Genomic DNA, 57,671 nt, shown 5'->3' with positions numbered 1-57,671 from the left:
AGAAAAAACAGGAACGCCGACTTCATCAGCAGCCTCTGTAAGTTCAGCAGGCGGCTGCAGTCCTCTCGACAGTATAATTGCCGGGGTATCATACGTACAGAGACGGACCATCCGATCCTGCTGGTCTTCTTTTGACAGCTGTTCATAAAAGCTCATTTCCGTTTTACCGAGCAGCTGAATACGCTTCGCCGGGTAATATGTAAAAAAACCCGCCATTTCCATCCCCGGGCGGGAAATATCACTCGTTGTAACAGGGCGGAATGTCACTGATTCCTCATCATTCAGAAGCGTGAGTTCAAATTCCTCCATTAATACTTTTGCTGTTATTTCTGCCATCTTCATTCTCCTCTCAGCAAGCAGCCTATTTATCCATTTTAGCATATCAAAACCGGCCCTGTGGAAGAAGTCCTTCTGCACATTTTAAAACGCACAATTTGCAGGTTGATTTTCATACCGTCTGTGTCAAAACAATCCCTGTAAATCGGTGTAAACTTCGCTCCAGCACAGCCTGCCGTGAAGCCGTCCTTCTATTAACCCGCTTCTTTAAAAAGTGTACCAGATGAAACGAATCACCAGAATAGCCTCTTCCCTTTCCCAGCGTAAGAACAGCGAATCAAATGCTGCAGGAGAGATGAAGGGACTCCGGATCGGCCCGGAAAGCCTCTCTATGGAAACGAAAGCAGGGAACCGTATGTCTTATAAACGACCTGAAGCCCTGCCAGTTAATTTCTGACAGGGCTTCCCGGGGTAAAGAAATAGTTCGGTTCACTGGATATTCTGCTTCAGCGCTTTACCAGCGGATCAACAATGAAGTTTGAAATAATAGAATTGAGGATCGCAAAGATCACGGCTGCAGCGAGCGCCCATAAAAATCCGTCAATTACAAAACTGCTTCCCATCAGCCACGCTGTAAGCATAAGCGTGATGGCGTTAATCACGAATAAAAACAGCCCGAGGGAAAGAATGGTTGCAGGCAGTGTCAAAATGACGAGAATAGGTTTAACGATAATATTTACGACTGCCAGAATCAGACTGGCAATCACCGCTGCTCCAAAACCTGTCAGCTCAATACTGTCAAACAGATTGGCAATAATCAGGAGAACAACGGCGTTTACTACTAACTGTATCAGCCAGCTCATGTATCAACCACATCCGTGTCGTTTGGTATGAGGAAAATAGCTGCAATATAAAGCGCTGCGATCAACGCGGAAAAAGGTATAAACAGCACTACCGCAATGATGCGGACAAGCGTCGGATCAATATTGAAATAATCCGCCAATCCTCCACAGACACCCGCCAGTTTTCTATCTCTTGTCGTACGTGCAATACGCTTCATCATCACACTCTCCTTTTCCTTAACGATCGAATTATTTGATGTGAACAGAGCCCGTCATCGCTTCTGCTTCGATATAAAAGTGACCTTCTCCCTGCTTGTTGGCAATAAAGGTCATTTTTTTGCTCGCAAATTCTTTTTTCTCTTCAATAATGCTCATATCGGATAGCTGGCAGTGAATACCGCCGACGGAAGTTTTTACTTCCCCTTCTGTTTTTGCGTTTTCAGGGACAGCAACAAAAATACTTCCCGTAGTAGTTTTTATATACGTTTTTGCCTGGGAAGCTTCTGCAAGACGGAAATGGACCGTCCCGTTCACGGATTCTATATGAATATTTCCTCTTGCCGCTTCAATGTCAACAGAGCCGTTCATCGTCTTAAGATCTGCTTCTACTGTGTAGAGCTGCTTAACACCGATGGAACCGTTCATGGTTTCCAGATGGCACTCTTTGGCATCTATCCGTTCGAAGGAAATTTTTCCATTGACTGCTTTGGCATTCAACTCGTGTACGGGGATATGTTCCCCCTTAATTTTTCCATTAAACGTATAGAGCTTCAGTTTATCCAGATTTTCCACCGGCATATAAACAATAGCATTAACCCTCATCGATTTTTTACGGGATTCAAGTTTCAACTTCCCGTTCGACACGCTGAACTGAACGTCCCGGAGAAATTCCCGGCGGGCTTCCTCTTTATCCCGCACCCGGTACACCTGCACATCGCATTCGACCCGGACCTCCCCGCTTTCGGAAGGCCGAAGATCAATGCTTCCGTTCTCTACGTGAATATCTGCCTCTTTAAGGAAAACGTCCTTTTGTTCAAACACATGATCAATTCCCTCAGAACTGCCGAAATTGAAGTCCAGATCCATATCTTTGACCCGGTGAACAGCATCATCAACAAATTCAGAGAATTTCGAAGCGAAGGAGCTGAATTTTTCTTCCGCCTGCTGGTAATCCCAGGGCCCGCGCTGTTTTTTGGAGGTGCTGCCGCGCTTCGTATCTTCTGAGCGGCGGTCTCCTTCCCCTTTTTCTGACTTGCCTTCAGAAGCTTTCGTCCCGCTCCCTTCATCCTTTAAAGCGTTCAGCAGACGCATGCCCTCTTCTGCGGAAATTTTACCGTCCTCAATCATTTTAAGAATCATCTGACGTTCTTCCTGCATTTGAACCGCTCCCTTCTATAATTTTCCTTCTTCTATCATATGATGAAATGAGTATCCCCGCCTCGGTCTTCCGGCGTATTTTTTCCCGGACGGTAGACCTGCCTCTTTCTTAGTGTACGTTAAAGGAGGCGGTTTCGTTCCACAGTTTATTTTTATTTAGCCGGTTCCCCCTGGTCCTGCATTTTCTTTTCCATCCTGGCTGATTCTCTCTCAAGCACCGGTTTCAAAAATCTTCCTGTGTGGGACTTTTCATTTTCTGCTACTTTTTCCGGCGTCCCTTCCGCCACAAGTCTGCCTCCTTTGTCGCCGCCTTCCGGACCGAGGTCGATAATATGGTCCACCGTTTTAACGACGTCCATATTATGCTCTATTACAAGTACCGTATCTCCGTTTTCCACAAGACGCTGCAGTACCTGCAGCAGCCGGGCGATATCTGCCACGTGAAGACCAGTCGTCGGCTCATCCAGAATATAAAAAGTTTTACCTGTGGAGCGGCGGTGAAGCTGGGAAGCAAGTTTCACACGCTGGGCCTCTCCTCCGGATAGTGTAGTGGCCGGCTGACCGAGCTTAATATAGCCTAGACCGACATCTTTCAATGTTTGGATTTTCCGCTTGATTTTCGGAATGTTTTCAAAGAAGATCAACGCCTCATCCACTGTCGACCCGAGGACATCCGCGATGTTTTTTCCTTTATACGTCACTTCCAGTGTTTCTCTGTTATACCGCTTCCCATCACATTCTTCACACGGTACATAAACATCCGGAAGGAAGTGCATTTCAATTTTTATAATCCCGTCCCCGCGGCAGGCCTCACAGCGTCCACCCTTGACGTTAAAGCTGAACCGGCCTTTTTTATAGCCTCTCATCTTCGCTTCGTTTGTCATTGCAAATACGTCCCGGATATCGTCAAATACACCGGTGTATGTTGCAGGATTGGAACGCGGCGTTCTTCCGATCGGGGACTGGTCAATGTCCACGACCTTCTCGAGCTGATCTATCCCCTGCACTTCCTTTACTCTTCCCGGTTTATCCTTCGCTGTGGTGAGCTTCTGGGCCAGAGACTTGTGGAGAATGTCATTAATCAGCGTACTTTTTCCTGAACCGGAAACTCCGGTAACGGCGAGAAGAACGCCGAGCGGTATATTAACATTTGTTTTTTTGAGGTTGTTTTCCTCCGCTCCTTTAATACTGATTTTACGGCCGTCCGGTTTCCGTCTTTCCGGAGGAAGCGGAATAAACTTTTCCCCTGACAAATATTTACCGGTCACGGACTCCTCGTCCTCCATTACTTCTTTTGGTGTACCGGTAGAACACACTTTTCCTCCGTGTACTCCCGCCCCCGGGCCGATATCGATCAGATGGTCGGCTGAAAGCATCGTATCTTCGTCGTGCTCCACCACGATAAGCGTATTTCCAAGGTCCCTCATCCGTTCAAGGGTTTTTATGAGCCGGTGGTTATCCCGCTGGTGCAGACCGATCGACGGCTCATCCAGCACGTACAGAACTCCTGTGAGAGCGGAGCCGATCTGCGTGGCAAGGCGGATCCGCTGAGCTTCTCCGCCGGATAAAGTTCCGGCTGCCCGGGACATCGTTAAATATTCAAGACCTACATTGACGAGGAAAGACAGCCTTTCTTCAATCTCACGCAGAATCATTCTCGCAATCGTCATATCTTTTTCCGACAGTTCCAGACCGTCGAAAAAACGTCGGGCTTCCTGAATCGATTTATTGGTCACTTCCCCGATGTGCAGTCCGTTCACTTTTACTGCCAGTGATTCTTCTGTCAGCCGGTTCCCGCTGCAGGCAGGACAGGGCTTTTGTGTCATGTACTGTTCCATCTGCTCCCGGATATAATCCGATCCTGTTTCATGATAGCGGCGGGAAATGTTTTTTAGTACACCTTCAAAATACAGATGCTTTTCCCGTACCCGGCCGAATTCGTTTTTATACCGGAAGTGAACCTTTCTGTTTCCGCTGCCTTTCATAATGATGTCCTTTTCTTTTTTCGACAGTTCTTTGTAGGGCTTATCCATATCGATATTGAACTCGTCGCAGACACTTGCAAGGAGGGACGGGTAGTACTGGGAGCTCGTCGGCTTCCAGGCCGCTATCGCATGCTCTTTTAAAGACAGGTTCTGGTCAGGAACAACGAGCTCTGTATCCACTTCCAGCTTGTGGCCGATTCCGTCACAGCGGCTGCAGGCTCCGAATGGGCTGTTAAAGGAAAACATCCGCGGTTCGAGTTCACCCACGGAAAAACCGCAGTGCGGACATGCGTGGTGCTGATTAAAAACGAGTTCCTCTTCTCCGACCACATCGATCAGAACTTTCCCTTCCCCGAGGCGGAGGGCTGTTTCCAAAGACTCAGCCAGCCGGGAAGCAATACCTTCCTTAATAACAATACGGTCGATAATTACTTCAATGTTGTGCTTTTTATTTTTATCCAGTACAATTTCCTCTGCTGCTTCACGCATTTCTCCGTTTACCCGCACACGCACGTACCCCTGCTTTTTAATATCCTCCAGTACTTTGGCATGGGTTCCTTTTCGTCCGGAAATTACAGGGGCAAGGATCTGCATTTTCGTCCGTGGTTCAAATTCCATCAGCTGATCCGCCATCTGCTGAACTGTCTGGGAAGCAATTTCTATCCCATGTTCCGGACAGACCGGTTTTCCCACCCTCGCATAGAGAAGACGGAGGTAGTCGTATATTTCTGTTACGGTTCCTACAGTGGAACGCGGGTTTTTCGACGTTGTTTTCTGATCAATGGAAATCGCCGGAGAGAGGCCTTCAATTGAATCGACATCCGGTTTATCCATCTGTCCAAGAAACTGCCGGGCGTATGCCGAAAGCGACTCTACATAGCGGCGCTGCCCCTCTGCATAAATAGTATCAAAAGCAAGAGAGGATTTCCCGGAGCCGGAAAGCCCCGTCATAACGACGAGTTTATTTCTCGGGATCGTCACATCAATGTTCTGCAGATTGTGTGACCGGGCTCCTTTCACCTCAATATTTTCCTGTGCCATAGCTTAATCATCCTTCCGCTTTCAGTTCTATGATGACGTCACGAAGCTCTGCCGCTCTCTCGAAATCAAGATCTTTGGCAGCCTGCTTCATTTCACTTTCCATCCGCTCAATAACTTTTTCTCTTTCTTTTCTGCTCAGCTTCTGTTTCGGTGCTTTCTCAATGACATCGTATGTTTCTTCCTCTTCAGCGGCATATGTCGCCTGAATGAGCTCCGGTATCGCTTTTTGAATGGTAGTCGGTGTCAGACCGTATTTTTCATTGTGGGCTTTTTGAATCGTACGTCTCCGTTTTGTTTCGTCAATTGCAACTTCCATGGAATTCGTCATTTTATCCGCATACATGACGACGTGTCCGTTGGCGTTCCGTGCCGCCCGTCCCATCGTCTGAATGAGGGACCGCTCGGCACGGAGGAAACCTTCCTTATCGGCGTCCAGAATCGCAACGAGCGATACTTCCGGAATGTCGAGACCTTCACGAAGCAGGTTGATTCCTACGAGCACGTCATGCTGGCCCTGCCGCAGTTCACGTATGATCTGAATACGTTCGAGTGTTTTAATATCAGAATGGAGGTACTCAACTTTTATACCTACTTCCTTTAAATAAGCCGTCAGATCTTCCGCCATTTTTTTCGTCAGCGTCGTAACGAGAACCCGCTCGTTCCGTTCCCGTCTTACTCGTACTTCCTCTATCAGGTCGTCAATCTGTCCTTCAATCGGTCTTACATCGATCGTCGGGTCAAGCAGCCCTGTCGGACGGATAATCTGCTCCACCATTTTAGGTGTATGCTCTATTTCATACGGTCCCGGTGTAGCCGAAACAAATACGATCTGATTAATATGTCTCTCAAATTCCTCGAATTTCAGCGGCCGGTTATCTTTCGCGGAGGGAAGACGGAAACCGTGGTCTACGAGCACCCCTTTACGCGCCTGATCCCCATTGTACATGCCCCGGATCTGCGGAAGAGTAACGTGGGATTCGTCCGCAATAATCAGTGAATCTTCCGGAAAATAGTCGAGAAGGGTGTAAGGAGTGGCTCCTGCTTCCCGGAACGTAAGGTGTCTGGAGTAGTTTTCGATGCCGGAACAGTAGCCTAGTTCCTGCATCATTTCAATATCATAGCGTGTTCGCTGCTCCAGCCGCTGTGCTTCGAGAAGCTTTCCTTTTTCATGCATTTCCTTTAATGTTTCTTCCAGTTCTTTTTCAATATTTACAATCGCTTTCTCCAGCTTTTCCGACCGGGTGACGAAGTGGGAAGCCGGAAAGACAGCCGCATGCTCCCGGTTACCGAGAACTTCGCCTGTCAGCGCATCGACTTCTGTAATCCGGTCGATTTCGTCCCCGAAAAACTCCACCCGCAGGCAGTGTTCATCCCGGGAAGCCGGGAAAATTTCCACGACATCTCCCCGCACGCGGAAAGTTCCCCGTGTGAAATCGATGTCGTTTCTCTGATACTGCACGTCCACAAGCTGACGCAGAAGTGCGTTCCGCTCTTTTTCCATACCAGTTCTTAACGACACGACAAGATCCCGATAATCCTCCGGAGAACCGAGGCCGTATATACACGAAACACTGGCCACGATAATTACATCGCTGCGTTCAAAAAGAGCACTTGTTGCCGAGTGGCGCAGTTTATCTATTTCGTCGTTTATGCTTGCGTCTTTTTCAATAAATGTATCCGACTGGGGAATGTAGGCTTCCGGCTGGTAATAGTCATAATAACTGACGAAGTACTCTACCCGGTTCTCCGGGAAAAACTCTTTGAATTCGCTGTAAAGCTGTCCGGCAAGTGTCTTGTTGTGGGCTATGACGAGTGTAGGTTTATTCACCTGCTGTATGACATTGGACATCGTAAACGTTTTGCCTGTTCCCGTGGCTCCAAGCAGGGTCTGAAACTTCTTCCCCTCTTTTATTCCTTTTGTTATCTCCTCTATCGCCTGAGGCTGATCGCCCGCAGGTTCGTATTTTGCCTGTATATTAAATGGATGTGCTGCAATAGCCACGTTCCTTCATCCTTTCCCGTTCCGTCTTATTCCATCGGCTCTGTTGAAGTTCTGTCTCAAAAGCAGCGTGCCTGGGATCCGTTCCCTGAAGTAAAAATCACTGTTTTTGGTTCACCTTATACCTTTACCCTTTCGAGCGTCTTCATTATCAATTATATCATGATATTTTTTAAACTGCGAACGTACGTTCACCACGCTTTTATGTGCAACAAAAAAGCTGTCTCCGGATCGACAGCAGTCGATACACGGAGACAGTTCCTGTTACTGTTATTCTGCAAGCAGTTCCAGAGCCTGCTGAAACTGTACATCGTTTTCTTTTTCCTGCACTGCTTCGATTACCTGCTCCTGCAGGCTGTCAGCTGTTTCTTCAGTAATGGTTCCTGTTGCTTCAAGATCACTGTCCTCCTGGAAGGAACGAACAGCTTCTTCCGTTGCTTCGTCAAAATACCCGTCTGTCCGGTCCGGGTCATACCCAAGACCTTCGAGCATAACCTGGGCATTTTCAATATGCTCATTCAGCATATCTTTTTCAAGCGTTTCCTCAGAATCCACCGGTGATGCATAGAAGTAGTCCGGCTGCTCGACTTCGACCGTTGGAGAAACACCTTCTTCATTAACGTCGTTGCCGTCTGACGTAAGCCAGCGGAAAAGTGTTAATTTAAGCTGACTGCCATCTCCCATCGGCAGTGTCTGCTGAACGGTTCCCTTTCCAAAGGTAGACGTTCCGACGAGCTCATGTCCGCCTGCTTCGTGAAGGGCTGCAGCAAGAATTTCCGAAGCAGAAGCGCTTCCCTCATTGATAAGACCGACGATCGGATACTCTTTCTCTTCCTCAAGAGCCGAGACGTGTTCCATTGTGCCTCCGTCACGGTCTTCAATCTGCACGACTGTTTCACCACCGGGAATAATCATATCCCCAATGTCTTCCACACTCTGCAGGAAGCCTCCCGGATTTCCACGGACGTCAATGATTAAACCATCAATTCCCTGGTCTTCCAGCTCTGTCAGTTCTTCCTCAAAACGTTCTGCCGTGTTTTCTGAAAAAGATCGGAGTTCAAGTACGCCAATCCGCTGTCCATCTTCTTCCACGACGTCCCCGTAAACTGTTTCAATCGGAATTTCATCACGGACAACATCCACTTCCATCAGATCGGAAACTCCCGGTCTGTCAATTGTAAGAGTTACTGTCGTGCCTTTTTCCCCCCGGATTTTCAGCACGGCATCATATAAAGAAAGTCCTTCTATGTTTTCTCCATCAATCTCAAGAATTTGATCGTTTGGACGGAGACCGGCATCTTCTGCCGGGGAATCACGGAAAGGAGCAACAATTGTTACCCGGCCGTCAGTCATGCTGACCTCCGCACCAATCCCTTCAAAAGAAGAGTCCAGTGATTCCATAAATTCTTCTGCTGTAGATTCGTTCATGTAAACAGAATAAGGGTCATCCAGAGTTTCAATCATACCGGAAATTGCTCCTTCGACCAGTTCTTCCTCTTCCACTTCTTCTACATACGATTCCTGAATCATTTCCATTGCCTGCTGTATTCTTTCTTCCCCACCACTTTCATCGGAAGAGGAAGCTGCCAGCTCTGAATTGTCCTGTACAGAAGCCTGCTCTCCGGAACTCTGCTCCTCGTCCATGGAGAGAAAAGCCCATGTTCCGCCTGCTCCAATAAGCAGTGCCAGTACAAATACAAGCGGCAGTAAAATTTTATTTTTCATATACCCACCTCTTTTTCATTGCCTGTAAGTCCCCCTATTATTAACTGTAACTTACCGTTATCATAACAGACTGAATAAAAAACAGGAAAGAAAGACACACGTGTTACACAAAATTCCACATACTCCACAGGGCATATAGGCCTATCGTTTCAGTATAAATATTGTTTACTTTATGTTGAGAAAATATATCCGGAATACGTACACCCTCCTTTCTTCCGTTTTGCCGGAATTCACTTCCGTGATCACGGAAGATACTTCTCAGGATCGACGGCTGTTTCTCCTCCACGGTAGCCGTCCGGGTGTACTTCAAAATGCAGATGAACCCCCGTTGAAAGACCGGTAGTGCCCATGACTGCAATAATTTCCCCACGCTCCACATAATCCCCTTCCTTCACGTGCATCGAGGCCAGGTGGCCGTAAACAGTGACATACGTTTTTCCGTCAATCGTATGAGCAAGGTGAATGGCATTTCCCAGACCTTTCCGCCACTCTGATACTGTTACAATGCCTGATTCTGCAGCGTAAATGTTTGTTCCTCCATCCCTGCCAAAATCCGTGCCGTTATGGGCACGGATTTCCCTGGTAATTGGGTGGACTCTCGAAGGATTAAACGGAGACGTGATTCTCCCGTCTGCCGGGCGGTGAAAAATTACACTTCCCGCCGGCCCAGAAAATTCCATATTCTGCTCTTCTTTTTCAGCAGCTCCTTCACCTATAAGTTTTTTCTTCTCTTCCGATCCGGAACTGTTTTTTTCTTTTTCCGGCACAGTTCTTTCCCATCCCATCACTATATTCACTTCGTCCAGGTCTTCTATTTTTTCAAAGTTTTCTTCTGCTGCAAATTCTGTTTCCGGCTGCCCATAGTTTTTATGTGAAGTTAATTCCGGCTCTTTTATCTGGTTGTTCACAAGAGTCTCTATTATCGGCTCTTCTTCTGGTTTCTCCTGAGAAACAGCATTATCCGTTTCTTTTTCGAGCAGCAGCTCACTTTCCATCTCTTTTTCCGAATAATAAAGAGAGTTGAGGTATATTTCTTTTTCTTCCATTTCTTTTATAAGCTGCGCTTCCGTATTTTCCATTTTTTCTTTTTCTTCTGTCAGCTCTTTTTTTATCTCCAGCAGCTGGTCTTTATTCTTTTTACTTTTTTCCGTCTCTGAGGAATAGATTTGAAGCTCTTTATAATCCAAAGAAAGCAGTGTTCGTATGTAATAAAACCCGTTCAGGGAATCCTCATTATTTTGTACTGAAAAAACCTTTTCCATATGTTCATTTTCTACATATTTTCTGTATGTAGTTTTCAGTCTATCTTTCACCTGCTGTTCATGAAATTTCTGCGTTTGTTCTGCTTCCGCTATTTTTTCAGATGCTTCCTTTACAGCACTTTCCATGTGTTGCACCTCTGCTTTCTGCAGAGCGGATTTTTCAGACAGGGAAATGATTTTTTCGTCCATCTCTTTTATTTTATGTTCAACAGCATCTATTTCCTCTGTGAATCCGGAAAGCCCCGGCGTACTTTCCGCTGTTCTTCTCTCTTCTGAATAAATTTGTTCGGGAAAAACAAAAAAAATCACTCCCATTATGAGAAATGCTAATTTTTTCATTACCTGCCCTCCTGTTTTTGCGGGAAGCTGATTACGTTCTTGAAAGTCTTAAAAAAGCGGCGAGACTTCCACCCGCTCCCGCCGCTGTCCCTGCAATAATAAGTGCGCCGGAGGTCCACCAAAAAGAATTCGGGGCAAGCACCATTCCCTCTGACAGTTGATACACCCTTTCATACGTAAAATGCACGCAGACGGCAGCTGCCAGACCCCCGGCTGCTCCAAGGAAAACCCCTTCTGTAATATAAGGCCTCCAAATAAAGCCGGAAGTGGCCCCGAGCATACGCATAGTACGAATCTCCCGTTTCCTTGCTCCAAAACCTGTGCTTATGACAATTCCTGTTAAAAGGAAGGTTCCAGCTCCAAAGCCAGCAGTCACCGCTCCTCCCCATGAATGGACAGCGTCGTTTATGCCGGAGAATTTTTCATAGTGATCCCCGCTGTCGTAAATGGCTTCTATTTCTTTATACTTTTCAAGTAGCTGCACCGATTTCTTTACAGCTTCCAGCGTTTCAGGATAAATAACGATGACATCATTCAGCGGATTATCTGCGCGGAGTGCTTCCAAATATTCTTCTCCTTCGTAAAAAGCAAGCATATCTTCAAGTCCCTGCTCTTTCGTTATAATACGCACCGGATGCTGTAAATCTTCTTCGAGTATGTCCGCCATATTTTCCGGATCTGTTCCTTCTTTTAGAAACACTTTAACGTCTATATTTCTCTCCACAGCAGCTGTTACGTAGTGGAGATTTTGAAAAGCAAGAAAAAACATCCCGAAAAAGATTAATAACAGACCAGCAGTCCCGGCAGCGGCTGTACTTCTGCCCGGCTGCTTCACAATGCTCGAGGCGGCTTCACGCATGCATCGGATCATATTCCTCCCTCCTTTGCCCGGTGTCCAGAACGACCCGTCCTTTGTTTAATTCAATGATCCGTTTTCCTGCTGATTTTGAACGTTGGACCGCCATTAACACCGTCACTCCTTCTGCGTGAAGGCGATGAAACAGCTGCATCATTTCTTCGGCTCCCCGGTCGTCCAGCCCGGCGGCTGGTTCATCTAAAAGTAGCAGACGGGGGTTATTTACGATAGCACGTGCTGCAGCTGCCCGCTGCTGTTCATCGCCGGAAAGTTCTTCAGGAAAACAGTGTGCCTTATGCTGCAGACCTGTCGATTCCAGGACCCTCCGCACTCTGCCTGCTATCTCTTTCTTACCGACACCAGCTGCTTCCAGTACATACCCTACATTTGCAGCCACCGTTTTCTTTGGAAGAAGCCGGCGGTTCTGAAAAATGATACCGGTTTCCCTCCGGTATGATGCAAGGTCCCGTATTGAAAGGCTGGCCAACTCTTTCCCAAGACAGGAAATGTTTCCTGCGCAGGCTTTTTCCTCCCCTGTCAGCAGCTTAAGAAACGTAGTTTTTCCCGATCCTGCCTTCCCAGTGACGTACACAAATTCCCCTTCATTTATTTTCAAAGAAAGTACCATATTCCTTTCTCCATGCTTATACCTGTGCTCTACTCCGCTTAAATTGATCATTTATTCCCCTCTTTTCTGATTAAAGACAAAAAAAGCCCCTTTCTTTACATCTGCAGTGTAAAAAAAGGAGCTCGTATCTCATATGTGTTTCCATCATTCCGTAAAATATGAAATTAGTTCTGGTCAGAAACCCAGGCTGCTACGTCTTCAGCATCGTCACCTTCTACAAGGTCTTCCGGCATGCTTCCAGGTCCTTCCTGAATAGCCGATACTACTTCATCATGAGAATAACCTTCAAGCGCCGGGCCTGTACCGCCTTCAAGATCTCCACCGTGACATGATGCACACTGTCCCTGGTAAAGCTCTTCTCCGTTGGCAAGATCGTATTCACCATTCTCGTCCGCCGCCTCATTGTCAGCTTCATTGTTTGCTGCGTTATTGGCACCGTTGTCAGCTCCGTTGTTTCCTGCCGGATTTTCTTCGTTATTGCCGCCGTCGCCACCGCAGGCAGCGAGCAGAAGAGCGGTACCAAATAGTCCTGCTGCAATCTTTTTCATGTTATTCCTCCTTCTCTCAATTTAATACTCTGGCAGGCAGTTCAAACTCCCGCTATTCCATTATAACCTATTTACTTCCTTTTGAAACCTTCTCCGAGAACTTCCGATGCATCCGTTACGATAACAAATGCCTGAGCATCAATAGTTTTAACTAATTGTTTCAATTTTGTTACTTCGTTTCTTCCGACCACACATAAAAGTACCGGCCGGTCATGGTTTGTATAACCCCCGTATCCGGCAAGTTTTGTTACTCCACGGTCCACCTGGGTAAGCAGTCCCTGTTTTACTTCCTCCTCATATTCCGAAATAATCAGCACCATTTTCGAATATCCGGCACCGACCTGCACAACATCAATCGTTTTTCCGGTAATAAAAAGAGCAAGCAGCGCGTAAAGGGCGAATTCAAATCCGAATACTACGGCGGATGAGGTCACCACCAGCCCATCAATAATAAAAATAGAACCACCGAGCGTAATCCCTGTATATTTCGTGATGATCTGCGCGGCAAGATCGGTTCCCCCGGTGGAAGAATACGAACGGAAAACAATGCCCAGACCGAGCCCAACTCCGACTCCACCCATGATGGAAGCAAGGAGCGGGTCCTGTGTCGCCGGTTCCCAGTGCCGTGTTAAAAAAACAACATAAGGAAGGAAGAGTGTACCGGCAAGCGTTTTTGCTCCATAAAGCAGGCTTCCGGTTAAACTGCCCCCAAGAAGAACAACACCTGCGATAAATAACGGAATGTTAAAAGCCCACTGAGTAAATGCCGGTTCAAATCCAAACAGCTCCACGAAAAGTGTGGAAATACCTGCGACCCCGCCGGAGGCAATCTGGTTCGGCAGAAGAAAAAGGTTAAAAGCGACAGCTACTATAGCTGAGCCGACGAGTACGTGGGCGAATTCGAAAAGCGTCCGCTGAAAAGGTGTAGTCAGTTTCGCCGTTTCCCGGCGTTTCAATTTTTTCATCATGCCGATGTTCCCCCTGTTTCTGAAAATCCTATCGTAGTATACCACCGGGGTATCCCCTTGTAAACGCGGTCCCACTAACGCTTTAGTGCAGGAAATCGATCTCACCTTGAAGGTTCCCCGCCATCCATCGGAAACAAAAAACTGTCCCCCGTCGGCCAGGAAACAGTTTTTGCAGGCTGTTGAAAAAGTGTTTCTTATAAAGAGACGGTTTTTGCTTTCGCCTCCGCAGGACGCTTTCCGGGCGGGCCGGCCTCAGCTAATTTCTTCCTCTCATTGCTCAGAAGAAATGGATCTTCCGCTCGTCCTATCTCGCCTCGGAGTCACCTGCTGCAGCTTCAGCAGAAATATAAAATGAAGTTTTCTCTCTTAAAAACGTATTGCTACTGTTCTTTTCTTCCATAAAAGCGATACTTTTCCCTCCGGAACGTCCGGCAGGGGCGCCGGTGGGATGAAGCGAAGTCGGAAGATCTTTTCCACGGCCGGAGGGCTGGAAAACAGCTGACGATGAGCCCCACGGCACGAAAAGTGAAAGAGAGCTGTATGCTGAATTAATCTAAAAAGAAGCCTTAATCAACAAACTGAAAAAAGCTGTCCACACAACTGGGAACAGCTTTTTGGAATATACACCTTTTTTCCAATAATAGTGATAAACTCCAACAGAGTGGAATATTAATCGATTCGTGAGCGGAGGTACCCATCGATAAACTGCGTCAGGTCTCCGTCCATTACTGCCTGGGTGTTCCCAGTTTCTACGTTTGTCCGATGGTCTTTCACCATATTGTAAGGATGAAAAACATAGGAACGGATCTGGCTCCCCCAGCCGATTTCCGACTGCTCACCGCGAAGCGCTTCCGCCTCCTGGCGCTGGCGGTCCATTTCCTGCTGGTAAAGCTTGGCCCGAAGCATATTCATAGCTCTTTCCCTGTTTTTAATCTGGGAGCGCTCCGACTGGCAGCTCACCACCGTGTTTGTAGGAATGTGTGTCATTCGGACAGCCGAATCAGTTGTGTTGACGTGCTGCCCGCCGGCGCCGCTGGAACGGAACGTGTCCACGCGGATATCCTCCGTTGACAGGTCAATTTCGACCGTATCATCAAGCTCCGGCATAACGTCACACGAAGCAAAAGACGTATGACGTCGTCCGGAAGAATCGAACGGCGAAATCCTCACAAGCCGGTGGACACCCTTTTCAGCTTTAAGATAACCGAATGCATTATGACCTTTAATCAGCAGGCTGACACTTTTTACTCCCGCTTCGTCTCCCGGAAGATAATCAAGTGTTTCCACCTGGAATCCCTGCCCCTCGGCCCAGCGTGTATACATGCGGAGCAGCATGGAAGCCCAGTCCTGGGACTCCGTTCCACCGGCTCCCGGATGCAGTTCGAGAATCGCGTTATTGCCATCGTAAGGTTCACTAAGCAGAAGCTGCAGTTCAAACTTGTCGAGCTGCTTCACCGTATTGTGAATTCCTGTTTCGAGTTCATTTCTCAGATCTTCGGCTCCCTCTTCTTTAACAAGTTCGTAGGAGACTTCCAGATCTTCAATGCTCGATTCGATCGAGCGGTATTCATCCGTCATCGCTTTTAAGGCATTGTTTTCACTGATAACTTTCTGTGCTTCTTCCTGGTTTTCCCAAAAGGAAGGATCGGCCATCCGCTCCTCCAGTTCGGCAATCCGGGTCTCTTTTTCTTCTAAGTCAAAGAGACCCCCTGTAGTCCGCTAACGTATCAGCCATATTTTGAAGCTTCTGTCTTATTTCTGCCATTTCCATCGTCAATCACCTCGTAAAAAATTAGCTGTCTTCCGCACCGGAAAAACTATGCTTCCTGTCTGCCGTGACAGTTTTTATATTTTTTCCCGGATCCGCACGGGCACGGGTCATTCCGCCCAGTTGTTTCTCCTTTTACATACGGCTCCGCCTTATCTTTCGATTCTTCTGCCTGCTGCTGCGCCCCGGCACTTCGGTGTACCGCTTTTCCTTCTGCCACCTGCTGGCGCTTCATGTTCGTTTCGATCTGGGCTTTCATAATGTAGCGGGCTACTTCTTCCTCGATCGAAGCCACCATTGTCTGGAACATTTCGTAACCTTCGAATTTGTACTCACGCAGCGGATCATTCTGAGCATAGGCCCGGAGATTGATCCCCTGACGAAGCTGATCCATCTGGTCAATATGGGCTGTCCATTTCGTATCAACTGTGCGCAGAAGAATAACTCTCTCGAATTCGCGCATCTGCTCCGGTGTAAACTCCTGTTCACGCTTGTTATAGTCCTCAAGCACTTTTTCCATGATTGTCTCAACCATTTCTTCCGGATCAAGACCCTTGATTTCTTTTTCTTCCAGATGCTGTTCAGCAAGTACTGTCACGTTGACATACTCGACGAGTCCTTCCAGGTTCCAGTCTTCCGGTACTTCTTCTTCCGGAGTATAGGAGTTAACGACCCGCGTCACTGTGGATTCAATCATCTGTTCCACTACCGGACGGAGATTATCCGAATCGAGAACTTCATCTCTCTGCTCGTAAATAACATCCCGCTGTTCCCGCATAACGTCATCGTACTGAAGCAGCTGTTTCCGGGCATCAAAGTTGCTTCCTTCCACCCGTTTCTGTGCCTGTTCTACGGCTTTAGTGATGATCCTGCTTTCAATCGGCTGATCTTCCTCCATGCCGAGTCTTTCCATCATCTTGCTCATGTTATCCGAGCCGAACCGGCGCATCAGCGGATCTTCCATGGAAAGATAGAATAGGGATTCACCAGGATCTCCCTGACGTCCGGAACGTCCACGAAGCTGATTGTCTATCCGCCGGGATTCATGGCGCTCCGTTCCGAGGACGAACAGCCCTCCAAGGTCCGCTACTCCGTCCCCGAGTTTAATATCCGTTCCCCGGCCGGCCATGTTCGTTGCAATGGTCACTGCTTTTTTCTGACCGGCCTGTTCAATGATCTCCGCCTCGCGCGCATGGTTTTTAGCGTTCAGCACGTTGTGGGGAACCCGGTTTTTCTTGAGCATTTTTGAAATCAGTTCGGAAGTGTCCACGCTTACTGTACCTACAAGCACCGGCTGCCCTTTTTCATAAAGTTCCTCCACCTTGCTGACAATCGCCCGCTGCTTGCTTTCCAGCGTTTTATAAATCAGATCCGGGTGGTCATTACGTATGATTGGTTCATTCGTCGGCACAGAGTATACGTTCATGTTGTAAATGTTCGTAAATTCTTCTTCCTCCGTTTTCGCTGTACCTGTCATGCCGGCGAGTTTTTCATACATACGGAAATAATTCTGAAACGTAATGGAAGCCATCGTCATACTTTCACGCTTGATTTTGACGCCTTCCTTAGCTTCGATCGCCTGGTGGAGCCCATCGCTGAACCGGCGGCCTTTCATCAGACGCCCGGTAAACTGGTCGACGATAGCTACTTCTCCCTCATCAACAACGTAATCTTCATCCCGTATCATGACTTTATGGGCTTTTAAGGCCTGATTGAGGTGGTGGTTCAGCTGTACGTGTTCCGAATCAAACAGATTGTCGATATTAAAAATACGTTCCGCTTTGGAAACACCGCTTTCGGTAAGCTGGACCGCTTTTGTTTTCTCATCAAGCGTGTAGTCTTCGTCTTCTTTAAGCATTTTCACAAAAGAATTGGCGGTGCTGTAAAGCTCTGACGTCTTATTGGCAGAGCCTGAAATAATCAGCGGTGTACGGGCTTCATCAATTAAAATGGAGTCGACTTCATCGACGATGGCAAAATGAAGTTTCCGCTGTACCATCTGATGCTTGTACGTCACCATATTGTCCCTCAGGTAATCGAATCCGAATTCATTGTTCGTACCGTACGTGACATCCGCTGCATAGGCTTCCCGCTTTTCTTCCTTCGTCATACCGGCTACGTTCAATCCGACAGACAATCCGAGAAAATTATACAATTTCCCCATATCTTCCGCATCACGGCGGGCAAGATAATCGTTAACAGTCACAACGTGCACACCTTTTCCTGTGAGAGCGTTAAGGTATACGGCCAGTGTCGCTACAAGCGTTTTACCTTCCCCGGTTTTCATTTCCGCGATATCGCCCTTATACAGAACGACACCCCCGGTAAGCTGCACGCGGAAATGCTTCATTCCAAGAGAGCGCCACGCGCCTTCCCGGACAACAGCGAAAGCTTCCGGCAGAAGCTTATCGAGAGGTTCGCCATTTTCATACCGCTCTTTGAATTCTTCCGTTTTCGCACGGAGGGCATCATCACTCAGCTGCTTCATCTCATCTTCTCTGGATTCTGTGTCGGATACCTGCTTGTCCAGCTTCTTTAAATAACGTGCATCCGAATCTCCAATGACCTTTTTAATTAATCCCAACATCGGACATTGCTCCCTTATTTCTTATTTTCCTTATTTACTGACTGTCTATTTTCAGTTACATAAACGAAAGAACGGAGCGTTTCTTCCACTCCGTCTACTTTCGTGGTTTTCAGCTTTTTACGGTCCCGTTTATTTTATCAGTTTGCAGAAAAGCTTACAAGGTGAACCCGCTTCACATCTCCTCCTTATTATACGGCAGCTGTCCGGGGTTGAAAAGGTACGCCGTTTCCAGACAGAAACAGGAAGGCAGCCAGCCGGTTTGAATTCCTGCTTCTTCCTCCTTATAATAAGTGTCAGCATCGGAGTGAATGAATTCATCCCGGAAAAGAGGCAGCGGTAATGATAACAGTTAAAAAGGTACTTAATAATAATGTCGTAATTGCAGAGCACCCTGAGTACGAAGAAGTAGTCCTTATTGGAAAAGGTCTCGGCTTCGGGCGGAAACCCGGCCAGGAAATCGCGGGGGATCAGGCAGAAAAGTTTTTTGCACTCCGCAGCTCAGAAGAACAGGAGCAGTACAAAAGCCTGCTGAATTATGTAGAGGAGGATTTCATTGCGCTTATGGGAGAGGAAATTGAGCGACTCGAGCACACTTTCTCCTCCCGGCTGAACGAACATATCCACGTCGGCTTAACCGATCACCTTTACTTTGCTGTAAAACGCATTCAGAAGGGCCAGGAAATTAAAAATCCATTTCTTCAGGAAACAGAGCTTGCCTATCCCCAGGAATATCAGGCTGCCGTAAAATTGGCTGAAAAATTCAACGAAGCGCTCAGCATCCGTATTCCGGAAGGAGAGATCGGCTTTATCACGCTTCACATCCACAGTGCCCTCACAAACAGGGATCTGTCCCAGATTAACCGGCATACACAACTTGTGAGCGAACTCGTCCAGCAGATCGAAAGCTACTTCGGGCTGACGGTTGACCGGAAGGACATCAATTATTTACGGCTCGTCCGGCACCTGAACAATGCGGTTGAACGTGTTGACAACGAAAATTACGCCGACAATCAGGATACGCTCCTGAAAGTATTGCAGCAGGAATATCCAGTATGCTATAATCTGAGCTGGAAGCTGATGAAAATGATGCAGCAGCGCTTAAAAAAACGAGTTCCGGATGCCGAAGCAGTTTATTTAACGCTTCACATTCAGCGGCTCGTTTCCAGTGAACAAAAATCAGAATAAGTAAAAGACGGTACTTTTCCGTGTTACTGATAATGCAGGCATGAGAGAAAAGGATGGCCGCTCAAGTTCCAGGCAGGAACCACACGTACGTGGACCCGCCTGTATTGAAGCGTCTTTCTTTTTCCCTCATGCCTTTTTTTGTTCCAGTGCTGATGCCTACAAATAATAAAAGGGGGAATTAACATGTTTAAACGATTTTTTGGACAGCTTCAGCGGATCGGTAAATCCCTGATGCTTCCGGTGGCAATACTTCCGGCTGCCGGACTGCTTCTCGCTTTCGGTAACGCAATGCGGAACCCGAATATGGTCAATCTCATGCCTTTTCTTGAAAACGATATCTTTGTCAGCCTTGCGACGATGATGGAATCGGCCGGGGGGATAGTTTTTGACAACCTCGCCTTAATATTCGCACTCGGTGTGGCGGTCGGTCTCGCTAACGGAGCCGGTGTCGCGGCACTTGCCGCCCTCGTTGGTTTTCTCGTCATGAACGTAACGATGGGGGTTATGGGAGGACTGACTGTAGAAGGAGTGCTTGCTTCTGATAATCCTGCCGAAGCACTCGTTCTCGGTATACCGACGCTTCAGACAGGAGTGTTCGGCGGTATTATTATCGGCGCCCTCGCTGCCTGGGCCTACAACCGCTATTATGCGATCGAACTGCCGGCTTTTCTTGGTTTTTTTGCAGGCAAACGCTTCGTACCGATCGTTACTGCATTCGCTTCTTTTTTCGTCGGGGCCGCTCTTTTCTTCATCTGGCCTCCGATTCAGACAGGAATGAACACAGCTTCCCAGTTTCTGATGGAAGAAGCGATGACCGTTGCCGTATTTTTCTTTGGATTTATTAAACGTCTTCTTATTCCGTTCGGTCTGCATCATATTTTTCATGCGCCGTTCTGGTTCGAATTCGGTACGTATACGAATGCAGCCGGTAATATAGTTACCGGTGACATGAATATCTTCTTTGCCCAGCTGCAGGATCAGGCGGAGCTCACTGCCGGACACTTTATGGCCGGAGAATTTCCAATTATGATGTTTGGTCTTCCGGCCGCAGCACTGGCGATGTATCATCAGGCCCGCCCTGAAAATAAAAAAGTGGTCGGCGGACTTTTAGGATCTGCTGCCTTAACGTCTTTTCTCACGGGAATTACAGAACCAATTGAATTCTCCTTCCTGTTTCTCAGCCCGCTTCTCTTCGTTATTCACGCGGTGCTCGATGGAATATCCTTTGTTATACTTTACTGGCTGAACATAAATATGGGCTATACCTTTTCCGGGGGAGCCATTGATTTCTTCCTCTTCGGGGTAGTGCCCGGACGAGAACCGTGGTGGATTGTCATTCTTGTCGGTCTCGTATTTGCCGTCATTTATTACGTGCTGTTCACGTTTATGATCAAAAAATTCAACCTTATGACTCCCGGCCGGGAGAAAAACGGCGGCGCCGGCGAACACGGAGCTTCCAGCGGGAAAGCTGCCCAGACAGAGCTTCCTTCCCAGATCATTAAAGCATTCGGCGGGAAAGAAAACCTTACCCACCTTGATGCCTGCATCACACGTCTTCGTATTTCCGTAAAAGACAGTGGTCAGGTTGATAAAGAGCGTCTAAAGGAGCTTGGGGCTTCCGGAGTAATGCAGGTCGATAAGAACGTGCAGGCAATTTTCGGACCGCGTTCAGAAACAATTAAAAGTCAGATGGAAGATGTAATCAGCGGTAAAACTCCTTCCGCTCCGGAACCGGGACCGGAGGAAACGATCGGACCGGTAAAAAGCAGCATTACGCTTTCCATGCCGATTACTGGTGACATTAAAGAACTTGCTGAAGTGCCGGACGATATGTTTGCTCAAAAAATGATGGGAGACGGGTTTGCAGTCGACCCTTCAGAAGGCATTGTCGTTTCACCGGCAGATGCGAAAGTCGTTCAGCTCTTCCATACAAAACATGCTGTCGGGCTTGAAACAGAAGATGGAACAGAAATTTTGATCCATGTAGGTATTGATACAGTAAATATGAAAGGTGAAGGCTTTACGGCCTTTGTAGAACAGGGAGACACTGTCCGTGTCGGTGATAAGCTGCTTGAATTTGATATTGATAAAATCAAAAGAGAAGCTAAATCCGCCGTTACTCCGGTTATCTTTACCAACCTGGACGAAAGTCAGACCGTTCATATTGAAAAAACCGGCCGTGTAGAGCGCGGAGAAACAGGACCGGTGCGTATTTCCTGATAAAAAAAGTGTTTTTAACAGTTAGTGAAGAAGAAAACCTCCCTGTAGAATAAAGATTCCAAGGGTGTATCTGAATTAACAAAATGCCGGCCTCAATTTTGGAGAAAAACCGAAAATTATTCATAGAAAAAAGCTGCGGAAAAATCCGCAGCTTTTTTTATTATTCCGGCTCAATCAGGCCGTATCGGCCGTCGCGCCGTTTATAAACAACGTTTGTGTCTCCATTAACCGAATTAGAGAAGACAAAGAAGTTATGGCCGAGCATATCCATCTGAAGAATTGCCTCTTCCGCATCCATTGGTTTCAGATCGAACCGTTTTGTACGGACAATTTCAATGTCTTCATCAGGAAATTCTTCTTCCGCCAGTGGTTCCAGTTCGTTTTTAAACATGTATTTCAGGCTGTCATCTCCGCGGTATTTGCGGTTAACCTTTGTTTTGTGTTTACGGATCTGACGCTCGAGTTTTTCAACTACGAGGTCAACGGCTGCATACATATCAGCATGCTTTTCCTCCGCACGAAGTAGGAGCTTAGGCATCGGAATGGTAATCTCCACTCTCTGCTCTTTATTGAGGATACTCATTTTTACATGAACGTCAGAAGAAGGAGTGGTGTCAAAATATCTCTCCAGCTTTCCTACCTTCTTTTCGACATGATCTTTCAGAGCCTCGGTTACTTCCATGTTTTCGCCACGAATATTAAAATTCATAAGCTAACAACTCCTTTCGGTTATACGATATGTTATTCTAGGTTCCCTCCGAAAAGTCCTGCTCAAACATTCATTTTCTCTAAAAAGATTCATATAAAACGGTCCGGAACCGTCTGCCGTCCTCCTTTCTCCGGAGCCCGCTATGGATAAAAAACGCCCCCTTCAATGCTGTGCGCACACCGGGGGCGTTTCTACGGCAGATACTACTTTTTCATTACATTGGACGCCTGGGGGCCGCGTGCACCTTCCACAATGTCAAATTCAACTTCCTGGCCCTCTTCCAGCGTTTTATATCCTTCTTCATCAATAGCGGAATAATGAACAAAAATATCTTCACTGTTTTCAACTTCAATAAAACCGAATCCTTTTTCCGCATTAAACCATTTTACTTTTCCGAGCATAGGAATCACTCATTCCTTTCCTAAAAAGTAATGTGTTCCTCTTTTTCTACTCTAAATATACCAATCAGATATTTTTCCGTCAACGACAAATAGTCAGACAATTCCGTTTAATGTTCAGGATTTTTATAGTATTTTTTTAGTTCTTTAGGCTCATTTAAGAATTTTAGAATACGTTTATATTAAATAAAGGCACTGCTTCAACCCATATTTTTACTTCTTTTATAAATTTTATTTTTATTAGTAGGTATAACCGGCTATACTCCGGTTCTATACATAATATTTTGACAGGAGGACAGAGGTTTATCCAATACACCAGTTAATCCAGCATTTCAATCCACTACTACAACCAATTAAAAGGAGCGAGTTTATTTATGCTTAATCAATTTATTTTCATTGGAAGAATGGCAAAAAATCCACAGCTTATAACTACACAGAACGGTTCCTCCCTCACCCGCTTTACCCTCGCTGTCCGCAGACCTTATCGTAACAGCAGCGGCAGCTACGATACAGATTTCGTTCAGATCGTTTCCTGGAACAAGCTGGCAGAAAGAGTAGCTGATTACTGCGGTACCGGATCGCTTGTGTCCGTCAAAGGACGGGTGCAGATGCGTCAGCTTCTCGTAGGAGAAGACAAGCAGATTTCTGTTCCGGACGTAGTGGCGGATCAGGTTACTTTTCTAAAACTGAACAAAGTGGGAGACGGTGGCGATTTCACTGAAGAAGAACTGGAAGGCGGTCATCCCACTGCCGAAGATTTTCCTGCCGATCAGGAATATCCGGCGTAGCGGGCGGCTCCCATGACAGAACTTGAGTTATTAAAAGTTGTTGTCCGCCGGCTGGCCAGACTCGAAAAAATTATTATTAAGCAGGAGGATCTCTATGATCTATCCGAACAGCTTGATGAACAGTCGGATGCCATCCGCCACCTTCACACGACGATTGCTGAATTCAAAGGTGCTGTCGACTCTCATCATATGGAAAACATTAACTCCGACGATATGCTTCTGCGGTCGATTCTGCATCAGTCACCGGATAAATGATCAGGTCCGGTTTCCTGACATGTATTTCCGACTGTTCTAATAAAGAACGTAAAACTTCTGCTTTCTACGTAACGAAAAAAGCTTTCTCCGGGGGGAGAAAGCTTTTTTCAGGCTGTTTATAAAGTGTTTTTTATACATGCCTATGCATTTCCCTGCTTTCGCCTCCTCAGGACGCTTTCCGGGCGGGCCGGCTTCAGCTAATTTCTTCCTCCCACTGTTCGGAAGAAATGGATCTTCTGCTCGTCCTATCTCGCCTCGGAGTCGCCTGCTGCAGCTCCAGCAGGAAAATAAAAAGAAGGTTTCTCTTCTAAAAAATGTGTTGATTCCGCCCTTTCTTCCATTCAGGAGAGGCTTTTTCCTCCGGAACGACCGGCGGGGACGCCGGTGGGATAAAGCGAAGTCGGAAGATCCTTTTCCATGGCCGAAGGGCTGGAAAATAGCTGATGACGAGCCCCACGGCAAGCTTCCGCCGGGGAGTGCAGGAGAAAGCTATACGCTCAGAAGAATAATTATTCTGAAACCAAGACTTAATCAACACTCTGAAAAAAGCTTTCTCCGGGTGGAGAAAGCTTTTTTGCTTTTCCTGAAGATATTCCTTCCTGAAATCACTGATGGTTTCTTTATTATCACGACTATGTACTTAGGTAGTTATCATTATTTTATAATTACAGGAAATTATTAGTTTAATCAGGAAATAATAGGGCATAAAACCTTAAGAGCTGTTTACAGCTGTCTGTGCCGGAAGTTCTACACGCAGCTCTGTTTTGCAGATTTGACTGTCCTGTAAATTTCAAGCGGTTATTTATAAAGATTGAAATTCAGCTGTCCGAAGAAAACGACGTTAATTTTCTTCACTTAACCGGCATTTACTATTAAACAAGGGGTGGAAAAATGAAAAATGAAGTGTCGATACAAATAGACGGTGTCCTCATCAAAGCTGATGGAAACAAGTCTGTGCTGGACAATTTAAATGAACATGCAGTGGAAGTCCCCCAGCTCTGCTATCATCCGAGCCTCGGTCCTATTAAAACCTGTGATTCCTGCATTGTAGAAGTAAACGGTGAGCTTGTGAGAGCCTGTGATACTCCGACAGAAAGCGGCGCAAAGATCGACACGAAACATAAAGATGTAAGAGATTCACAGGTTATGGCAATGGACCGTATCCTACATAACCATGAGCTGTACTGTACTGTGTGCGACTATAACAATGGAACGTGCGAAATTCATAACGCTGTAAAAGACATGAAAATTAATCATCAGAGTATTCCTTTCGAACCAAAACCGGCTCCTAAAGACAATTCCCACCCCTACTACCGCTACGATCCCGACCAGTGCATTTTATGCGGACGCTGTGTGGAAGCCTGTCAGGACCTGCAGGTAACCGAAACACTTTCCATCGACTGGAAAAGCGACCGTCCCCGGGTTATATGGGACAATGACGTACCGATTAATGAATCTTCCTGTGTTTCCTGCGGCCACTGCTCTACGGTCTGTCCATGCAACGCTATGATGGAAAAAGGCATGGAAGGCAAAGCCGGCTACATGACAGGGCTTGACCAGAAGACTCTCCGTCCGATGATTGAGCTCACAAAAAACGTAGAAACCGGCTACGGATCGATTCTCGCTATTTCCGACATGGAAGCCTCGATGCGCGATTCGAAAATAAAGAAAACTAAGACGGTCTGTACTTACTGCGGAGTGGGATGCAGTTTCGATGTGTGGACCCAGGACCGGGAAATTCTTAAAGTTGAACCACATGTCGCTGCCCCGGCCAACGGAATTTCCACGTGTGTGAAAGGAAAATTCGGATGGGATTACGTCAACAGCCAGGAACGTCTGACAAAGCCGCTCATCCGTGAAGGCGACCGTTTCCGGGAAGCTGAATGGGAGGAAGCCTACAGCCTGATTGCGGAGAAAATGAAAAAAATCAGTGGAGAACACGGAAAAGATGCGCTCAGCTTCATCAGCTCCTCCAAGACGACAAACGAAGAGTCCTACTTGATGCAGAAACTCGCCCGTGCTGTATTCGGTACAAATAACGTGGATAACTGTTCCCGCTACTGTCAGACACCGGCCACGGAAGGTCTTTTCCGGACAGTCGGTCACGGCGGGGATTCCGGAAGTATTACCGATATTCAGCAGGCAGAACTCGTTTTGATCATCGGCTCGAACACCGCCGAATCACATCCTGTACTGGCCACACGCGTTAAAAGGGCCCAAAAACTTCACGGTCAGAAAGTAATTGTCTCCGACCTCAGAAAACATGAAATGGCGTCCAGAGCCGATATGTTCCTGCATCCGAAATCCGGATCTGACCTTGTCTGGCTTTCCGCCGTTACGAAATACATCGTAGACAATGATCTTCACGACAAATCCTTCCTCGCTGAGCGGGTAAACGGCATGGAGGAGTATATTCAGTCACTTGAAAAATATACGCTTGACTACGCGGAAGAACAGACCGGGCTTTCAAAGAAGGAAATGAAGCAGGCAGCAGAAATGATTGCCAAAGCAGACACCGTCTGCAGCCTCTGGGCGATGGGTGTTACACAGCACCTCGGAGGAAGTGATACGAGTACGGCCATTTCCAACCTCATGCTCATTACAGGCAACTACGGAAAGCCTGGCGCAGGCACTTACCCTCTCCGCGGTCATAACAACGTTCAGGGCGCGAGTGATTTCGGCAGTATGCCGAACAAATATCCATCCTACGAAAACGTAACGGACAACGAAGTGAGAGAAAAATATGAAAGAGCCTGGGGAGCAGAGCTTTCCGCGGATATTGGATGGAACAACCATGAGATGGTGGAAGCTATTCATAACGGAAACCTGAAAGCGATGTACCTTAAAGGAGAAGACATGGGAATCGTGGATTCCAACATCAACTATGTTCATGAAGCGTTTGAAAAGCTTGATTTTTTCGTTGTACAGGACATCTTTCTTTCCAAAACTGCTGAATTTGCTGACGTGGTGCTTCCTGCGAGCCCAAGCCTTGAAAAGGAAGGCACTTTTACAAACACAGAAAGAAGAATACAAAGACTCTACCAGGCATTGGAACCACTCGGAGATTCAAAGCCCGACTGGCAGATCATTATGGAACTTGCCAACACCCTGGGAGCAGAATGGAACTATGAGCATCCTGCTGACATTATGGCAGAAGCTTCCGCACTCGCCCCACTCTTTGCCGGCGTCAGCTACGAACTTCTGGAAGGATATAAGAGCCTTCAGTGGCCGGTAGAACCGGACGGTACGGATACACCTCTTTTATTTGAAAAGGAATTTCCGCTCCCGGAAGGAAAAGCCAAGCTTTTCCCTGTCGACTGGACACCGCCGCTACAGTACGACGAGCAGTATGACCTTCATGTGAACAACGGCCGTCTTCTCGAGCATTTCCATGAAGGCAACATGACTTATAAAGCGGAAGGTATCACAAGTAAAACGCCGGGAGTTTTCCTGGAAGTTTCGCCGGAGCTTGCCTCGGAGCGGGGACTGGAAGAAGGAACACTCGTCCGCCTCACTTCCCCTTATGGATCCGTAAAAGTTTCATGCATTATAACCGACCGGGTAACAGGCAATGAGCTTTATCTTCCGATGAACGATTCAGGAGTCGGCGCTGTGAACCAGCTGACAAGCAGCAGAGCAGATAAAGATACCGACACTCCTGCCTACAAAGAAGTATCGGCTAAAATGGAAATATTAAAAGCCAAAGGAGAGAGCCCTCTGCCGGATACAAACCACCGTCGCGGGAATCCGCAGCCTCAAATCGGTGTAAAAGTGGAAGAAAAGTGGGCCCGGAGCGATTACGCTTTCCCTGGTGACCTCGTACGCAGACGAAAGGGGGCAGGAAAGTAATGGCGCGACCTACAAGAAAAATTGAAAGAATACCTATTACAAAAGAGCAGGAACGAAGAGAATCCCTCCAGCAGGTCCAGGATGCACTGGCCGATAACAACGAAGCAGTGCTCGGAGCAATTCAGCTGTTGAAAAGTCTTCATGAAAGCGGCACGCTCCAATTTTTAAACGGTATGTTTGCCGAAGGCGATAAAATTCTCGATGTTATTGTCACGGAGGCTGCCAAAGATGAAAATACGAATGCCATTAAAAACCTCCTTCTTATGGGAGGGACCCTCGGAAAACTGAACATACAGGATGTAGAACCGCTTCTCCTTAAATTAAACCACGGTGTTCAGCGGGTTGCTGAAGATCCGGAACCGAGAGAATCCACGAGCTATCTGGCACTCCTTAAAAAGCTCAAAGATCCGGACGTTAACCGCTCTTTAACATTAATGATCCGATTTTTAGAAGGACTGGGTTCCGAAACAGAAAGCGAAGAAAGAAACTAATTAATAGGGAGGGATTCGGGAACAGAGTTGTTCCGTCGGATCCCTTCTAACTTTCTATGGAAACTGACGAAGGAGTGAGGACAACTGTGGGAAACGACAAAAAAGTTAAAAACCGCTGGCTGATTGCCGCAGCGGCTGTAGGTATCCATATATCTATTGGTTCCGTCTATTCGTGGAGCGTTTTTACGACACCGCTGAATGAAACGTTCGGCTGGGGACTGACAGGAATATCTTTAACATTCAGTATTGCTATTTTATTTCTCGGGCTCTCCGCTGCATTTATGGGTCACTTTGTTGAAAAATATGGTCCCAGAGTTTCCGGCCTTGTAGCAACGGTGTTTTTCGGAGCCGGGATGCTCGGGTCCGGTCTGGCTGTGCAGCTGGAATCTCTTTATATGCTTTATTTTTTCTATGGCATGCTTGGCGGTTTTGGTCTCGGAGTCGGCTACATCACCCCCGTTTCCTCTCTCGTGAAGTGGTTCCCGGACCGCCGGGGCCTTGCTACCGGCCTTGCCATCATGGGCTTTGGTTTCGCTTCCCTTATTGCAAGTCCGGTGATCCAGATGCTGATTGGAAATGTCGGCATTGCTTCCACTTTTTATATTCTGGGCGGCGTATATTTTGTTGTTATGCTCCTTTCTGCTCTTTATCTGGAACGCCCCCCGGAAGGCTGGAAGCCTCAGGGGATGCGTGACAAGGAGGAAAACGGTGAAGAACCGGCTCAGGACATCTCCTACCTTAGAGCCAACGAAGCTATTAAAACGAGGCGGTTTTACCTTCTCTGGTTAATGCTCTTTATTAACATTACATGCGGCATTGCTATTCTTTCCGTCGCCTCGCCTATGGGTCAGGAAATCGCAGGCCTTACCGCGGGTGCAGCTGCAACAATGGTTGGAATAATGGGCTTTTTCAATGGGGCAGGAAGACTCGCCTGGGCCTCTATTTCGGACTACATTGGGCGGCCGAACGTGTATACAATCTTTTTCATCATTCAGATTGTTTCTTTCATCGCCCTCCCGAGTCTTACGCACGCTTTAATCTTCCAGGCCGTTCTCTTTTTGATTATGACGTGCTACGGCGGAGGTTTTGCTTCTGTACCAGCTTATATCGGCGACATTTTCGGTACGAAGCAGCTCGGCGCGATTCACGGCTATATTCTTACAGCCTGGGCTGCGGCCGGCCTGCTTGGCCCGGTTCTCGTATCATGGCTTCGTGAGGCAACTGACAGCTATGCTCTGACTATGTATATATTCGGCGGAATGTTTGTAGTCGCTCTTATAGCTTCCTTGATTATCCGCATCGATATCAATAAGCTGAAAAAGCAGCATGAAGAAGATCGGATGGCTGCTGAATAAAAAAAGACCTCCAGGAAACTCTTATAGAGTTTCCTGGAGGTCTTTTGCAAAGTATTGATTAAGCCTTGCTTTCAGGACAGGTTAGTTCTTTTTATTTTCCTTCTGAAGCTTGAGCAGTGGTCTGCGTGAATCCATGCTCTCTAAAAGAATTGAGATGAGCCCGTCCCGACCGGAAGCGTCCCGCGGAGGCGAAAGAAAAGAACTTTTTATCTATACATACAAAAGTTCTTTTTCCCTGGTGCTTCTGCCATAAAAGCCGGACAATACTCCATCATGCTTTTTCGCCGGGCTCTGCTACAATATACTGCATGTTTCCTTCCAAATGTAACGGAGAAGTCCCTTCCGTAACAACAAAATGATCTCCCTGACGGAAGGTGTGTGTTTCTTTTTCATTATGTGCGGTTCCTTCTCCGCGCAGCACTGTAATGAGCTGATAAGGAGCTCTTTTTCTCAAAACTGTTTTTCCGTCAAGCGTGATATTTCGAATCGAGAAAAATTCAGAGTCTATCAGTTCTTCCACTTTAGCATCTTCCTCAGCCCATTCCCTTTTGTCCGGGGTTCTGTCTTCATGAGGAACCATGGAACAGGCTATCGAGTCTTCTATATGCAGTTCCCTCAGGCTTCCATCACTGTCCGGGCGGTCATAATCGTAAAACCTGTATGTAATGTCCGAACTCTGCTGGACTTCAAGCAGCACTATTCCCGCTCCTATCGCATGAACTGTACCGCTCGGAACATAGATAAAATCCCCTTTTTTTACCGGCACCCGCCTGAACAGCTCATCCCAGCGCCCCGATTGGGCCATTCTGGTAAGTTCCTCCCTGGAGCGGGCATGGTGACCGAGAACTAATTCTGCTTCCGGACGGGCCGATACGATATACCAGCATTCCGTTTTCCCATAAGCATATCCCTCTTTTTTCCTGGCATAGTCATCGTCCGGATGAACCTGCACAGATAAATCCTGGGCAGCATCAATAAATTTGACCAGAAGCGGAAACTCGCCGCTGCCCCCGCCGAAAAGACCCGGTTTTTCTTCCCATAATGCACGGAGAGTTTTACCGGCATAGGGGCCTTCCTCAATAATGCTTTCACCGTTTTCATGACCGGATATACCCCAGCACTCTCCTGTATTTTCAGAAGGAATGGGATATCCAAACTCTTTTTCCAGAGCGTTTCCGCCCCACACCTTTTCCTTGAAAACCGGCTTCATCCTCAGTAAAAAGGACACTGCTCCCACTTCCCTTCTTCCACCTTATTTATCACAGCACGTTGTCAGTGCTTCCTGCAGGTATTTCCCCCGCTGTTACTGGTTTTATTCTAATACGCGGCTAAGCAACTTGCAAACTGCTTCCTATGCACCGATCCCGGAAAGAAAATCATCTATATACAGAGGGAAGCTGAACTGCGATATAAAAACCCCGTCAGCTTATTACTGACAGGGTTTGGGCTGTGCTTTGCAGGAAAGATTCTATGGCTTAGGAATCTCCTTCTTTTTTCGAGAGGCGCACGAGTGCTCTCGCAATGTGGCGCTTTTCTTCCTCTTCCGCCGACTTCCATAGTTCCTGAAGCAGTTTTTCTTCCGGGTTACGCGGCTCTTCGTGTTTTTTCAGATGCTCTGCTACACGTTCCGCGCCTTTTGCAAGCTGTTCTTCCCCAAGTCCGATTTTCTCTCCACGGTTCACTTGTTTATTCAAGTAGTCCATGAAGCCCTGAAAACTTTCAAGAATATCTTTCTTCTGATCTTCTGAAACATTTTCCAATTTTTCTTCTGCCTGTTGTTTTGGATCCATAAAAATAACGCCTCCTTGAATGTTATCTTCCACAGACAGCTATACCACGCCTTTCGGATTCCTAATCTTATTCATTCAAATTTATTACTTTAGTTCCTGTTATTGGTTCTTAGGACACACAAGCCTTTTTAACTTATAAAACTCGTCTCTGCCATAGCCTGGATGCCGTTTTAGTTGCTTCCCGGACCACCAAACTGTGTTGTTTACAGATTTAAGTCTGAGTTCCCCTGGTCATAAATTCCCATATTCGGTCATGCATGCCCGGAAGCCTTTCGTGGGCAAAATCGGGAAAAGTAACAATTTGTTTAACTGTATGCAGTTTATTAAAGGCTGCAAACTGTGTCGAAGGCGGACAGACTGTGTCTATCAGACCCGTTCCCATAAGTACTTCCGCTTTTACCCACGGCATAAAATGCTGAATGTCGATGTAGCCGAGACGCCGGAAAACCTCATCTTTTTGACTGTGTACAGGATCAAAGCGCCGGAAGTGTCTGCGGAGATCCTGATATGCTTCTACATCAAGATCCATTTCCCATATACGCAGGAAGTCACTTAGAAAAGGATAGACAGCAGCTGTTCGGCGGATACGGGGCTCCAGAGCAGCACATACGAGCGCAAGAGCACCGCCTTGGGAAAAGCCGGTTGTATTGACACGATTCTCATCTATGCTGTTCATGTTCATTACGAGGTCCGCAAGCTGGACTGTATCCAGGTAAACACTGCGGTAAAATAAAGAATCTGGTCCGTCCTGAAGTCCCCGCGTGACGTGACCCTGAAGCGTATTGCCGAAAACACCCCCCGGATCCGAAGATGTCCCTCCCTGCCCTCTTACATCCATGGCAAATACAGCAAACCCGGCAGCCGCATAAGCGAGTTTCGATGACCAGTCGCCGGAATCCATACTGTATCCATGAAACTCCAATAATGCCGGAAATTTATCAACCCCTGCAGGAAGCTCGTGCGGCTGAATATATTTAACGTGAATACGTGCTCCATCCACGCCTGTAAAATAAAGGTCATAGCAGTCGGCAAACGGCACGCGGAAAGCCGCCTGCTTTATTTCCATATCCGGAACCACTGCATGCATTTCTTTCAATGCCCGCTCCCAATATCCTTTAAAATCTGCCGGTTTCGGATTTCTTCCTTCATACGTATACAGTTTATCAAGCGGCATATCAATGACGGGCATAGTCTGACCCCCTGCTCTCTCCAGCTGACTTCACACAAGCGCGCCATTTCTCCAGCTGTGGCAGATATTCTTCGTATACGAGATGCATACGGTCTGCTGACTCCATTGTTTCCTCTTCAAGAGACGCTGCCCTCTGCACGGTTTTATAAAAAGTCTGCAGCACGTTCATACACTTCTTATCCTCTTTGAAAATAGAAAACAGTGTTATGTTTTCCGGATGGTATGGAAGGAGTCCGCTGCTTACAGAGGAGAGAAGACGATCAGCAATATCCTCGTCCCCCTGAATAGAGCACTCCCCTGCATAGCGCACTGCTTCGTCCACTTCCTTAAGAAACTCTTCGTAACGTTTCAGAAAATCATTTTGTTTCTTCGTTAATTTATTCATTTCCCTGCTTCCTCCCAGCCTCTGTCTTTCCATAATTTTATCATTTTTTTGCCGGTTATTCCTCCAGCGCCCAGCGTCTGTCCTTCATGAAAGAAACAGTAAGCCACTTTTTGGGGGCGGCATCATTCATGGAGCCGGCAATTTTTTCTCTGATCTGATCCTGGATTTTTAAAGACCCAAGATCATCGGAAGCTGTGACAAAATCAATTTCCACCCATATCGTACGGCCCACTTTCGTTACTCGAAGGAAGCTTTCTTCAATACCGTACTCGTCTTTCACTTCCTGAACGGAAGATTCAATTCTCTTTTGAACCGGACCTTCCGGGCTCATTTCAAGAACTTCCCGGAGAGCCTTTTTCATTTCTTTGAGAGGAAACTGGAGAAAGTAGAAAGATACAGCTATAACCATTAATGGATCAATATAAGGAATCAGCCACAAAGCTGTTTCTGTTATTTGAAGGAGAAATGCTGCCAGAAAGCCGATAAAAACTCCGACACTTACGAGTGAATCCATCAGCCACTGATTTGCTTCCGCCTTAATAAGCGCTGAACCTTTTTCTGCGTATCTTTTTAAAAAGTAAAAGACACCGAGACATGCCGACATGCCGATCAGAGAATACACAAATGCAGGACCGACCTGCATTTCTCTTCCGCCCTGAAATAAAGCAGCGGCGGCGGCAAGAAAAGAAGCTGCCACCAGTATGAGAATGACAGCGTATTTAATCAGCACAACGAGCGGTTCTACGCTGTCCTTCCCGAAAGGAAACCTCTTCCAGTCAGCCTTTGACATAAAGCCTGCGGCAAGAAGAGACATGTAGGAAAGTACAACACTGATCAGGGAATAAAGACCATCAAACAAAATCATCTGGGACTGAAATAAGATGCCCAGTATGATTCCTGCCCCCGAAAAAAGGATGGCCGCAGCAACGGACACCCATAATAAGTTCTTTTCTTTATCATTATTCATTCTTTTCACCTCATAGTAATACTGCCCGCGACACAAAATAATACAGCTGCTCCTGCGCTTCGTTTTCATCTGTCTGCACAGCCTGGGACAAGTAGTGAGCCTCTGCCCCGTGTTCAATCAGTCCGATCGTATAATTCGCCAGATACTCTGTTTTCATACCGGACGTCACTTCTCCTTTTTCCTGCAGCTTATTCAGCCGCTCCATAAGCCATTCATAGTAAGGCCGGTAAATTTCGTCCCATCGTTCAAAGGAGTAGTAAAGAGAAATTCCTGCATAACAAAAACTTATCAAATCACGAAATTCTTCTGTTACAGCAAATGTTTCTTCAATCAGCAGCCGAAGCAGTCCTTCTCCATGCTCCGCTTCTTTTACGCGTTTTTTGATTCTCAGCAGCTGCTCAGATAAAATGCTTTCTGCAATTGCCGGCACAATTTCTTTTTTGGACGAAAAATATAAATAAAATGTTCCCTGCGCGACTCCGGCACGGCGGACAAACTGGGAAACGGATGCTTTTTCAAATCCGGTTTCCTTAATTACCTCCATCGCCGCATCCAATAACTGGTCATATTTGTTTTCTTTCGTTCGCATATCTTCCTCCCGTGCTCTTATTTCTTTAGTCTCCCATGTATTTATGAACAGCTTTCTTTTCAGGAAAAAAGATAAGTGACTGACTATCAGTCATTTATATTTATGTTAACACCCGGCTTTTGTATTGTCAAAGCTCCAGGAGGCTTCCGAGGACTTCCCTTCCCTTCTACAAAAAAAAGAGTAGTACAAACCAAGGCCATGGTTTGTACTACTAATGTTAGTATGTTTCCGGAGGGACCGGCCTCAGCTGATTTCTTCCGAGGGCATGGCTTCGCTCCTGCTCGCCTGCTGCAGCTTCAGCAATAAATAAAAAGAAGTTATCTCTTCTAAAAAACGTATTGTCCCCGCCCAATCTTCCATAAATAAGACTTAATCTACACTCTTAAAAGCTTTCCCTGGACTCCGGGGAAAGCTTTCTGATCGATTTATTTTATGATACTCTGAAAAATTTACTTTCACAGACGCTGTTGGAGAAATCAGGACATTTTTTCAATCTGCTCTTTCGAAAAAGGACCGGCTATTGGGAATTCAAACCATTCGCCCTGATAAGCTTTCACGATGCAAATTATCCATATAACGAGTCCGACAGGAGCCAGAATCAGGTTGAAAAACCACCCGATAAAAGGTATAAATCCAAGCACTGTATTTAGTATAATAAGGGAAACAGAAATTACAATCGACTGCATCGCATGATAACGGATAAACTTATTATCCTTCTCCAGAAACAAGAAAATCAGTCCGGTAATAAAACCAAGAACGTAGCTGAGAGCTGCCGCTGTGTTTTGGGAAAGTCCGGAGCTGCTGGTGGGTGATGAGTGTTTATCCTGCATCGCTGATCCCTCCAAATAAAATAATTTTCTTATATTGTTCATTATAACATTTTAACAAGTTTTTTAAACAGAATATTCACAATTTTTAATCTTTTATTTTGTGTTTTATCTTTTTTATATTTTCTCCTTATTTTCTTGGCTTTGTTAAAGCTCCTTATGGTTATTTAAGGCTGCCTGCGGCTCTGCCCGGGCATCGGTTTTACGGAAAAAAGAACAGTGTTTATGAAAAGCAGAAGTTTCTATTTATGAAGAAAAAAACAAAGCGGAAACCGGTCCGTGGAAGAAGGAGATTGGAGGATAGGGCGTAAGCACACTCGAAAACCTCCTTCACGAAAGGCCGGTTCGAAGCGAAGTGTTTCTCCAGACGTCAGCGAATTTTAACACAGCTATTTTCTTAAATAATGATACCCTTTGTTAAAATATAAGCTGGTAATTCCAATTGTAAAATTTTTGATTATTTATGTTGCTTTTTCAATCATGTGCGTTATAATGAACATAACTTAAACCCTTTTAACGAACGGAGGTATTCATTAATTATGAAAACGTACGGCAGCCCTGTCCGCATATCTGCTGATTCCCCCGTTTCTGTCCAGGAACTCACCACCGTTATAACTGAACAGCTGAAAGAAAACATCTCTTCTTTTGTTGTTATGTGTATTGGAACCGACCGCTCTACAGGGGACTCTCTCGGCCCGCTCGCCGGGACACTTCTGCAGGAAATGAAGCCTGATTTTATCGAAGTATACGGTACGCTTCATGAACCGGTGCACGCTAAGAATATAGGAAAGGTCTGTCAGGAAATCGAGCAGGTTCATCCGGATGCTTTCGTCCTTGCAGTGGATGCCGGGCTCGGCCTGCGCAAAAATGTGGGAACGATCGTGTTTGGTGAAGGGCCTTTGTTTCCCGGTTCCGCTTTAAACCGTACACTTTCTCCTGTCGGTGAAGCCCATCTCACAGGTATTGTAAACGTATCTGGATTTATGGAATTGTCTGTTCTGCAGAACACACGCCTTTCCGTTGTCATGTCTCTCGCTAAAATCCTTGCTGAATCCTTGTATAATATTGATCAGGAGTTAAGCTTGAGAAAGAAGCTTCCTTCCTGCCCCGGCTCAAATGTTCTCCCTTTCGCTAAACCGCAGTCTTTATAATATGTACTCATTCAGCCCGCATTGAAAATAAAAAACGCCGTTTTTATGAGGAATTCCCGGTAAGAACAACGAAGTTTACTGTCATTTTTTATCGCTGGGCTGGTGAGATGCTGAAAATTACACCTGTAATTTCCTTCTATATAAACTTAATATTTATATTGATAGAATAGCTGACCTTGAAAGTGGTCTTTCCTATTTATAAAGAAAGAACGGGGTTATCCTTTTTATTTTTACCGGAAGAACAGATAAGGAGGACAGGCCGCTGCAGAGCTCATGGGGCGGCTCCGGCCCGCCCGGGAAGCGTCCCCATAGAAACGGAAGCGTTTGGTTACAGGGGAGAATCCTAATTATTAATCTCAACATATAAAAAGTATTTTATTAACAGTCAAAACATCGGTAATGAAAGAGTCTGCCAGCGGGGCAGGCTCTTCTTTATGATTGTGGGTACTTTTGCATAAGAACTTTTTTCTCCAGCTGTTCGGCCTTCCGAATTATGTAATACTTTTTTAGATTTCTCCATAAAATATGTAAAACTCTCAAATAAAAATCATGTATGTTTAACCTGACCACAAAAGTGATATAAAACTACTATGCGAAACAGCTTCTTGTAGTAAACAAGATAGAAGCTGCATTATATTTTAGGAGGAATTTTATCATGAAAAAATCACTATCCCTATCCGTACTATCCGGTGTATTTGCAGTAGGTATGCTTGCAGCCTGTGGCGATAACGGCAACAACGGAATGGAAAACGATCCAGCAAATGATCCAGCTAATAACAATGAAATGAACAACGACATGGAAAATGATCCAGCAGAAGACGACGAAATGAACAACAACATGGAAAATGATCCTGCTGAAGACAACGAAATGAACGACAACATGGAAAACGATCCTGCTGAAGATAACGAAATGAACGACAACATGGAAAACGATCCTGCTGAAGACAACGAAATGAACGACAACATGGAAAACGATCCTGCTGATAACGACATGAACAATGACATGAATAACGATACAGACGACGAAATGAACGACGACATGGATAATGACGCGGACAACGATCCACTGAATGATGACGACGATGATGACGATGACGATATGTAATAAATATTAAAAAGAGAAGGCTTCGGCCTTCTCTTTTTTTGTTACTGCTGTTTTATCGTCCCCAGACGCTCTCGACAGGGACTCTTACACTGCCGCATCGGATGTAACTTAATCAAAGCAGATTTCACTTTTATAAAAAAACAGGAATTATTGATAGAATTCCTCCTGCATCAGATAGTAGCAGGAAATGAAGCTGGAAACGTTATGCTGGGTATAATCATTCCGCAGTTCGTAGGAGGTAAGACTTTCATGGAGCGCGCCGAGACAGAGATCTTTATAATCATAGTACATAACTGATTCCGGACGAAGCTGCATCTGCAACTGAAAGAGAATCCCTTTTTTCATCGCTTCAAAAAATATTTCAGCTTCCTCGTTCAAACCATTTCGGAGAGCCAGCCGGCAGGCGGCTCCGAGCCCTTCACTCCGGCACGCTGTAGGAGTGGACCGCGGGATACCTTTCATTTCAAAAGAACCTGCCCACTCCGGATCCACTCCCTCTCTTTTCTCTCTTTGGGAAGCAGTAATGGCCCTGGCAATAAACAAAGCATGATTTAAATAATCCTCCCCTCCTCTTTCCTCATGCAGGTCTGCCAGAGCGTACAAAAGCCAGTGGTCGTGTTCGATCGTTTCTTTTGTTTCTTCTTTATCTCTCGTATGAATTAAGTATTCTGCCTGTTTTTCACATGCATCGAGCCACTTTTCCTGTGGATCAACCTCATATAAACGTGTCAGTGCAAGCATCGCTTCTCCCGGATAATACGAGGATACGAAGGGGGACACTTCCCCTGTCGAAAATTTCTGCTTGTGTACTGAAAAATTCCCTTTTTCATCCTGTGTTTGCAGTGTCCATTCCGCCATGCTTCTCATCAGAGGCAGATACTGCTCATCCCCTGTCACATCTGTGTACTTAGCGAGTGCGACTATGGTAAGTCCGTTCCCCCCGAGCTTAACGATATCCTTATCGACAAGAACTTTTACAGAATCCTCCTTTTCCGACAGCGGCACAACTTTTGATAAAAGAAAATGAAGAGCCTTTTTGGCTTCTTTCATCAACTTTTCTTCCGGAAAGCACTCATAAGTTTCCAGCATCGCATAAAGTGTTCCTGCATGACGCAGAATATTGTACCCCCTCGCAGCCGTTCCGACAGCGGGGTCGTAGGAATATAAAAAGCGTCCATCTTTATTAACCGAATGCATGAAATAATGATTTTTAGGAAGTTTGATGGCATACCGCAGAATACCTTCCGTTAATTCCCTGTACACACGATGCCCGCGGAATAAAGGCATCACTCCTGTTTCATCAATAAAATAGGCCTGTGTACGAAAGTAGGCAAGCTCAAACTCGTCTTCTACAGTAAGCATTTTTAATAAATGTGTATTATGTAGTTGAAAACGATTTTCTGCGGCCCGGAACATCCGCTCTCTTTTTAGTTTCTTGTTTTCGATCATTCCATAGGCGTCCACTTCCTCCGGCAGAAAAGCTGCTTCCCACATGCCATTTAAAACAAGCCCATCCGTTCGTCTTTTGTAGGCGAGGTTTGCTGTATGAACAGGTAAGTTTCCTTTAGTTTTTACAGAAGTGACAAGATCCAGCTTTAAATGAACCGGCTGCATAGACCGGGAATGATGACTGTGATAAAAAGCAGCTGCTTTTTCTGCCGCCTGCTTAAATGACGTACCTGTTCCGTTTACAACGATACTGCGGCCTTTCTTGTCGGAGATGGATAAAAATATGATAATTTCTCCATTCTGATTACGATAAATGCTTTCCCCTGTTTTCATTCTGGGAATTTCTCTGGCCGGATCTTTCACCGCCCCCAGAAGATCCCGCATAGTCTTTTCCATAGTAAACCTCCTGAATATTCGATTATCCTTCTCTAATTTAAGTATAACTATACAGCTCTTTTTCCTGGGAATGAATGCATGCATTAATCCCGGTTTATCTCAGAGGAAAGGCCGTCCCTCAATGGAGACGGCCTGCAGAAGCTGGCTTCCTTTATACTGCTGGATCAGCCGAGAACTGACACCACGTTTTATTCGTCTTCTGCTTCGACTTCGTCATCATCCAAAAATTCGATTTCCACTTCCAGCTCATCGTAATCTTCATCCAGACTGAAAGCTTCGATTGACTGGTCCAGCACTTCGTCTTCACTGCTTACCGCATCCAGTTCAAGTTCAGTCAGCATAGGTTCCAATTCGTCCAGAGCTTCCTGTCCTTCCATCTCAATTTCTTCTCCATCCCGGGAATCTTCAATTTCTGCTTCCGGGCTGCCATCGTTATATTTATACTCTACTTCATATTCTCCGTCGCCATATTCAGCGTCGAGTTCAAATTCATCAATATTTAGATCTTCATACCAGGCTGTTTCTTCATCGTTGCCGGCATCCGTTTCGTTGTTTTCCTCAGGTTCTTCATTATCATCTGCGGCTGCGTTATTTTCGTCCGCCTCATTTGCTTCTTCGTTATTATTAACATCCACTTCAGTTTCTGTATTTTCGTTTCCACCGTTGCCGGCAGTATTCTCTCCATTGTTTTCTCCGTTACCGCAGGCCGCCAGCGTAAGGGCAAGACCAATTGTGGCCGTGGATAAAATAGTTCGTTTCATATAACATCCATCCTTTTAAACATATATTGCTTTCCCTCCGTCGTGTACCCTTCTTTCTTTTCTGTAAAACTCCCGTTCGAGCGCACTTCATCAGGCGAAAAAAAAACGAAACCCCCTTCCGTAGTAACTGAATAAAAAGCAGTTACTTCGAAAGGGGGTTTCTCTCAATAAACAAATTCACTAAAAAGATAACTTTCTGCACGCTCAGCGGATGGCATCGACCCAGCCATTACGTATGATACGCACCATAGCATCAGTGCGGTCGTTCGCGTCGAGCTTTTTCAGCAGGTGGCTGATAACCGTACTGACAGTCGAAGGAGCAAGATACATATGCTCAGCGATGCTGCGGTTATTGTGACCGTCAAGAATATGCTGCAGGACAGCTCTTTCATTTTTAGTAAGACGGTACTGCACGTCACTTTCTCTCAGCACGAGCCGTTTAATCGGACGGTCACGCAGTTTCTGCTCATGCAGCTGCTGTACAAGTTCTTCATGCATCGCCTGTTCAAGGTAAACACCGTAACATTCCAGACTATCCAAAATTTCTGTTCCATATGTATAGAGGCTGTGTAATGAGAGAACCCCGTTCAGACGATTGGATAAGTACGGGATAAGAGAACTTTTTGGTCTTCCTACCGTTACGACAACAACTTTGGACCTTCCGGAAGCTGCCAGCCTTTCTTCGATCCAACCGATCGTTTCCAGCTTAGCAGTTTCAATGAGGAGAAATATAAAACCTGCTTCCTGTTCAGAACGGAGATCCCCTTTATCAATAATAACTTTTTTTCGGAAAGAACATCTTTAAGCCGTTCTTCAGATGAAGCTGACAGGTAACGATCATAATCAATAATGAGGACCCGGTCGTTTACTGCTTCATCTATTGCCTCGGCTGTTAATTGGTTTTCCTGCATAAATGGTGTTCCTCCTTTACTGGTCTACTCATAAGAATACACCTTAAGAAAAAAAACGACAAGATTCGCCGGAAATAATTTTCAGGTCTATTCTTCCTTGAATAACTTCTGCAGTTCTTCTATCCTACTTTGTATAGGAAAATGACTCTGAATATTACTAATATTTTTCTATTATACCCTTCTCTTTACAAATAAAAAGGGGTTTTGAATAAAATCCCCATCCAAAGTTTCATTTATTTTCTTTTTAACGAGGAAAATTTTCCTGCTTCAGTGATGATAATTGTTTTATTGCACCGAATTGTTATGTATTCTATTCAGTTGTTACATGTTTTTACGTGTACTATTGCATCAGACCTGCCGGGAGGCCGCTCTTTTCCTTTTCGGCAGGTCCTGAACTCACACTTTGCGAAACGGAATGCCCAAGTTCAGCGCGCTTCATCATAAGCTTTTTTCACATCAGCAATAATTATTTTTTTCATCTGCAGCATGGCTTTCATTGCTGCTTCCGCTTTTTCCGTATTTTCGTCCTGAAGCATTTCCGTTAAACTATCAGGAACAATCTGCCACGACAGACCATATTTGTCCTGGAGCCAGCCGCACTGATCTTCCCTTCCCTCCTCAACGAGTTTCGTCCAGTAATAATCAACTTCTTCCTGACTGCTGCAATGAACAGTAAACGACACAGCAGGATTAAACGTGAAATGCGGCCCTCCGTTTAAGCCGATAAATGGCTGACCTTCAATTTCAAATTCCACGACCATTACGCTGCCGGCAGGCCCCGGGCCACTTTCTCCAAAATAGCTTGTTTTTGTAACAGCAGAATTGTTGAAAATGGAACAGTAAAATGCTGCAGCTTTCTCTGCCTCGGAATCAAACCAGAGTGACGGAGTAATTTTACGAGTAGACACACTCATCTTTTTCACCTCCTTTTTTCACTCATCACTAAAGCTGTCTTGAATAAAAATACAGATAAGAGAAACGTCTGCTTTTGTATTAATGAAGAGACTTCCGGGTTTTCCGGCCTCCGCTGTCTTCACTCATTACAGAGCAGGGTTATTGCAAAATAGAAATGCTAAAGGTAAAAGAACATTTGTTCCTATTATCATACCATGCATTTCTCTGCTTCAGATGAATAAATTATAATTTTCATAATTTTCTTATTTTAATAACTGTGTTAAAGTTCGCTGACGGCTGGAGAAACACTTCGCTTCCAACCGGCCTTTCGTGAAGGGAATTTTCGGGTGTGCTTACGCCTTATTCTTCAATCTCCTTCTTCCACGAGCCGGTTTCCGCTTCGTTTTTTATAGAAGGGTGTTCTTTATTCCGTAAAACCGATACCCGGGCAGAGACGCCTGCGGAAGCGCGAAGATACTCCCGGACGGAAGGGACAGCCGCAGGCTTTCTCCGCGGCAGGTGTAAAGAGCTGCAGGCAACCTTAAATAACAACACGGAGCTTTACCAGAGCCATTTTAATAAAAGACTAAATAATGAATACTGATGACAAAGCCTGATAACAGTGCAGAACTATAATGGCGCTTTTTTCAATGCCCTTGCTGCGGTCACCGCAGAGACCCGGAGAGCTCCTGCCTCCCAGAAAGGTAGAGCTGCTGCTTCTATAGTGGATCCGGTAGTGTATATATCATCAATCAGCAGAATATGTTTTTCAGACCAATCTGCCGGATGTTTCAACATAAAAGCTCCTTCCGCATTGTCCCGTCTGTCTTTTCCCGAGGATTTACTCTGCTTCGTACTCAGACCGTCTCTTATAAGAAGTTCTTCCGCCGGGAATTTCTGTCCGAGAAGAGAAGCCTGATTGAACCCTCTTTCCCAGAGCCTCGTCGGATGAAGGGGTATAGGCACGGCGGTATGAAAACCCGGAAATTCTCTGCGGGCCAGCTTAAAAAGATCGTCAGCGAAAATAAGGGAAAGTTCTGCGTCACCCCGATATTTAAATTGGGATATTAAATCCTTCATAAATGGATTGTATGTGTAAAGAGACCGGTGAACTACCGGCGGGAACCGGTTTCTTTTTTCTCTCACTGCACAATCGCTGCATCTCTTTATGACATCGGGGTGTCCGCATATTGAGCACCTTTCTCCTGCTGCAGGTTCCAGGAGGTCCCTGCATCCGGTACATAATAAAGGAGGGCGGGACTGAAACACATTCAGCCAGCCGGGCGGCTGCTTTAACGGCTCGTGGCATACAAGACATAAATAGGTCTTCATCAGCTGTTCCACCTGTTCAACTGAATGATCGTTCGTACGGCACGTTTCATTTCACGTGTCGATCCATAATGAAAAAATGACACCATCCCTGTCGGATAACGGCTGCTTCTGCCTGCTCTGCCGGCAATCTGAATCAGGGCCGTTTCCGTAAAAACCGCATTTTCTGCTCCGAGAACAGCTGCCTGAACATTTTCAATTGTAATACCGCGTTCAAGAATCGTCGTAGTAATTAATACATCGAGACTGCCCTCCCGAAACATTTTCACACGCTCGGATCGCTCTTCCTCCTGAGAGTGAACCGTTGCTGTCCGGAGATTCCCCTGCCATTTATTCAGCGCTTCCTGTACCGGGTTAAGCCAGCTTACCTCGGGTACAAAAAGAAGCACCTGCCGCTCTCCCGCTTCTTTCAAAAACAGCCGCAGTGCCTTTGGAAGTCTGGCGTTTTCTATCTGTTTTTTCCAGTTTCCTGCCCACACTAAGCGGGGAACTGGAAGGTCCTTACCGTGAAAGCGCCTGGAGACTACTGCAGATTCCAGACTGCCGGACGCTGCCCGCCGCTGCTGCATGCGGGAAGGCGTGGCTGTAACATAAACCGTCATACATTTATCTGCGGCGGCCTGGCCCGCCGCAAACTGAAGCTTTTTATCCATCGTATACGGAAAAGCATCCACTTCATCAATAATTATTAAAGTATATGCTTTATAAAATCTTAATAGCTGGTGGGTTGTAGCGACAGCAACATCCGCGTAGCAGAACCGGCTTTCCGGGGATTTACCTCCGTAAAATCCAGCCGTTTCTGCCTTCGGAAATGCCTCTTTCAGCCGCGGCTCCAGTTCCTGGACTACATCCCGGCGTGGAGTACAGAGCATGACTGCATTTCCTTTTTTCAGCGCCTCTGAGATAAGTGGAAAAAGCATTTCTGTTTTTCCGGCACCACATACAGCCCACAGCAGAAATTCCCAGCTTTTTCCGGAACGAAAACATTGTACGAGTTTCTCGGCTGCCTGGCGCTGCCCGGCGGAAAGTTTTCCGTCCCACCCTAAATTTCCCGTCTCCAGACCGGGGTGCTGGACTGGAGACACGGCCGAAGAATAAAGAAATCCGCACGAGGCAGCCCTTCCCATCATGAGACAGGCACGGCAGTATAAGCACTTTTTCCCGCAGCGGCTGCAGTTGGATACCTCCCCGAGAAACGGTTTTCCGCTTCCGCATCGGGCACATTGCAAAATCCCCTTCTCCTCGCGGATCGCCGGCTCTTTATAGAGGAGGCCCTCCGCTGTCATTTTTTCCAGGAGTGGAAGATGCTCTCTTTCTTCTCCATCGTAAAAAATTTCTGAAGCCAGCAGACGCCTGTACTGGATCCGGCTCATAACGTCCTTCCGTCGGTACTCGTTTTTTTCCACAATAAAAAACCTCCTTAAATGATCGTTCAGGAGGGTTCAGGAAGCAGGCAATATGAAAATCCGCACATAAGCGGCCGGAGGCTCTCAGGAACCCGTCACCTCCGGCCTTTAATAATATTACGACATATCCATCCAGCCGATCCCGATACTGCCAGCTCCGAGGTGGGTGCCGATCACAGGACCAAAATGGCTTTTATACACCGATGCCGCTGGATATTTTTCTTTTATTTCCTTAACAAGTTTATCAGCTTTTTCCGGGCAGTTCCCGTGAATTACTGCAATATTCAGTGGTGCTCCCCTGGAAGCATCTTCATCCAGCAGGCTTTTAATACGCGCCACTGCTTTCTTTTCGGTACGGACTTTTTCAAAAGGTACAATTTTCTTATCCTCAAAATGGAGTACCGGTTTTATCTGCAGCATACTGCCGATAAAAAGCTGTGCTCCGTTAAGTCGGCCGCCACGGTGGAGGTGGCTCAGATCATCCGCCATAAAATAAGCACGCGTCCGGGCACGAAGACTTTCAAGACGGCTGATAATTTCTGCAGCGCTCTTTCCGGCCGCTGCCATTTCCGATGCTTCAAGAGCATAGAACCCTTGTATAAGACAGCTCACTTCCGAATCAAAAACGTGAACTTTGACGTTTTCCAGTGCTTCTCCTGCAGCCACCGCAGTCTGGCATGTCCCGCTGATACCGCTTGAAAGTGTAACTACTACTATTTCATCACACTCTTTTCCAAGCACCTCAAAGGTTTCTTCAAAAAGTCCGATACTCGGCTGGGAAGTTGTCGGCAGCTTTTCTGTTTCTTTCATTTTTTTATAAAATTCTTCTGCTGTGATATCCTGCTCTTCTTTGTATGTATCTTCTCCGAATATAACATTCAGCGGGACCATCGTAATATTGTGCCTCTTTCGCATGGTCTCGGAAAGGTAGGCTGTACTGTCGGTCACGATTGCTATTCTGCTCATGATAAGTCTCCTTTGTAAACGTACAATCTGTTTTTATAGTACCAATTCACCTGGACGGTGTCTATTCTTATTGGAAGAACAATCAGGAGTAGATAGAATCTGTATTTCTCCGTTTTATCTTTATTTCATGTTCTGTTAACTTTCACTGTTAATTACTTAACTTGAAAGGCATTAAGAGCAGCGGAAGTTTTTATGAGGGTCCGGAACCTGTGTTCTATATTGCACAGCAGCTCACACTTTGAACTTAAAAACAACAAAGAGGCCTCCCATCCGGGACACCCCTTCTTTTTTTTATCTTTAATTAACTTTTACCCAGCCGTTTTTAATTGCTTCTACGACTGCCTGCGTGCGGTCATTCATTCCCATCTTCTGCAGAATGTTACTTACGTGGTTTTTGACCGTTTTTTCGCTGATGTACAGCGCTTCGCCGATCGCCCGGTTGCTCTTGCCGTCAGTCATCAGCTGCAGGACTTCACACTCCCTGCGCGTCAGCAGGTGAAGCGGACGCCGGTATTCCACTTCTCTGAAGCCTACTTCCGTTTCCCCGCCGCCGTCCGTGGCGAGACGTCTGTATTCTTTAATAAGGTTATATGTCACTTTAGGATGAACGTACGCTCCTCCCTGACCCACAACCTTTACTGCTTCAATTAACGCTTCTGTATCCATTTCTTTCAGAAGATATCCTGAGGCCCCTGATTTCAGAACCTGCGTCACATACGCTTCATCGTCGTGAATAGAGAGGATCAATACTTTAACGTTAGGGAAAGTTTCCACGAGCGACCTTGTCGCTTCAATCCCATTTACTTCCGGCATGTTAACGTCCATCAGTACAACATCCGGTTGATTTTGACGTACGAGATCAATGACTTCCCCGCCATCGTTTCCTTCCGCCACAACTTCCAGATTGTCCTCCATGGAAAGAATTCGTTTAACACCCTCCCGGAAAAGCTGATGATCATCTATTAAAACAATTCGCAGTTTATTATCCATGATATCTTCCTCCTGAGTAATTTTATCCCTCATTACGGTCTACGGGAATACTGGCAGTAACAACCGCCCCGCTGCCTGGTTGCGATTGAATAACTGTCGTACCTCCAAAGAGCTGCATTCTTTCCTTCAGACCTTCCAGGCCGAAAGAGTACTCATTAAACATTGCATCATCAAAACCTGTTCCATCGTCCTGGACGCTTACCGTTATCTGCTGTTCTTCCATACGTAAAGCGATATCAATACGGTGTGGAGCACCGTGTTTCACAGCATTGCGCACGGTTTCCTGAATAAAGCGGTAAACTGCTGTTTCAATTTCCTCCCGGAGACGGAAAGCTTCTCCGAAGATTCGAAACGTCACAGCTGTGCCTGTCTGCTCTTCCACCTCCCGAAGAAAAACCGCTGCGGCTTCTGTAAGGCCGTGTTTCTCCAGATCGGCAGGCTGCAGATCATAAATCAGCCGGCGCATTTCCAAAAACGCTCTTTTTACAGATTTCTTTGTTTCCTTCAGTTCTTCGCCGGCTTCCTTATAATCTTCTTTATCAAAGAAGCGTTCGGTAATTTCTGTTCTCATGAGCGCATGGGCTGCCAGCTGCGCCGGTCCGTCATGAAGCTCCCTTGCAAGCCGCTTTTTCTCAGCTTCCTGCATGTGCAGCAGTTTGACTTCCTGTCCGGTTTCCTCAGGAATATCCGCTTCCTCCAAATACTGTTTTACCGTATTACATTGATGAAGCAGATTTTCTGCTGCCTCCCTCTCTTCCGGGAGCAACGCAGGAGCCTCTTCCACTGTTGCTTGTAATTCTTTCCGGGCTTGATGAACTGCTTCTGACAGTCTTTCCTTAATATCCTGAATCATGTCAAATGAGTTCATTTTCACCCTTCTTTCTATCTAAACAGCCCGCCCGTCTGAAACATGCTATACTGTAGGCAGCATTGCATTTCAGCCGTCTTCTGCGCTTTATTTTCAAACCCTAAGTAAATGATTTCAAAAAATAGGTATACCTGCCCCGGTTTTTTCTTGTTTTTTCTTATAGAAAGTTAAAAGAGACAAAGTATATGAAGCCATTTTCCTATTTTATCTTAACATATTATACAGGGTAAATATACGCATATTTGTTCGGAGACGACAAATTAAAATGTTATTTAAAAGCATATCATTACTCATCATACCCCAAAAGTCAGAAAGTTTATCTTGTTTATTCCATTTTTCTATATTTTTTTAGAATCCTACTTAAGCTCTAGACATTCAAGGAATTTTATTTAAAGGAGTTTATCTCTATGCTCACTTCGTACCTAACTGTAAATCCTCAGGGAAAATCAGAAATGACCGTACAAAAGTCACGGTTCATTACATATGTTAAACGGACGGAAACAGAGGAGGAAGCCCGGACTTTTATCGCTGAAATCAAAAAAGAACACTGGGATGCTTCCCATAACTGTTCGGCCTATATGATAGGAGAAAATGATCTCATACAAAAAGCAGATGATGATGGGGAACCTTCAGGTACAGCAGGTGTACCAATGCTGGAAGTACTTAAGAAACGTAAACTCAAAGATACGTGCGTCGTTGTCACGCGGTACTTCGGCGGCGTTAAGCTCGGCGGCGGAGGGCTGATCCGTGCTTACAGCTCTGCTGCCTCAGCCGGTATAAAGGAAACCGGTGTTGTAGAACGGCGGCTCGCTTCCATCGGAACAGCTGTTTTCGACTATACACTTCTCGGCAGAATAGAAAATGAAATACGCTCCTCCACGTATATTCTAAAAGATATTTCCTACGGCGAAAAAGCAGCTGTAACGTGCTGGATAGCTGCAGGAGAAGAAAATAATTTTGAGCAGTGGCTGATGAATCTGTCCGGCGGGAGAGTCAACATTACCTGGAATGGCAGCGGCTACCTGGAAACGAGCAAACCTTCTGCTGAAAATCAGCGGGAATAACCTTTTGAGGCGTAACTTTTTTCAAAAGGTACCGTCTATTAAGGCACCGGAACAATTTATTGTATAATTATTACATCTGAAATAGAAGGAGCCCTGTGATGGTACAATCCCGATTTGAAGACAATCAGAAGCGCCGCCGGAAAACTCCCTTCCGACGATTTCTGAAAATTGCTGCTGTAGTATTTACGCTGCTGCTGCTGGCCGGTGGAGCTGCACTTATTTACGTTATCAGCCAAATGAATAGTGTAACGACCAGCGCCGGTCAGGAACTGGAACGGGGCCGACACTCAGAATATCGTACCAGTCCAGTCGACGTCTCGAGTGACAGCTTTTCGATTCTCTTTCTAGGGGTGGATGACCGTGGAGAAGATCTGAGCGGCAGAACAGACGCAAATATTCTTGCTACTTTCAATAAAGAGGAAGAATCCGTCAAACTGTTGAGCATTCCAAGAGACTCTCTTGTCGAAATCCCGGACAGAGGAAATGATAAAATCAATCATGCCCACGCCTTCGGCGGAGTGGATAAATCAGTAGAGACAGTAGAAAACCTGTTTCAGCTGCCTGTCGACTATTTTGTAACTATTAATTTTGTTGCCTTTATGGAAATAGTCGACGCTTTTGGCGGCGTGGAGGTTGATTCTCCAATGGCCTTTACGGAATCAGACAGTACGGATAAAAGTACCGTTGATATAAAAGAAGGAGTCCAGACACTCGATGGGGAGCAGGCGCTGGCCTATGCAAGAATGCGCAAACACGATCCGCGGGGAGATATCGGCCGCGGAGAGCGTCAGCAGGAAGTGGTGGCCGGCCTTCTTGAAAAAGGGGCTTCCTTCCGTTCCATCACACGGTTCGATGACATTATGAGCAGTCTGGAAAACCATATGAAGACCAACCTCGCTTTCGGTGATATTATGAGCATGCACAGCTACGCGTGCAGCCAGGAGAACATCGAAACCCTCGGCCTTGAGGGAAGTGATCTCAGCCAGGATGGAATCTACTATTACGACTTGGACCCTGCTTCTCTTGAAGAAGTATCTGCACGCCTCCGGCAGCACCTCGACCTTGAACCTGCCGTTGAGGAGTAAAATAAAAAATACGAAGCTTTCCGAAAAAAGCTCTGTATAGAACAACCCCCTGTCAGATACAAGGTGACAGGGGGTTAAGCACGTTATTTAAGCTTTTTACTGGAATAATTATTTCCGGCGCTTCAAATAAAAAACAGTCATGTATATCGGACGATTTTAAACGGCCTGCTTTTTCATATGAAGAAGGAATCTACATGAGACCCGCACAGCGGACATACCGCTTCTCCAGATTTTATTTACAAGGCAGTATTGAACGTTTACTCATTTTCCCACTTTTCATTTAATAATTCTTCCGATCATATTTAAGAGGGGACGGTAATCCTTATGCACAAGCCCTATCAATTCCGCCAGCAGTTCTACTGTAATAACAACAGTTATAACAATAAAAATGCTGATAAGCAGTGTAGACTGGGCCAGCATAATAGCTGCCACGGAGAAGAAAATGCTCAGACCGTAAATCATTAATACCGTTTTCTTATGGGAAAAACCAAGCTTCAGAAGTCTGTGATGAATGTGGGATTTATCAGGAGCACTTATCGGCTTTTTGTTGAAGTAACGGCGGAGAATTGAAAACAGCGTATCGGCTATCGGAACAGCCAGGAGCACAACCGGAACCAGCAGTGAAAACAGAGTAACCGTTTTAAAGCCAAGCAGGGAAAGCACTGCTATCATAAACCCTAAAAATAAAGATCCCGTATCTCCCATAAAGATGGTTGCAGGATGAAAGTTAAAAATCAAAAATCCTAACGTCCCTGCGAGCAGCACGAGACTCATTACGGTGACGAGCTCGTTCCCCCCCATAATAGCCAAAACAGAAATAGAAGCAAATACGATCGCTGAAATTCCGGCAGCAAGGCCATCAAGTCCATCAATCAAATTAATCGCGTTTGTTATTCCTATAATCCATAAAAAAGTGAGGGGCAGCCCCCATATCCCGAGATTCCACTCAATCCCGAACGGAAGTGTTATTACCTCTACATATATACCTCCAAAAATCACAATGAGAGCAGCGGCTGCCTGCCCGAGAAGTTTTTTAGAAGCGGAAACAGCATAAATATCATCCAGGAGTCCTGTCATAATAATAACCAGCCCGCCGAGCATGATCGGCCAGAAATGACTGTGTTCCGGACTGATCAATAACATCCCGATCAAAAAACTTACATAAACTGCCGCCCCGCCGAGGCGGGCCATTCTCGCACGGTGAACTTTTCTCACTCCGACTTCATCCACGGCTTTAATTTTGAATGCCAGCTTTTTAATGACCGGCGTCATTAAAAAGCTCACAGCAAAACATACAATTATGACAAATGTTAAATACAATACTGTCACCCCCCTGTTCTTTATTACGCACTAAACTTCTATCTTTAACATAATACCCTAATTCTATTGAAATAAATACCCATTTATGGTGATCTCTTTACAGCTCCTGACTATCATACGTACTCAGCCGCTGCTTGTAAAGAAATATCATTTTCAGAAAGCAGCTCTGGCTGTAAGGAAAAACTCTTCAGTCCCGTCTTTTTTCGGATGGAAAGCTGATAATTGAAGCAATGCTTCACACAACAAAACGTGCTGCAAAGAGCAGCACGTTTCCAGAGTGTTGATTAAGTCTTGGTTTCAGAATAATTATTCTTCTGAGCGTATAGCTTTCTCCTGCACTCCCCGGCGGAAGCTTGCCGTGGGGCTCGTCATCAGCTATTTTCCAGCCCTTCGGCCATGGAAAAGGATCTTCCGACTTCGCTTTATCCACCGGCGTCCCCGCCGGTCGTTCCGGAGGAAAAAGCCTCTCCTGAATGGAAGAAAGGGCGGAATTAACACATTTTTTAGAAGAAGAACCTTCTTTTTATTTTCCTGCTGGAGCTGCAGCAGGCGACTCCGAGGCGAGATAGGACGAGCAGAAGATCCATTTCTTCCGAACAGTGGGAGGAAGAAATTAGCTGAAGCCGGCCCGCCCGGAAAGCGTCCTGAGGAGGCGAAAGCAGGAAATTGCATAGGCATGTATAAAAAACACTTTATAAACAGCATGAAAACGTGCTGCAAAGAGCAGCACGTTTCGAGGAGGGGGTAATAATAGTTTAAATACACAAAGAATGACCTCCTGCTTCGGAGAACGCTTAATGGAGGAAACTTCTTCATTTCTGCTTGTAATACTCCATGGTTTTTTCCAATCCTTCAGTGAGTGATACTTTAGGGATCCAGCCCGTCTCTTTATGAAGCCGCTTATACGAAAGAGAACTGTGGCGTATATCCCCTGGACGAGGAGCACCGTATCCCGGTGAAAACTCCCTTCCAGCTGCACGGCTGAGCTCCAGCAGCAGATCGTTAATACTCGTCTCTGTGTCGGAGCTGACATTGTAAATGCCCTGGGCAGATTCATTATCAAGCGATTCAAGAACGGCCTCTGCCACGTCTTTTACATACACAAAATCGCGTGTCTGTTCCCCGTCTCCCTGAATAGATGGCTGCTTTCCTGAAAGAAGGGTTTCACAAAAAATCGTAATAACGCCTGCTTCTGTTTCAATTGTCTGCCGAGGTCCATAAACGTTGGCAAAGCGGAGTCCCGCGGTACGGATTGGATAAAGACGTGCATATGATTGAATGTACTGCTCTGCAGCAAGCTTGGACGTGCCATATGGGGAAAGCGGTTCTGTATCTGTGGATTCTGTGATCGGAAGAATTTTCGCGTGCCCATAAACAGCCGCAGAAGAAGCGGAAATAAAACGTCTGATACCATTCTTCCTGGCTGCTTCAAGCAGGTGCACAGTACCTAGAATATTCACTGCCAGATCCTCTTCAGGCCTTTCGAGAGAAGGTCCGACTTTACTTTGAGCTGCCAGATGAATAATTCCGTCCGGCTGGTGGCGCATAACGGCATTTTCTGTTCTTTCCTTATCGCGGATATCTCCTTCAACAACAACGGTATCTTCCGGAACATTACCGTATGATCCGGTCGTGAAGTTATCATAGACGACAACTTTGTCCCCACGTGCGAGCAGCCGCTCAACAACATGGGAACCGATAAATCCGGCTCCACCTGTTACGAAAATAGTCTGCATATGAAAAGCCCTTTCTCCAAACCGAATCTAAAAATTCAGCGATGAGTTTTTCCTGCCTGAAGTATCTTCCTTCTTTTTTTCTTCCGGACGTTCTGTCGACTCCTCTTGATTTTCCTCCGCGCCTTCTGATTTTGTTTTATCAAAAATAACGAGGCACGTTTTCAGAATAATAATAATATCAAGCCAGAGACTGTAGTTGCGGATATAGTAAAGATCAAAGCGGAGCTTATCCTCTGCATCCGTCGTATATTTTCCCATGACCTGGGCGTAACCGGTAATACCCGGCTTCACACGGTTGCGGTAACCGTAATGAAAGTATCTTTCCGTAAGTTCCCGAATGAAAAACTCACGCTCCGGCCGCGGTCCTACGAGCGACATGTCCCCTTTTAATACGTTAAACAACTGCGGCAGTTCATCAAGGCGTGTCGCCCGGATAAGCCGGCCGACTTTCGTAATCCGCTTGTCGTCGGAAGCCGCAAGAACCGGTCCGGTCGTTTTTTCTGCCCCCTGGATCATGGAGCGGAATTTATAAATTGTAAATGGACGGTTATTTTTTCCGAGCCGCTCCTGTGAATAAATAATATCCGCCTTCGGGTCTTCCAGCTTAACCATCAAGGCTGTAATAAGAAGTGCAGGAGACGCAGTGATGAGGAGTACAACTGCCGACAGTATGTCAAACACACGCTTGACGAATACTTTGTCCCACGTAAGCAGGAACGGACGCACACCCATTACGAGCGTATCTTCCATCGGCGAAGTTGTTGACTTCTGCAGAAGCAGTTCGTACAGCTCCGGAATGACATAGACAACTATATTTTGTTCCATCGCGTAGTAGATAATCTGTGATTTTTTTTCCTTGGAAATATTCGGTGCCAGCACGACAAAGTCCACTTCGCACAAAGAATAGTTAAGCTCTTCTATTGGAATATGCTCCGATACATGGCGTACCGCCGTCCCTTTCAGCATTGGATGCCGGATTTTGCGCAGCAGTTTGGAGGTGTTTTCCCCGTCACCAACGAGAAGCACCTTACCGATTTTATTTCCTCTCGTTACTTTCAGATATAGAACTTTAAAAGCTACCATGAGAAAGACCGTAAAAACACTTGCGATTAAAACAACCGAACGAGGCATCGCAAACTCGCGGAACAAGTAGGAAGCAGCCATCGTCAGGAAGGTCATAAGAGCCGTGGCCACAAGAATTTTACGGACGATGTCGCTGAACGTGTGCTTCCGGTCCAGGCTGTAAAGCTCATAGACCGAAATGAAAAACAGCCCGATCAGCAGAATCCATGGAAGCAGTGAAATAAACGCCTCCCAGTTTCTGTCCGGAAAATCAAGATACCGGATATAAAACGCGCTGATATACGCAATTAATATACAAAGTAAGTCCCCCAAGATGAGCAGAAATTTATGATTTCTTGTATCATCCATACTATACATGTCAAAACCTCTTTCTTTCCTTCGTCACAATTATCAATGCAACGCTTTTCATACCATTGTCCATTATAATCTTTTTAGTGGTCCTATGCTATCCTTTGCAGCAAATTGGTTCATTAAAGTAATAGACGAAATTAAAGGAAAAATGTTACAGAAGGGAATAGAGATATACTTACAAAAAAAACAAATAAATTTGAGTATTGTTAGTTCCATGATCTGCCGACCTGCAAGATCTATTTACATGAAAAACTTTCATTAGTAGATTAATTGTTTTTTGTGAATTCCAAAAATAATAATTCTGAAAGAGCTTCTGCTCTCTGTGAATTTTATGGTAATTATGTAAACCCGTTATCCTATATTTAAATAATTACAAATATCAGTGATGTAATCTTTCCTCTTTATGTAAATGTAATAACTTCATAAGGAATGAAGAAATGGAATAGATTGATGAAGAAACATTGGGATAAGTAAACAACGAGTACGTGCAAATAGTTACACCCTGGATTCATCATAAAGACGGACTTATTATTCACCAGTCTTAATACTGGATTCGACAACAGTGCTAAGGGACAACAGAAGAGATAGTGAAAATCATGGACTTTTCTACATACCATTAAGAATCTTTTTTCAAGCACCACGGGTAGGATTCAGAAAACAAGTAAATCTAATTCTGTCTCACTTATTTAGAACTCATATAAAGCAAAGCAGCCATGATTTCTAATGATAACCACTGCAAATATATCGTTGCCCCGTCGGCTTAGTAGCGGGATCTGTAGAATTTAACAGAACTCAAAATCGAAGTATTCCTTAAGATATTAGAGACAGTAAAGCATTCAATTAAAGTCTGTACACCAGATAGTCGATTTCTTGAAAATCGTGTATGATAAAGTAAAGTCAAATCAATGAAGGAGAGAATTATGAATTACGAAAAAAATGTTTTAGCTTCGCATAAAAATTATAAAATTACTTACCATAAAAATGTCGAAACAAGAAGTAAGAAATGCATTATCACATTTGGGGAGATTGATTCTAACCTGGAGGAAACCGGGTTCGGAGACAATTTAATATGTAGTCAAGGATATGATTATATTTATGTGGCTCAAAAGAAGACTACCCAATACCAATTTCTTTCAGCAGCTAAATTTGCAAGTATCGTAGAGCAAACTATTGCCGGAAAAGAGGTATATACATATGGTTCCAGTTTGGGAGGTTATTGTGCACTTTATTACGGAGGAGAGGTAAATGCCAATATACTTGCTATGAGTCCTAGAATTCCTGCGCATCCAGTTATCAATAAATTAATGGATTCTCGCTTTAATAATAAAGGTTTTAAACATAAAGAACTTCATAAATCATCTCTAACAGAAAATCGTGTATGTATTTTCTTTGACCAAGAAAATTATATTGATCGTTATTATATCGATTTTATCGTAAGAACTGCTTATCCAAAGGCTGAATATCATACATTAACAAACGCAGGGCACTATACTGCCAGGGCACTTTTAGAATCTGGAGAGCTGAAAAAAGTCGCATTAGATTTTTTCAGCAATAACAAAATCACCTATGTGCTCGATAATGAAAAGGTACTGAACTGGCACATGGAAAAAGCTTCTACAAGGCTCAAGCGTGGAAAGCTTGCTCATGCGATTGAAAATATAGAAGTGCTGTTAACTTCAGAAAGAGCTTCAGAAGAACCAGTTCGCAAACTCGCCAATTCCTATCAACAAAAAGTTACAAAAAAAATTAAAAATAAAAACCCTCGTAAAAAAGATGCCCCTAAAATGCATCCAATAATTCAAGAAAATGAAAAGAAGCGTTTGGCAAAAGGAGTTTGTCTTTCTTTTGTAGGGGATTTAATTTTATTAAGAGATCAAGTACTGAACGCGTATAATCCTGATTTAAAATCTTATGAATTTGATCCTATGTTTACTTATGTGAAAAAGTATCTGGAAGAATCAGATTTTGCGATAGGGGTATTCGAAGGTCCCACCGCTGGTGAAAAGTATGAATACAGTACAAGTTGCTATGGGGATGGACTGCCACTTGCTCTCAATTTTCCAGATAGCTTTGCCCGGTCGGTAAAAAATGCGGGTTTTGATTTTGTCACTACAGCACAAAACCACTTATTAGATTGTGGAGTAGAAGGTGCAATGAGGACATTGGATATACTGGACGAAGTGGGGCTGAAGCATAAGGGAGGATATCGTAACCAAAAAGAAAAGGATCAACTGCCAATCTATGACATAAAAGGATTAAAGGTTGCTATTCTTACTTATACTCGTAAAAGCAATGGTTACGACAATGACTACTTTTTAAAAAAGGAAAATAAACACCTTACATCTCTTTTAGTTTCTCCTGAAGATAAAAATTTCGAGCAAGTAAAAGATGATGTAAAAAAAGATTTTGAAATAATTAAGAAAGAAAATCCAGATTGTATTGTCGTTCTCCCACACATGGGGCAACAATTCAGACATTCGCCAGATAGCATGCAGACTGCCTGGTGTGACATCTTTGTAGAGCAGGGGGCTGACCTTATTCTCAGCGATCACCCTCACGCAGTGCAGCCTTATGAATGGCGCAAAAATCTTCAACATAATTCAAATGTACTTATTATTCATTGTCCTGGAAATTTCGTAAATTCTTATACTGCGAAAGATGGCGATGCTTCTGCTTTGAGTCATTTATATTTAGACCCTAACACTGGAAAGCCATTTGCAGTAGCTTGTGTACCTTTATTCGCTCATTCTTATTTAGACGAAAATTATAAGTCTCTTCCCCTATTTGATATTGTGCATAATCCTGAGATAAGAAATACACTTTCTACACTCGAGTTTGACAGGGTGAAAGAAGTACATGAACTTGTTACAGGGACAATGCTGGGGGAAACCCTGCCCATAGATCATGTACAGGAAAAATACTATCTTTTTGTGGATAGAGCTGATGGGAGATCAAAAGGATATGTGCGTAACCCAGTAATATCTTTAGAAATAAAAGAGTCATGGAAGCGTAAATCTTTTTATAACCTACTTGCTAAATCGAAAAAAGTTTGCTTTATAGGAGATTCAATTACTGAAGGCACAAGAAATGGAGGCTACGGCTGGTATGAACCTATTACGACTGACATGCAGGATTTGGAAGTCCTTCGCTTCTCAAAAGGAGGAGCAACTACTCATTATTTAAGCAAATATGAAACAGAGATTGCAGCCAGCAATTGTGATTTATATGTGATAGCACTTGGTACTAACGATGTTCGTTACCGGGATCCTGTACAATGTGCTGTAACAACCGAAGAATATATTATAAACATCGAGCAGTTTGTCTCTAGTATTCGCTCGGTTAATAAATCAGCGAACTTTGTGTTCATTGCTCCTTGGACCACAGATAATTATGATCCTGTTTCTAAACTCAACAAGACGGAGAGATTTGCAATGCTACAGGAATATAGCCAGGCTTTAGAAGCTTACTGTAATTCCAAAGAGATTATATATATCGATCCAAATAGGATAATATATGAAAAGTACCAGACTCGTAATCCGAGAAAATGGCTTGTAGATCATATTCATCCTAACGCTTTAGATGGGATTAACTTGTTCAGTTCGGCTGTA

General features: G+C 45.4%; 51 protein-coding genes (2 of these 51 cut by a window edge). 14 read left to right on the top strand and 37 right to left on the bottom strand.

The features are described 5' to 3' along the window. Positions 1–336, bottom strand: partial view of an HPr(Ser) kinase/phosphatase gene (gene hprK / locus C6Y45_RS06425; protein WP_107584402.1) — the 5' portion only. It extends 603 nt beyond the left edge of the window; 336 of the gene's 939 nt are visible here — the first part of the coding sequence; its start codon is at positions 334–336; its stop codon lies beyond the left edge, outside the window. A 223-nt stretch (positions 337–559) separates the two neighbouring features. On the opposite strand from hprK, the gene C6Y45_RS17405 reads away from it, so the two are divergent. Then, on the top strand, positions 560–733 hold the full coding sequence (locus C6Y45_RS17405; RefSeq protein ID WP_160058173.1) for a hypothetical protein: 174 nt from the start codon (positions 560–562) through the stop codon (positions 731–733). 49 nt (positions 734–782) lie between these two features. On the opposite strand, the gene C6Y45_RS06420 is transcribed toward C6Y45_RS17405, so the two are convergent. The 13 genes from C6Y45_RS06420 to secA form a co-directional block, all read right to left on the bottom strand. Beyond that, the gene (locus tag C6Y45_RS06420) at positions 783–1,139 is read right to left on the bottom strand and encodes a phage holin family protein (RefSeq protein WP_107584401.1); all 357 of its coding nucleotides are present in this window, start codon (positions 1,137–1,139) and stop codon (positions 783–785) included. After that, on the bottom strand, positions 1,136–1,339 hold the full coding sequence (locus C6Y45_RS06415) for a PspC domain-containing protein (RefSeq protein ID WP_425427859.1): 204 nt from the start codon (positions 1,337–1,339) through the stop codon (positions 1,136–1,138). The genes C6Y45_RS06420 and C6Y45_RS06415 overlap by 4 nt, the downstream gene beginning before the upstream one ends. Positions 1,340–1,367: 28 nt before the next feature. After that, a complete protein-coding gene (locus C6Y45_RS06410) occupies positions 1,368–2,495 on the bottom strand; it encodes a DUF4097 family beta strand repeat-containing protein (protein WP_107584399.1) in 1,128 nt (375 codons plus the stop codon). A 152-nt stretch (positions 2,496–2,647) separates the two neighbouring features. After that, positions 2,648–5,521, bottom strand: coding sequence for an excinuclease ABC subunit UvrA (gene uvrA, locus C6Y45_RS06405; RefSeq protein ID WP_107584398.1), 2,874 nt, complete (start codon positions 5,519–5,521; stop codon positions 2,648–2,650). Between the two features lie 7 nt (positions 5,522–5,528). Beyond that, positions 5,529–7,517 carry an excinuclease ABC subunit UvrB gene (gene uvrB, locus C6Y45_RS06400; protein WP_146159157.1) on the bottom strand — a complete coding sequence of 663 codons (1,989 nt, stop codon included), beginning with the start codon at positions 7,515–7,517 and terminating at the stop codon, positions 5,529–5,531. Between the two features lie 273 nt (positions 7,518–7,790). Continuing rightward, positions 7,791–9,245, bottom strand: a complete 1,455-nt coding sequence (locus tag C6Y45_RS06395) for a S41 family peptidase (RefSeq protein WP_107584397.1) — start codon at positions 9,243–9,245, stop codon at positions 7,791–7,793. A 242-nt stretch (positions 9,246–9,487) separates the two neighbouring features. After that, entirely contained in the window at positions 9,488–10,846 is a 1,359-nt protein-coding gene (locus C6Y45_RS06390; protein WP_107584396.1) for a M23 family metallopeptidase, read from the bottom strand. A 31-nt stretch (positions 10,847–10,877) separates the two neighbouring features. After that, a complete protein-coding gene (locus C6Y45_RS06385; RefSeq protein WP_107584395.1) occupies positions 10,878–11,717 on the bottom strand; it encodes a cell division protein FtsX in 840 nt (279 codons plus the stop codon). Beyond that, complete coding sequence (locus C6Y45_RS06380; RefSeq protein WP_107584394.1) at positions 11,698–12,381, bottom strand: cell division ATP-binding protein FtsE; 684 nt, start codon at positions 12,379–12,381, stop codon at positions 11,698–11,700. Before C6Y45_RS06380 ends, C6Y45_RS06385 begins: the two co-directional genes overlap by 20 nt. A 113-nt stretch (positions 12,382–12,494) precedes the next feature. After that, positions 12,495–12,878, bottom strand: a complete 384-nt coding sequence (locus C6Y45_RS06375; RefSeq protein ID WP_107584393.1) for a c-type cytochrome — start codon at positions 12,876–12,878, stop codon at positions 12,495–12,497. 71 nt (positions 12,879–12,949) lie between these two features. Then, entirely contained in the window at positions 12,950–13,846 is an 897-nt protein-coding gene (locus C6Y45_RS06370; protein WP_174703874.1) for a YitT family protein, read from the bottom strand. 669 nt (positions 13,847–14,515) lie between these two features. After that, positions 14,516–15,617, bottom strand: a protein-coding gene (prfB, locus tag C6Y45_RS06360; protein WP_107584391.1) for a peptide chain release factor 2 whose coding sequence is annotated in 2 segments (ribosomal slippage) — positions 14,516–15,544 and positions 15,546–15,617 — 1,101 coding nt in all. Because the reading frame shifts where the segments join, the coding sequence is not laid out codon by codon here. Positions 15,618–15,663: 46 nt separating this feature from the next. Continuing rightward, positions 15,664–18,201: a preprotein translocase subunit SecA gene (gene secA / locus C6Y45_RS06355; RefSeq protein WP_107584390.1), complete on the bottom strand. Its 2,538-nt coding sequence runs from the start codon at positions 18,199–18,201 to the stop codon at positions 15,664–15,666. 339 nt (positions 18,202–18,540) lie between these two features. On the opposite strand from secA, the gene glcT reads away from it, so the two are divergent. Then, the gene (gene glcT / locus C6Y45_RS06345) at positions 18,541–19,386 is read left to right on the top strand and encodes a glucose PTS transporter transcription antiterminator GlcT (protein ID WP_107584388.1); all 846 of its coding nucleotides are present in this window, start codon (positions 18,541–18,543) and stop codon (positions 19,384–19,386) included. A gap of 183 nt (positions 19,387–19,569) precedes the next feature. After that, positions 19,570–21,606 (top strand): glucose-specific PTS transporter subunit IIBC, encoded by a 2,037-nt coding sequence (gene ptsG / locus C6Y45_RS06340; protein ID WP_107584387.1) that lies wholly within the window; start codon positions 19,570–19,572, stop codon positions 21,604–21,606. A 160-nt stretch (positions 21,607–21,766) separates the two neighbouring features. Here ptsG and hpf read toward each other — a convergent pair whose 3' ends face one another. Next, the gene (hpf, locus tag C6Y45_RS06335) at positions 21,767–22,315 is read right to left on the bottom strand and encodes a ribosome hibernation-promoting factor, HPF/YfiA family (RefSeq protein WP_107584386.1); all 549 of its coding nucleotides are present in this window, start codon (positions 22,313–22,315) and stop codon (positions 21,767–21,769) included. A 203-nt stretch (positions 22,316–22,518) separates the two neighbouring features. Beyond that, complete coding sequence (locus C6Y45_RS06330) at positions 22,519–22,716, bottom strand: cold-shock protein (RefSeq protein WP_107584409.1); 198 nt, start codon at positions 22,714–22,716, stop codon at positions 22,519–22,521. A gap of 371 nt (positions 22,717–23,087) precedes the next feature. Here C6Y45_RS06330 and C6Y45_RS06325 point away from each other — a divergent pair, with 371 nt between their 5' ends. The 6 genes from C6Y45_RS06325 to C6Y45_RS06300 all read left to right on the top strand — a co-directional run bounded on the left by C6Y45_RS06325 (position 23,088) and on the right by C6Y45_RS06300 (position 29,451). Further along, positions 23,088–23,501: a single-stranded DNA-binding protein gene (locus C6Y45_RS06325; RefSeq protein ID WP_107584385.1), complete on the top strand. Its 414-nt coding sequence runs from the start codon at positions 23,088–23,090 to the stop codon at positions 23,499–23,501. A 12-nt stretch (positions 23,502–23,513) separates the two neighbouring features. Then, the gene (locus C6Y45_RS06320) at positions 23,514–23,756 is read left to right on the top strand and encodes a hypothetical protein (RefSeq protein ID WP_107584384.1); all 243 of its coding nucleotides are present in this window, start codon (positions 23,514–23,516) and stop codon (positions 23,754–23,756) included. 136 nt (positions 23,757–23,892) lie between these two features. Beyond that, the gene (locus C6Y45_RS17400; RefSeq protein ID WP_107584382.1) at positions 23,893–24,438 is read left to right on the top strand and encodes a hypothetical protein; all 546 of its coding nucleotides are present in this window, start codon (positions 23,893–23,895) and stop codon (positions 24,436–24,438) included. A 209-nt stretch (positions 24,439–24,647) separates the two neighbouring features. Next, entirely contained in the window at positions 24,648–27,605 is a 2,958-nt protein-coding gene (gene fdhF / locus C6Y45_RS06310) for a formate dehydrogenase subunit alpha (protein WP_107584380.1), read from the top strand. Beyond that, positions 27,605–28,096, top strand: coding sequence for a helical membrane plugin domain-containing protein (locus C6Y45_RS06305; RefSeq protein ID WP_107584378.1), 492 nt, complete (start codon positions 27,605–27,607; stop codon positions 28,094–28,096). The genes fdhF and C6Y45_RS06305 overlap by 1 nt, the downstream gene beginning before the upstream one ends. Positions 28,097–28,182: 86 nt before the next feature. After that, on the top strand, positions 28,183–29,451 hold the full coding sequence (locus tag C6Y45_RS06300; protein WP_245922596.1) for an L-lactate MFS transporter: 1,269 nt from the start codon (positions 28,183–28,185) through the stop codon (positions 29,449–29,451). A gap of 271 nt (positions 29,452–29,722) precedes the next feature. Here the strand turns inward: C6Y45_RS06300 and manA are convergent, their stop codons facing one another. The 7 genes from manA to C6Y45_RS06265 form a co-directional block, all read right to left on the bottom strand. Next, complete coding sequence (manA, locus tag C6Y45_RS06295) at positions 29,723–30,679, bottom strand: mannose-6-phosphate isomerase, class I (protein ID WP_146159156.1); 957 nt, start codon at positions 30,677–30,679, stop codon at positions 29,723–29,725. A gap of 247 nt (positions 30,680–30,926) precedes the next feature. Then, positions 30,927–31,241, bottom strand: coding sequence for a DUF3243 family protein (locus C6Y45_RS06290; protein ID WP_107584372.1), 315 nt, complete (start codon positions 31,239–31,241; stop codon positions 30,927–30,929). A 211-nt stretch (positions 31,242–31,452) separates the two neighbouring features. Continuing rightward, positions 31,453–32,430, bottom strand: coding sequence for an alpha/beta fold hydrolase (locus C6Y45_RS06285; protein ID WP_107584370.1), 978 nt, complete (start codon positions 32,428–32,430; stop codon positions 31,453–31,455). After that, positions 32,417–32,815 carry a DUF8042 domain-containing protein gene (locus C6Y45_RS06280; RefSeq protein ID WP_146159155.1) on the bottom strand — a complete coding sequence of 133 codons (399 nt, stop codon included), beginning with the start codon at positions 32,813–32,815 and terminating at the stop codon, positions 32,417–32,419. The genes C6Y45_RS06285 and C6Y45_RS06280 overlap by 14 nt, the downstream gene beginning before the upstream one ends. 55 nt (positions 32,816–32,870) lie before the next feature. Continuing rightward, complete coding sequence (locus C6Y45_RS06275; protein WP_245922594.1) at positions 32,871–33,782, bottom strand: cation diffusion facilitator family transporter; 912 nt, start codon at positions 33,780–33,782, stop codon at positions 32,871–32,873. A 10-nt stretch (positions 33,783–33,792) separates the two neighbouring features. Next, on the bottom strand, positions 33,793–34,371 hold the full coding sequence (locus tag C6Y45_RS06270) for a TetR/AcrR family transcriptional regulator (RefSeq protein WP_107584363.1): 579 nt from the start codon (positions 34,369–34,371) through the stop codon (positions 33,793–33,795). Positions 34,372–34,847: 476 nt separating this feature from the next. Continuing rightward, positions 34,848–35,201 carry a DUF4870 domain-containing protein gene (locus C6Y45_RS06265; RefSeq protein ID WP_107584361.1) on the bottom strand — a complete coding sequence of 118 codons (354 nt, stop codon included), beginning with the start codon at positions 35,199–35,201 and terminating at the stop codon, positions 34,848–34,850. Between the two features lie 536 nt (positions 35,202–35,737). Here C6Y45_RS06265 and yyaC point away from each other — a divergent pair. Both yyaC and C6Y45_RS06255 read left to right on the top strand, forming a co-directional pair. Then, positions 35,738–36,349: a spore protease YyaC gene (gene yyaC, locus C6Y45_RS06260; RefSeq protein WP_107584359.1), complete on the top strand. Its 612-nt coding sequence runs from the start codon at positions 35,738–35,740 to the stop codon at positions 36,347–36,349. Between the two features lie 655 nt (positions 36,350–37,004). After that, positions 37,005–37,454 (top strand): hypothetical protein, encoded by a 450-nt coding sequence (locus C6Y45_RS06255; RefSeq protein WP_107584357.1) that lies wholly within the window; start codon positions 37,005–37,007, stop codon positions 37,452–37,454. Positions 37,455–37,601: 147 nt separating this feature from the next. Here C6Y45_RS06255 and C6Y45_RS06250 read toward each other — a convergent pair whose 3' ends face one another. The 10 genes from C6Y45_RS06250 to C6Y45_RS06200 all read right to left on the bottom strand — a co-directional run bounded on the left by C6Y45_RS06250 (position 37,602) and on the right by C6Y45_RS06200 (position 47,424). Continuing rightward, positions 37,602–39,299, bottom strand: a complete 1,698-nt coding sequence (locus tag C6Y45_RS06250) for a beta-L-arabinofuranosidase domain-containing protein (RefSeq protein WP_160058171.1) — start codon at positions 39,297–39,299, stop codon at positions 37,602–37,604. Positions 39,300–39,487: 188 nt separating this feature from the next. Next, on the bottom strand, positions 39,488–40,060 hold the full coding sequence (locus tag C6Y45_RS06245; RefSeq protein ID WP_107584353.1) for a YusW family protein: 573 nt from the start codon (positions 40,058–40,060) through the stop codon (positions 39,488–39,490). Positions 40,061–40,264: 204 nt separating this feature from the next. Continuing rightward, positions 40,265–40,600, bottom strand: a complete 336-nt coding sequence (locus C6Y45_RS06240) for a response regulator transcription factor (RefSeq protein WP_107584351.1) — start codon at positions 40,598–40,600, stop codon at positions 40,265–40,267. Positions 40,601–40,698: 98 nt separating this feature from the next. Then, positions 40,699–40,971 carry a hypothetical protein gene (locus tag C6Y45_RS06235; protein WP_107584349.1) on the bottom strand — a complete coding sequence of 91 codons (273 nt, stop codon included), beginning with the start codon at positions 40,969–40,971 and terminating at the stop codon, positions 40,699–40,701. A gap of 425 nt (positions 40,972–41,396) precedes the next feature. Further along, positions 41,397–41,885 carry a VOC family protein gene (locus C6Y45_RS06230; RefSeq protein ID WP_107584347.1) on the bottom strand — a complete coding sequence of 163 codons (489 nt, stop codon included), beginning with the start codon at positions 41,883–41,885 and terminating at the stop codon, positions 41,397–41,399. Positions 41,886–42,495: 610 nt separating this feature from the next. Beyond that, entirely contained in the window at positions 42,496–42,945 is a 450-nt protein-coding gene (locus C6Y45_RS17395) for a ComF family protein (RefSeq protein WP_160058169.1), read from the bottom strand. A 251-nt stretch (positions 42,946–43,196) separates the two neighbouring features. Beyond that, positions 43,197–44,600 (bottom strand): ATP-dependent helicase ComFA, encoded by a 1,404-nt coding sequence (locus C6Y45_RS06215; RefSeq protein WP_107584341.1) that lies wholly within the window; start codon positions 44,598–44,600, stop codon positions 43,197–43,199. 117 nt (positions 44,601–44,717) lie between these two features. After that, positions 44,718–45,566 (bottom strand): DegV family protein, encoded by an 849-nt coding sequence (locus C6Y45_RS06210; RefSeq protein WP_107584339.1) that lies wholly within the window; start codon positions 45,564–45,566, stop codon positions 44,718–44,720. A gap of 297 nt (positions 45,567–45,863) precedes the next feature. Beyond that, positions 45,864–46,556: a response regulator gene (locus tag C6Y45_RS06205; protein ID WP_107584337.1), complete on the bottom strand. Its 693-nt coding sequence runs from the start codon at positions 46,554–46,556 to the stop codon at positions 45,864–45,866. Positions 46,557–46,578: 22 nt separating this feature from the next. Continuing rightward, positions 46,579–47,424, bottom strand: coding sequence for a sensor histidine kinase (locus C6Y45_RS06200; protein WP_107584335.1), 846 nt, complete (start codon positions 47,422–47,424; stop codon positions 46,579–46,581). A gap of 407 nt (positions 47,425–47,831) precedes the next feature. On the opposite strand from C6Y45_RS06200, the gene C6Y45_RS06195 reads away from it, so the two are divergent. Next, on the top strand, positions 47,832–48,488 hold the full coding sequence (locus C6Y45_RS06195) for a YigZ family protein (protein WP_107584333.1): 657 nt from the start codon (positions 47,832–47,834) through the stop codon (positions 48,486–48,488). A 98-nt stretch (positions 48,489–48,586) separates the two neighbouring features. Continuing rightward, a complete protein-coding gene (locus C6Y45_RS06190; RefSeq protein ID WP_107584331.1) occupies positions 48,587–49,573 on the top strand; it encodes an LCP family protein in 987 nt (328 codons plus the stop codon). 276 nt (positions 49,574–49,849) lie between these two features. On the opposite strand, the gene C6Y45_RS06185 is transcribed toward C6Y45_RS06190, so the two are convergent. The 4 genes from C6Y45_RS06185 to C6Y45_RS06170 form a co-directional block, all read right to left on the bottom strand. Continuing rightward, positions 49,850–50,845, bottom strand: a complete 996-nt coding sequence (locus C6Y45_RS06185; protein WP_107584408.1) for a glycosyltransferase family 4 protein — start codon at positions 50,843–50,845, stop codon at positions 49,850–49,852. A 283-nt stretch (positions 50,846–51,128) separates the two neighbouring features. Beyond that, a complete protein-coding gene (locus tag C6Y45_RS06180) occupies positions 51,129–51,323 on the bottom strand; it encodes a hypothetical protein (protein ID WP_107584329.1) in 195 nt (64 codons plus the stop codon). 382 nt (positions 51,324–51,705) lie between these two features. Next, positions 51,706–52,629: an SDR family NAD(P)-dependent oxidoreductase gene (locus tag C6Y45_RS06175; RefSeq protein ID WP_107584327.1), complete on the bottom strand. Its 924-nt coding sequence runs from the start codon at positions 52,627–52,629 to the stop codon at positions 51,706–51,708. A gap of 27 nt (positions 52,630–52,656) precedes the next feature. Next, positions 52,657–54,069, bottom strand: coding sequence for a sugar transferase (locus C6Y45_RS06170; protein ID WP_107584325.1), 1,413 nt, complete (start codon positions 54,067–54,069; stop codon positions 52,657–52,659). 914 nt (positions 54,070–54,983) lie between these two features. Between C6Y45_RS06170 and C6Y45_RS06165 the strand changes: the two genes are divergently transcribed. Beyond that, on the top strand, positions 54,984–57,671 hold the 5' portion of the coding sequence (locus C6Y45_RS06165; protein WP_160058167.1) for a CapA family protein. Its footprint extends 75 nt past the window's final position; only the first 2,688 of its 2,763 coding nucleotides appear in the window; its start codon is at positions 54,984–54,986; its stop codon lies off the right edge, out of view.

Origin of the sequence: Alkalicoccus saliphilus (assembly GCF_003044065.1) — a bacterium.
Classification (GTDB): Bacteria; Bacillota; Bacilli; order Bacillales; family Salisediminibacteriaceae; genus Alkalicoccus; species Alkalicoccus saliphilus.
Note: the sequence above shows the minus strand (reverse complement) of the source record. Positions and strands in the feature narration are given on the sequence as shown.

Bases quoted from the DNA above. Each gene is read 5' to 3' on its own strand.
- C6Y45_RS17405 (WP_160058173.1), top strand. From the start codon at position 560: ATGAAACGAATCACCAGAATAGCCTCTTCCCTTTCCCAGCGTAAGAAC.
- C6Y45_RS06420 (WP_107584401.1), bottom strand. From the start codon at position 1,139: ATGAGCTGGCTGATACAGTTAGTAGTAAACGCCGTTGTTCTCCTGATT.
- C6Y45_RS06415 (WP_425427859.1), bottom strand. From the start codon at position 1,339: ATGATGAAGCGTATTGCACGTACGACAAGAGATAGAAAACTGGCGGGT.
- C6Y45_RS06410 (WP_107584399.1), bottom strand. From the start codon at position 2,495: ATGCAGGAAGAACGTCAGATGATTCTTAAAATGATTGAGGACGGTAAA.
- uvrA (WP_107584398.1), bottom strand. From the start codon at position 5,521: ATGGCACAGGAAAATATTGAGGTGAAAGGAGCCCGGTCACACAATCTG.
- C6Y45_RS06395 (WP_107584397.1), bottom strand. From the start codon at position 9,245: ATGAAAAATAAAATTTTACTGCCGCTTGTATTTGTACTGGCACTGCTT.
- C6Y45_RS06390 (WP_107584396.1), bottom strand. From the start codon at position 10,846: ATGAAAAAATTAGCATTTCTCATAATGGGAGTGATTTTTTTTGTTTTT.
- C6Y45_RS06385 (WP_107584395.1), bottom strand. From the start codon at position 11,717: ATGATCCGATGCATGCGTGAAGCCGCCTCGAGCATTGTGAAGCAGCCG.
- C6Y45_RS06380 (WP_107584394.1), bottom strand. From the start codon at position 12,381: ATGATCAATTTAAGCGGAGTAGAGCACAGGTATAAGCATGGAGAAAGG.
- C6Y45_RS06375 (WP_107584393.1), bottom strand. From the start codon at position 12,878: ATGAAAAAGATTGCAGCAGGACTATTTGGTACCGCTCTTCTGCTCGCT.
- C6Y45_RS06370 (WP_174703874.1), bottom strand. From the start codon at position 13,846: ATGATGAAAAAATTGAAACGCCGGGAAACGGCGAAACTGACTACACCT.
- secA (WP_107584390.1), bottom strand. From the start codon at position 18,201: ATGTTGGGATTAATTAAAAAGGTCATTGGAGATTCGGATGCACGTTAT.
- glcT (WP_107584388.1), top strand. From the start codon at position 18,541: ATGATAACAGTTAAAAAGGTACTTAATAATAATGTCGTAATTGCAGAG.
- ptsG (WP_107584387.1), top strand. From the start codon at position 19,570: ATGTTTAAACGATTTTTTGGACAGCTTCAGCGGATCGGTAAATCCCTG.
- hpf (WP_107584386.1), bottom strand. From the start codon at position 22,315: ATGAATTTTAATATTCGTGGCGAAAACATGGAAGTAACCGAGGCTCTG.
- C6Y45_RS06330 (WP_107584409.1), bottom strand. From the start codon at position 22,716: ATGCTCGGAAAAGTAAAATGGTTTAATGCGGAAAAAGGATTCGGTTTT.
- C6Y45_RS06325 (WP_107584385.1), top strand. From the start codon at position 23,088: ATGCTTAATCAATTTATTTTCATTGGAAGAATGGCAAAAAATCCACAG.
- C6Y45_RS06320 (WP_107584384.1), top strand. From the start codon at position 23,514: ATGACAGAACTTGAGTTATTAAAAGTTGTTGTCCGCCGGCTGGCCAGA.
- C6Y45_RS17400 (WP_107584382.1), top strand. From the start codon at position 23,893: ATGCCTATGCATTTCCCTGCTTTCGCCTCCTCAGGACGCTTTCCGGGC.
- fdhF (WP_107584380.1), top strand. From the start codon at position 24,648: ATGAAAAATGAAGTGTCGATACAAATAGACGGTGTCCTCATCAAAGCT.
- C6Y45_RS06305 (WP_107584378.1), top strand. From the start codon at position 27,605: ATGGCGCGACCTACAAGAAAAATTGAAAGAATACCTATTACAAAAGAG.
- C6Y45_RS06290 (WP_107584372.1), bottom strand. From the start codon at position 31,241: ATGGATCCAAAACAACAGGCAGAAGAAAAATTGGAAAATGTTTCAGAA.
- C6Y45_RS06285 (WP_107584370.1), bottom strand. From the start codon at position 32,430: ATGCCCGTCATTGATATGCCGCTTGATAAACTGTATACGTATGAAGGA.
- C6Y45_RS06280 (WP_146159155.1), bottom strand. From the start codon at position 32,815: ATGAATAAATTAACGAAGAAACAAAATGATTTTCTGAAACGTTACGAA.
- C6Y45_RS06275 (WP_245922594.1), bottom strand. From the start codon at position 33,782: ATGAATAATGATAAAGAAAAGAACTTATTATGGGTGTCCGTTGCTGCG.
- C6Y45_RS06270 (WP_107584363.1), bottom strand. From the start codon at position 34,371: ATGCGAACGAAAGAAAACAAATATGACCAGTTATTGGATGCGGCGATG.
- C6Y45_RS06265 (WP_107584361.1), bottom strand. From the start codon at position 35,201: ATGCAGGATAAACACTCATCACCCACCAGCAGCTCCGGACTTTCCCAA.
- yyaC (WP_107584359.1), top strand. From the start codon at position 35,738: ATGAAAACGTACGGCAGCCCTGTCCGCATATCTGCTGATTCCCCCGTT.
- C6Y45_RS06255 (WP_107584357.1), top strand. From the start codon at position 37,005: ATGAAAAAATCACTATCCCTATCCGTACTATCCGGTGTATTTGCAGTA.
- C6Y45_RS06250 (WP_160058171.1), bottom strand. From the start codon at position 39,299: ATGGAAAAGACTATGCGGGATCTTCTGGGGGCGGTGAAAGATCCGGCC.
- C6Y45_RS06245 (WP_107584353.1), bottom strand. From the start codon at position 40,060: ATGAAACGAACTATTTTATCCACGGCCACAATTGGTCTTGCCCTTACG.
- C6Y45_RS06235 (WP_107584349.1), bottom strand. From the start codon at position 40,971: ATGCAGGAAAACCAATTAACAGCCGAGGCAATAGATGAAGCAGTAAAC.
- C6Y45_RS06230 (WP_107584347.1), bottom strand. From the start codon at position 41,885: ATGAGTGTGTCTACTCGTAAAATTACTCCGTCACTCTGGTTTGATTCC.
- C6Y45_RS17395 (WP_160058169.1), bottom strand. From the start codon at position 42,945: ATGAAGGATTTAATATCCCAATTTAAATATCGGGGTGACGCAGAACTT.
- C6Y45_RS06210 (WP_107584339.1), bottom strand. From the start codon at position 45,566: ATGAGCAGAATAGCAATCGTGACCGACAGTACAGCCTACCTTTCCGAG.
- C6Y45_RS06205 (WP_107584337.1), bottom strand. From the start codon at position 46,556: ATGGATAATAAACTGCGAATTGTTTTAATAGATGATCATCAGCTTTTC.
- C6Y45_RS06200 (WP_107584335.1), bottom strand. From the start codon at position 47,424: ATGAACTCATTTGACATGATTCAGGATATTAAGGAAAGACTGTCAGAA.
- C6Y45_RS06195 (WP_107584333.1), top strand. From the start codon at position 47,832: ATGCTCACTTCGTACCTAACTGTAAATCCTCAGGGAAAATCAGAAATG.
- C6Y45_RS06190 (WP_107584331.1), top strand. From the start codon at position 48,587: ATGGTACAATCCCGATTTGAAGACAATCAGAAGCGCCGCCGGAAAACT.
- C6Y45_RS06185 (WP_107584408.1), bottom strand. From the start codon at position 50,845: ATGACGCCGGTCATTAAAAAGCTGGCATTCAAAATTAAAGCCGTGGAT.
- C6Y45_RS06175 (WP_107584327.1), bottom strand. From the start codon at position 52,629: ATGCAGACTATTTTCGTAACAGGTGGAGCCGGATTTATCGGTTCCCAT.
- C6Y45_RS06170 (WP_107584325.1), bottom strand. From the start codon at position 54,069: ATGTATAGTATGGATGATACAAGAAATCATAAATTTCTGCTCATCTTG.